The 53,138-nt window shown below is 36.3% G+C and carries 45 protein-coding genes and 4 tRNA genes (1 of these 49 running past the window's edge); 20 read left to right on the top strand and 29 right to left on the bottom strand.

The window, feature by feature from the left end; all coding sequences use genetic code 11:
* Positions 1-260 precede the first annotated feature (260 nt).
* The 4 genes from FLS47_RS08775 to FLS47_RS08760 all read right to left on the bottom strand — a co-directional run bounded on the left by FLS47_RS08775 (position 261) and on the right by FLS47_RS08760 (position 680).
* Positions 261-332, bottom strand: a tRNA-Met gene (locus FLS47_RS08775).
* A 44-nt stretch (positions 333-376) separates the two neighbouring features.
* Positions 377-448: transfer RNA gene (locus tag FLS47_RS08770), tRNA-Met, on the bottom strand.
* Between the two features lie 44 nt (positions 449-492).
* Positions 493-564, bottom strand: a tRNA-Met gene (locus tag FLS47_RS08765).
* Positions 565-608: 44 nt separating this feature from the next.
* Positions 609-680: transfer RNA gene (locus FLS47_RS08760), tRNA-Met, on the bottom strand.
* Between the two features lie 119 nt (positions 681-799).
* Here FLS47_RS08760 and era point away from each other — a divergent pair.
* Positions 800-1,678 (top strand): GTPase Era, encoded by an 879-nt coding sequence (era, locus tag FLS47_RS08755; protein WP_149913988.1) that lies wholly within the window; start codon positions 800-802, stop codon positions 1,676-1,678.
* Between the two features lie 36 nt (positions 1,679-1,714).
* On the opposite strand, the gene uvrC is transcribed toward era, so the two are convergent.
* The 3 genes from uvrC to FLS47_RS08740 form a co-directional block, all read right to left on the bottom strand.
* Positions 1,715-3,514, bottom strand: a complete 1,800-nt coding sequence (uvrC, locus tag FLS47_RS08750; protein ID WP_149913987.1) for an excinuclease ABC subunit UvrC — start codon at positions 3,512-3,514, stop codon at positions 1,715-1,717.
* A gap of 73 nt (positions 3,515-3,587) precedes the next feature.
* Positions 3,588-5,837 (bottom strand): penicillin-binding protein 1A, encoded by a 2,250-nt coding sequence (locus tag FLS47_RS08745; RefSeq protein WP_149913986.1) that lies wholly within the window; start codon positions 5,835-5,837, stop codon positions 3,588-3,590.
* A 16-nt stretch (positions 5,838-5,853) separates the two neighbouring features.
* Positions 5,854-7,995, bottom strand: coding sequence for a tetratricopeptide repeat protein (locus FLS47_RS08740; RefSeq protein ID WP_149913985.1), 2,142 nt, complete (start codon positions 7,993-7,995; stop codon positions 5,854-5,856).
* 99 nt (positions 7,996-8,094) lie between these two features.
* On the opposite strand from FLS47_RS08740, the gene FLS47_RS08735 reads away from it, so the two are divergent.
* Entirely contained in the window at positions 8,095-9,303 is a 1,209-nt protein-coding gene (locus FLS47_RS08735; RefSeq protein WP_149913984.1) for a TCR/Tet family MFS transporter, read from the top strand.
* Position 9,304: 1 nt separating this feature from the next.
* Here the strand turns inward: FLS47_RS08735 and ispF are convergent, their stop codons facing one another.
* Positions 9,305-9,781: a 2-C-methyl-D-erythritol 2,4-cyclodiphosphate synthase gene (gene ispF / locus FLS47_RS08730; protein WP_149913983.1), complete on the bottom strand. Its 477-nt coding sequence runs from the start codon at positions 9,779-9,781 to the stop codon at positions 9,305-9,307.
* 120 nt (positions 9,782-9,901) lie between these two features.
* Between ispF and FLS47_RS08725 the strand changes: the two genes are divergently transcribed.
* Positions 9,902-11,395: an SUMF1/EgtB/PvdO family nonheme iron enzyme gene (locus FLS47_RS08725; protein WP_149913982.1), complete on the top strand. Its 1,494-nt coding sequence runs from the start codon at positions 9,902-9,904 to the stop codon at positions 11,393-11,395.
* 98 nt (positions 11,396-11,493) lie between these two features.
* On the opposite strand, the gene FLS47_RS08720 is transcribed toward FLS47_RS08725, so the two are convergent.
* The 3 genes from FLS47_RS08720 to FLS47_RS08710 are packed head-to-tail and all read right to left on the bottom strand — an operon-like array spanning position 11,494 to position 14,438.
* Entirely contained in the window at positions 11,494-11,895 is a 402-nt protein-coding gene (locus FLS47_RS08720; protein ID WP_149913981.1) for an acyl-CoA thioesterase, read from the bottom strand.
* A gap of 30 nt (positions 11,896-11,925) precedes the next feature.
* Positions 11,926-13,731: a MutS-related protein gene (locus FLS47_RS08715; protein ID WP_149913980.1), complete on the bottom strand. Its 1,806-nt coding sequence runs from the start codon at positions 13,729-13,731 to the stop codon at positions 11,926-11,928.
* A gap of 50 nt (positions 13,732-13,781) precedes the next feature.
* Entirely contained in the window at positions 13,782-14,438 is a 657-nt protein-coding gene (locus FLS47_RS08710; RefSeq protein ID WP_149913979.1) for a protein-L-isoaspartate(D-aspartate) O-methyltransferase, read from the bottom strand.
* Positions 14,439-14,578: 140 nt separating this feature from the next.
* Between FLS47_RS08710 and blaOXA the strand changes: the two genes are divergently transcribed.
* Together blaOXA and FLS47_RS08700 are read left to right on the top strand one after the other, a co-directional pair.
* Entirely contained in the window at positions 14,579-15,397 is an 819-nt protein-coding gene (gene blaOXA, locus FLS47_RS08705; protein ID WP_149913978.1) for a class D beta-lactamase, read from the top strand.
* 16 nt (positions 15,398-15,413) lie between these two features.
* Positions 15,414-16,253, top strand: coding sequence for a DUF4886 domain-containing protein (locus tag FLS47_RS08700; RefSeq protein WP_149913977.1), 840 nt, complete (start codon positions 15,414-15,416; stop codon positions 16,251-16,253).
* Positions 16,254-16,290: 37 nt separating this feature from the next.
* On the opposite strand, the gene priA is transcribed toward FLS47_RS08700, so the two are convergent.
* Both priA and FLS47_RS08690 read right to left on the bottom strand, forming a co-directional pair.
* Positions 16,291-18,768 (bottom strand): replication restart helicase PriA, encoded by a 2,478-nt coding sequence (gene priA / locus FLS47_RS08695; RefSeq protein ID WP_149913976.1) that lies wholly within the window; start codon positions 18,766-18,768, stop codon positions 16,291-16,293.
* Between the two features lie 70 nt (positions 18,769-18,838).
* Entirely contained in the window at positions 18,839-19,228 is a 390-nt protein-coding gene (locus tag FLS47_RS08690; protein WP_149913975.1) for a DUF423 domain-containing protein, read from the bottom strand.
* Between the two features lie 135 nt (positions 19,229-19,363).
* Between FLS47_RS08690 and FLS47_RS08685 the strand changes: the two genes are divergently transcribed.
* The 5 genes from FLS47_RS08685 to FLS47_RS08665 all read left to right on the top strand — a co-directional run bounded on the left by FLS47_RS08685 (position 19,364) and on the right by FLS47_RS08665 (position 25,993).
* Positions 19,364-21,991, top strand: coding sequence for an outer membrane protein assembly factor BamB family protein (locus FLS47_RS08685; RefSeq protein ID WP_149913974.1), 2,628 nt, complete (start codon positions 19,364-19,366; stop codon positions 21,989-21,991).
* Positions 21,992-22,039: 48 nt separating this feature from the next.
* The gene (locus FLS47_RS08680; protein WP_149913973.1) at positions 22,040-23,050 is read left to right on the top strand and encodes a DHH family phosphoesterase; all 1,011 of its coding nucleotides are present in this window, start codon (positions 22,040-22,042) and stop codon (positions 23,048-23,050) included.
* A 19-nt stretch (positions 23,051-23,069) separates the two neighbouring features.
* Positions 23,070-24,053, top strand: a complete 984-nt coding sequence (locus tag FLS47_RS08675; RefSeq protein ID WP_149913972.1) for an FKBP-type peptidyl-prolyl cis-trans isomerase — start codon at positions 23,070-23,072, stop codon at positions 24,051-24,053.
* 138 nt (positions 24,054-24,191) lie between these two features.
* Positions 24,192-24,974: a TatD family hydrolase gene (locus FLS47_RS08670; protein WP_149913971.1), complete on the top strand. Its 783-nt coding sequence runs from the start codon at positions 24,192-24,194 to the stop codon at positions 24,972-24,974.
* 2 nt (positions 24,975-24,976) lie between these two features.
* Positions 24,977-25,993, top strand: coding sequence for an asparaginase (locus FLS47_RS08665; RefSeq protein ID WP_149913970.1), 1,017 nt, complete (start codon positions 24,977-24,979; stop codon positions 25,991-25,993).
* Between the two features lie 43 nt (positions 25,994-26,036).
* On the opposite strand, the gene pstB is transcribed toward FLS47_RS08665, so the two are convergent.
* The 7 genes from pstB to FLS47_RS08630 all read right to left on the bottom strand — a co-directional run bounded on the left by pstB (position 26,037) and on the right by FLS47_RS08630 (position 35,344).
* A complete protein-coding gene (gene pstB / locus FLS47_RS08660) occupies positions 26,037-26,783 on the bottom strand; it encodes a phosphate ABC transporter ATP-binding protein PstB (protein ID WP_149913969.1) in 747 nt (248 codons plus the stop codon).
* Positions 26,773-27,630 carry a phosphate ABC transporter permease PstA gene (gene pstA / locus FLS47_RS08655; RefSeq protein WP_149913968.1) on the bottom strand — a complete coding sequence of 286 codons (858 nt, stop codon included), beginning with the start codon at positions 27,628-27,630 and terminating at the stop codon, positions 26,773-26,775. Before pstA ends, pstB begins: the two co-directional genes overlap by 11 nt.
* Positions 27,620-28,510, bottom strand: coding sequence for a phosphate ABC transporter permease subunit PstC (pstC, locus tag FLS47_RS08650; protein ID WP_149913967.1), 891 nt, complete (start codon positions 28,508-28,510; stop codon positions 27,620-27,622). Before pstC ends, pstA begins: the two co-directional genes overlap by 11 nt.
* A gap of 2 nt (positions 28,511-28,512) precedes the next feature.
* Entirely contained in the window at positions 28,513-29,373 is an 861-nt protein-coding gene (locus tag FLS47_RS08645) for a substrate-binding domain-containing protein (protein ID WP_149913966.1), read from the bottom strand.
* A 244-nt stretch (positions 29,374-29,617) separates the two neighbouring features.
* Entirely contained in the window at positions 29,618-31,072 is a 1,455-nt protein-coding gene (locus FLS47_RS08640) for a hypothetical protein (RefSeq protein WP_149913965.1), read from the bottom strand.
* An 88-nt stretch (positions 31,073-31,160) separates the two neighbouring features.
* Entirely contained in the window at positions 31,161-33,467 is a 2,307-nt protein-coding gene (locus FLS47_RS08635; protein WP_149913964.1) for a glycoside hydrolase family 95 protein, read from the bottom strand.
* A gap of 17 nt (positions 33,468-33,484) precedes the next feature.
* On the bottom strand, positions 33,485-35,344 hold the full coding sequence (locus tag FLS47_RS08630; RefSeq protein WP_149913963.1) for an alpha-L-fucosidase: 1,860 nt from the start codon (positions 35,342-35,344) through the stop codon (positions 33,485-33,487).
* 298 nt (positions 35,345-35,642) lie between these two features.
* On the opposite strand from FLS47_RS08630, the gene FLS47_RS08625 reads away from it, so the two are divergent.
* Positions 35,643-36,815, top strand: a complete 1,173-nt coding sequence (locus FLS47_RS08625; RefSeq protein ID WP_149913962.1) for a trans-sulfuration enzyme family protein — start codon at positions 35,643-35,645, stop codon at positions 36,813-36,815.
* 43 nt (positions 36,816-36,858) lie between these two features.
* Here the strand turns inward: FLS47_RS08625 and FLS47_RS08620 are convergent, their stop codons facing one another.
* A complete protein-coding gene (locus FLS47_RS08620; RefSeq protein ID WP_149913961.1) occupies positions 36,859-37,425 on the bottom strand; it encodes a hypothetical protein in 567 nt (188 codons plus the stop codon).
* Between the two features lie 164 nt (positions 37,426-37,589).
* Between FLS47_RS08620 and FLS47_RS08615 the strand changes: the two genes are divergently transcribed.
* Together FLS47_RS08615 and FLS47_RS08610 are read left to right on the top strand one after the other, a co-directional pair.
* On the top strand, positions 37,590-38,519 hold the full coding sequence (locus FLS47_RS08615; RefSeq protein ID WP_149913960.1) for a lysylphosphatidylglycerol synthase transmembrane domain-containing protein: 930 nt from the start codon (positions 37,590-37,592) through the stop codon (positions 38,517-38,519).
* 2 nt (positions 38,520-38,521) lie between these two features.
* Positions 38,522-39,232 carry an SDR family NAD(P)-dependent oxidoreductase gene (locus FLS47_RS08610; protein WP_149913959.1) on the top strand — a complete coding sequence of 237 codons (711 nt, stop codon included), beginning with the start codon at positions 38,522-38,524 and terminating at the stop codon, positions 39,230-39,232.
* A 40-nt stretch (positions 39,233-39,272) separates the two neighbouring features.
* Here the strand turns inward: FLS47_RS08610 and FLS47_RS08605 are convergent, their stop codons facing one another.
* Genes FLS47_RS08605 through FLS47_RS08590 form a run of 4 tightly spaced genes read right to left on the bottom strand, consistent with a single transcriptional unit; the run spans position 39,273 to position 41,947 of the window.
* On the bottom strand, positions 39,273-40,634 hold the full coding sequence (locus FLS47_RS08605; RefSeq protein WP_149913958.1) for an alpha/beta hydrolase family protein: 1,362 nt from the start codon (positions 40,632-40,634) through the stop codon (positions 39,273-39,275).
* On the bottom strand, positions 40,631-41,218 hold the full coding sequence (locus FLS47_RS08600; protein ID WP_149913957.1) for a hypothetical protein: 588 nt from the start codon (positions 41,216-41,218) through the stop codon (positions 40,631-40,633). The genes FLS47_RS08605 and FLS47_RS08600 overlap by 4 nt, the downstream gene beginning before the upstream one ends.
* Positions 41,215-41,685 carry a hypothetical protein gene (locus tag FLS47_RS08595; RefSeq protein WP_149913956.1) on the bottom strand — a complete coding sequence of 157 codons (471 nt, stop codon included), beginning with the start codon at positions 41,683-41,685 and terminating at the stop codon, positions 41,215-41,217. Before FLS47_RS08595 ends, FLS47_RS08600 begins: the two co-directional genes overlap by 4 nt.
* Complete coding sequence (locus FLS47_RS08590; protein WP_149913955.1) at positions 41,675-41,947, bottom strand: DUF2089 family protein; 273 nt, start codon at positions 41,945-41,947, stop codon at positions 41,675-41,677. Before FLS47_RS08590 ends, FLS47_RS08595 begins: the two co-directional genes overlap by 11 nt.
* 160 nt (positions 41,948-42,107) lie before the next feature.
* Between FLS47_RS08590 and FLS47_RS08585 the strand changes: the two genes are divergently transcribed.
* Entirely contained in the window at positions 42,108-42,845 is a 738-nt protein-coding gene (locus FLS47_RS08585) for a 1-acyl-sn-glycerol-3-phosphate acyltransferase (RefSeq protein ID WP_149913954.1), read from the top strand.
* On the opposite strand, the gene FLS47_RS08580 is transcribed toward FLS47_RS08585, so the two are convergent.
* Positions 42,842-43,972, bottom strand: a complete 1,131-nt coding sequence (locus FLS47_RS08580; protein ID WP_223225193.1) for a glycosyltransferase family 2 protein — start codon at positions 43,970-43,972, stop codon at positions 42,842-42,844. The genes FLS47_RS08585 and FLS47_RS08580 overlap by 4 nt on opposite strands.
* Positions 43,956-44,933 carry a lysylphosphatidylglycerol synthase domain-containing protein gene (locus FLS47_RS08575; RefSeq protein ID WP_223225192.1) on the bottom strand — a complete coding sequence of 326 codons (978 nt, stop codon included), beginning with the start codon at positions 44,931-44,933 and terminating at the stop codon, positions 43,956-43,958. The genes FLS47_RS08580 and FLS47_RS08575 overlap by 17 nt, the downstream gene beginning before the upstream one ends.
* Positions 44,934-45,022: 89 nt before the next feature.
* Here FLS47_RS08575 and ruvC point away from each other — a divergent pair, with 89 nt between their 5' ends.
* A complete protein-coding gene (gene ruvC / locus FLS47_RS08570; protein WP_149913953.1) occupies positions 45,023-45,586 on the top strand; it encodes a crossover junction endodeoxyribonuclease RuvC in 564 nt (187 codons plus the stop codon).
* Here the strand turns inward: ruvC and FLS47_RS08565 are convergent.
* Positions 45,583-46,626, bottom strand: a complete 1,044-nt coding sequence (locus FLS47_RS08565) for a hypothetical protein (protein ID WP_149913952.1) — start codon at positions 46,624-46,626, stop codon at positions 45,583-45,585. The two genes, ruvC and FLS47_RS08565, sit on opposite strands and share 4 nt — an antisense overlap.
* Positions 46,627-46,934: 308 nt before the next feature.
* Between FLS47_RS08565 and FLS47_RS08560 the strand changes: the two genes are divergently transcribed.
* The 5 genes from FLS47_RS08560 to FLS47_RS08540 all read left to right on the top strand — a co-directional run bounded on the left by FLS47_RS08560 (position 46,935) and on the right by FLS47_RS08540 (position 52,112).
* Positions 46,935-47,405 carry an Lrp/AsnC ligand binding domain-containing protein gene (locus FLS47_RS08560; RefSeq protein ID WP_149913951.1) on the top strand — a complete coding sequence of 157 codons (471 nt, stop codon included), beginning with the start codon at positions 46,935-46,937 and terminating at the stop codon, positions 47,403-47,405.
* Between the two features lie 111 nt (positions 47,406-47,516).
* Positions 47,517-49,397 carry a DNA mismatch repair endonuclease MutL gene (gene mutL, locus FLS47_RS08555; RefSeq protein ID WP_149913950.1) on the top strand — a complete coding sequence of 627 codons (1,881 nt, stop codon included), beginning with the start codon at positions 47,517-47,519 and terminating at the stop codon, positions 49,395-49,397.
* Between the two features lie 14 nt (positions 49,398-49,411).
* A complete protein-coding gene (locus tag FLS47_RS08550) occupies positions 49,412-50,125 on the top strand; it encodes a rhomboid family intramembrane serine protease (protein WP_188347392.1) in 714 nt (237 codons plus the stop codon).
* Between the two features lie 11 nt (positions 50,126-50,136).
* Positions 50,137-50,997, top strand: coding sequence for a DUF6576 domain-containing protein (locus FLS47_RS08545; protein WP_149913949.1), 861 nt, complete (start codon positions 50,137-50,139; stop codon positions 50,995-50,997).
* Positions 50,997-52,112 (top strand): endonuclease/exonuclease/phosphatase family protein, encoded by a 1,116-nt coding sequence (locus FLS47_RS08540; RefSeq protein ID WP_149913948.1) that lies wholly within the window; start codon positions 50,997-50,999, stop codon positions 52,110-52,112. The genes FLS47_RS08545 and FLS47_RS08540 overlap by 1 nt, the downstream gene beginning before the upstream one ends.
* On the opposite strand, the gene FLS47_RS08535 is transcribed toward FLS47_RS08540, so the two are convergent.
* Positions 52,109-53,138: the 3' portion of a S41 family peptidase gene (locus tag FLS47_RS08535; RefSeq protein WP_149913947.1), read on the bottom strand. The gene runs 587 nt beyond the window's last position; the window shows 1,030 of its 1,617 coding nt (coding positions 588-1,617); the start codon falls outside the window, past its right edge — the gene reads right to left on this strand; it ends in the stop codon at positions 52,109-52,111. The genes FLS47_RS08540 and FLS47_RS08535 overlap by 4 nt on opposite strands.

Raw genomic sequence — 53,138 nt, 5'->3', positions numbered from 1 at the left:
GATGCTTCTGTACAGTATAGGACTTTAGTTTGTTTGGCAACCTCATCCAGCAGCTTAGGCCTTATATGTAGTTTCTGTCCGTCAGACCGAGAGTTTGCCTAATGCTTCCTTCAGATTCCACCTCACGGTGGACACCCTTGCCTTCGGCTAACACTTCCAACTGTAATGGCGTGTTCGGGACTTGCACCCTAGAGTTATCGCCCATGCCGGGCGCACCAATAAAAAAGCCTCACACCGAAGTGTAAGGCTTTAATTTTTAGTAGCGGGAACCAGACTCGAACTGATGACCTTCGGGTTATGAGCCCGACGAGCTACCACTGCTCCATCCCGCATTATGTTGTGAAAATCTAACCTCGCGTTAGACTTTTAATATTAGTAGCGGGGACCAGACTCGAACTGATGACCTTCGGGTTATGAGCCCGACGAGCTACCACTGCTCCACCCCGCATTATGTTTTGTAAACCTAACCTCGCGTTAGACTTTTAATATTAGTAGCGGGAACCAGACTCGAACTGATGACCTTCGGGTTATGAGCCCGACGAGCTACCACTGCTCCATCCCGCATTATGTTTTGTAAACCTAACCTCGCGTTAGATCTTAATTTTTAGTAGCGGGAACCAGACTCGAACTGATGACCTTCGGGTTATGAGCCCGACGAGCTACCACTGCTCCATCCCGCATTATATTTTTATATATCATAATCTTTGTTCTTAATGTCAAAATCAAAGATTATTTACTCCCTTAATTGGAGTACAAAGATATTATTTGTTTCTTTGTAAAACAAATAAATATTTAAATAATGTCGCACAAAGCTGGATTCGTAAGTATCATAGGTAAGCCAAATGCAGGTAAGTCTACGCTAATGAATGCTTTAGTAGGTGAAAAAATGTCTATCATTACTCCTAAAGCTCAAACAACTCGCCACCGTATTATGGGAATTGTCAACGATGAAGATCATCAAATCATCTTTTCCGACACGCCTGGTATCATCGTACCTAAGTATTCTTTGCAAGAATCTATGATGAGTTTTGTAGAAGGATCGCTGATAGATGCAGACATTATTTTATTTGTGACTGATATCAATGAGAAGCACGACGAGGAAGATGTTATCACAAAATTGAAAAACACTACTTCTTCGATTGCAGTATTAATTAATAAAATAGATAAATCAACAGAAGAAGAAGTTCGTGCAAAAATTGAATATTGGAAGGAGAAACTTAATCCCGAAGCTATTTTTGCGATGTCGGCTTTATTAGGCTATAATGTACCTCCTATCCTTACCTATATCAAAGATAGGCTTCCAGTACATCCGCCATATTACGAAAAAGATGAATTGACGGACAAATCTATGCGTTTCTTTGCTTCTGAAATGATTCGCGAAAAGATCTTTAAATTGTATTCAAAAGAAATCCCTTACAGTACGGAAGTGGCTGTCACTTCGTACAAAGAAGAAAATAATATTACAAGAATATCTGCCGAAATATATGTCGAGCGCGATTCACAAAAAAACATTATCGTAGGTACTGGGGGCTCAATGATCAAAAAAGTGGGCACATATGCTCGCCAAGATATTGAAGAATTCATCGGCGGAAAGGTATTTTTAGAGCTTTTTGTTAAAGTAGTTCCAGATTGGAGAGCCAAGAAAAATATCTTAAAAAGATTTGGTTACGAAGACTAATAATAATAAATAATTCAGCGTCTTATAGCTGAATTATTATTGAAAATACTCTCGAAGTGCTTTTATCTGTTTTAGATTAAGCACTTTTTTTAATTCTTCTTCCGATTGCTCTTTGATACGCTTTACGGATTTAAACTCCTTTAAAAGTTTCTCTACAGTAGTTTTTCCGATTCCTGGAATATTTTCTAATTCGGATACAAAAGTTTTGCGACTTCGTTGATTGCGGTGAAATGTAATACCAAAACGATGTGCTTCATCCCGCAGATGTTGAATGATTTTCAACGTTTCGGATTTTTTGTCTAAATACAACGGATATTGATCACCAGGATAGAACAGTTCTTCCAATCGTTTAGCGATACCTATGACTGTTACTTTTTTCTCTATACCCAGTAGACGCAAACTTTTCAATGCTGCGCCCAATTGACCTTTACCACCATCAATTACGATTAATTGTGGCAACTCATGTCCTTCATCCAACATCCTTCTGTAGCGACGATGCACTGCTTCTTCCATCGTTGCAAAGTCATTTGGTCCTTCTACTGTTTTCACATTGAAATGTCGGTAATCTTTCTTTGATGGCTTGCCATCCTTGAAAACAACGATTGCTGATACAGGATAATTACCTTGAATATTAGAGTTATCAAAACATTCAATATGGCGAGGCAATACATTCAAACGTAAATCCTTTTGCATCTGCAACAACAAACGATCTGTTCGTACTTCTGGATTCAGTTTTTCGTATTGCAACATTCTTTCTTTCTTGAAGTATGCTACATTTTTCAACGATAAATCTAGCAATTTGCGCTTGTCGCCAAGTTTAGGAACGGTGAATTTCACGAAATCTGGAATCCCTTCGATTTCCAAATCAAAAGGGACAATAATTTCCCGAGAAACCGATTTATATCGATTTCGAATTTCAGGAATAGCAATTTGCAACAATTCGGCATCTGTTTCATCCAATCGCTTTTTCATTTCCAATGTCTGTGTCTGAATGACAACGCCATTCACCACTTTTAAGAAATTCACGAAAGCCAAACTATCATCGGAAGCAATGCTAAACACATCCACATTCGTAATGGAAGAACTTACAACTGTAGATTTTGATTGGTAATTATCAAGCTTATCTAATTTGTTTTTGAGGTAATGTGCCAATTCGAAATTCAACGCAGAAGCAGCATCATTCAAATTCGCTTTAATCCGATTTTTTACAACAGCAATTTTACCATTCAAAATGTCTTTGACATCCGAAAGATTTTGATCGTAATCTTCCAAAGTTTGTAAACCTTCACATGGACCTTTGCAATTTCCAATTTGGTATTCCAGACAGACTTTGTATTTGCCTTTGGCAATTTGCTCTGGCGCAAGATTAAGGTTGCAGGTACGCAAAGGAAATAATTCTCGAATCGTGTCCAAGACGATATGCATCATCCCAACCGATGCATAAGGCCCGAAGTAAGTAGAGCCGTCTTTGATGTACTTACGCGTCCAAAATACGCGTGGAAAATTTTCGTTTTTAATAACAATCCAAGGATAAGTTTTGTCATCCTTGAGCATCACATTATAGCGAGGTTTATGCTTTTTGATGAGATTATTTTCCAACAACCAAGCATCGATTTCTGTGTCGACAATCGTGAAGGCAATACGTTGAATCTTACGAACCAACACACGGGTCTTCGAATTGAGTTGTCTATCATTTACAAAGTAAGAGCTTACACGATTTCTTAAATCTTTGGCCTTGCCCACATAAATCAATACATCCTCTTTATCAAAATATTGATAAACCCCAGGCTTATGCGGAATCTTTTTTAACTCTTCTTTGTAATCAAACGAACTCATCAATGCGAAACAAAAATGCCAGACAACAAATTACGAAAATTCATTATCTGGCGTATTATTAATTTTAAATATTTTAAAAACCTAAACGGTCATCCTGCAATTCAGGCTCTTGTGGCTCTCCGCCATGATATACACCACCGTATTTAGAACAATCAATTGTACGCGTCATTCCTCCTGGAGGCTCAGGAAAATCACCTTTTGAATAATTTAATTTTGAATTGGCGTAAACGCGTTTCATATATAATCCAAATACAGGAAGTGCTGCAGCAGCACCTTGTCCGTATTGCATATTGCTAAAACTAATACTGCGGTCTTCAGCGCCTGTCCATACGCCCGTCACCAATTCTGGTGTCACACCAATAAACCATGCATCCGAATTATCATTTGTTGTACCTGTTTTACCACCCATCGGGTAAGTCAAACCTCCAAATTCAGCACGACGAAGACGACTACCAGTACCTCCATCAACAACACCTTTTAGCATGTCCACCATAATGTAAGCAGATTCGCTGTTCAATACTTTTTTAATGTCAGGTCTATTCTCATATAAAACAGTTCCATCTTTAGTCTCCACACGTAAAATCATCATCGGCTTAATCCAAGTTCCATGATTCACAAAAGCAGAATATGCACCCACCATATCGTACACTGAGGCTTCGTAAGCTCCTAAGGCAATAGATGGATAGTTAGGGACATTAGACGTAATTCCCATTTTGCGTGTCAAATCAGCCACATTAGAAGCCCCTACAAGGTTTATTAAATAAGCAGAAGCATAATTCTGCGAATACTTCAACGCATTTTTTAACGTAATAGGATTACCTCCCTGCACTGTACCTCTTGGTGTCCAATCACCATACGTTTGTTGGTAATTCGGGATAGGTTGACAAGGCGAATAATCATTGTCAATTGCTACAGCATATGTAAAAGGTTTGGCTGTAGAACCTACTTGACGGATACCCATTTTTACCTGATCGTATTTGTAATGTTCAAAGTTAATACCTCCAACCCAAGCCTTGATGTGTCCTGTTTTTGGCTCCATCGACATCAAAGAATTACGTAGTATCAGCTTATTGTATTTGATGGAATCCATAGGCGTCATCAGCGTATCTACGTTTCCACGCCAAGTGAATATGGTCATCTGTGCTTTGGTATTGAATGCTTTTTTGATTTCTGCATCCGTAGCCCCATCATTCTTCATTTGGATATAACGATCCGAACGACGCATACCAGTTTCTAGAAGCTTTGCTCTTTCTCCTGTGAACGCACTTCGATTTCGCCATTGCTTATTAAATTCGTTTTGCAATTTTTGCATCCACTCTTTCTGTGCAGCTTCTGCATATTCTTGCATTTCATAATTTATTGGCGTATAAATTTTCAATCCATCTTTATCCAAATCATATGGCGTTCCATCTTCTTTAGTAATACCAAGACGTTGAAATTCTTTCTTAATTTCATCTTTTAAAACCGCTCTGAAGTAAGGAGCAAGACCTTCACCATAACTTGAAACATTCAAATCTAGTTTCAATGGTTTGACTTTAGCCGCTTCTAATTCTTCTGAAGTAATAAAACCCTCGTTGCGCATATTTGCCATCACCAAATTGCGACGCTCTTGGGAACGTTCGACGTTACGAACGGGAGAATACATCGAAGGTCCTTTTAACATACCCACCAATACCGCAGCCTCTTCAATGGACAGTTTATCCGGAGTCTTATTGAAAAAAGTACGTGATGCGGACTTTATACCATATGTATTTTTATAGCCAAAATCTACGGTATTGAAGTACATCATTATAATCTCTTCTTTGGTATAATTTCGCTCCAAACGCACCGCCGTAATCCATTCTTGCAATTTTTGCATAATACGCTTAATCGTATTACGTTCTCTTTTCTCTGCAAAAAGATTTAATGCTAACTGTTGTGTAATCGTACTTCCCCCTTGTTTGTTTCCCATTAAAGTGTGGAAAACCGTAGTTATTGTACGCGAATAGTCAATACCAGAATGTCCATAAAAACGCTTATCTTCTGTGGAAATCAAGGCTTGAACTAAATATGGAGAGAGATCACTAAACTCAACATTGGAACGATTTTGTCTATAATATGTCCCTAATACACGATTATCATCAGTCAAAATTTCGGAAGCCAGATTACTTTGAGGATTCTCTAATTCATCAAAGCTTGGTAATTTTCCAAACAAACCGATACGCACTAAAAATAAAAACAACGCACCAAATCCAATTAGCCCTAACAATATTACCCAGAACCTGCGGGTATAACGTTTTATATCTTCTGCTGTCAGTTTACTATTCTTCGATTCTCTCTTCATGTTATCACGTAGAACACTAATTTTCTATATATTTCTTCAAATAATCATTTATAAAGGACATCTCTTCAGACATATCCAATACTGATTTTGGAACTACAAATGTACTATATTTTTTTTCATCAATTTTGATTATTTGAGGCAGCAAATTCAGAATCTTGCTTTCAAATTCTTTAGCAGTCTCCAAATTTTCAAATACCCCAACCTTAATCATTTGATGTGAATTATCTAACTCAGATAAATTATGCCCATAGCCCTGACGGGGAAACCTTGTACGAATAAATTGACCTATTCCATAACGTGTAGCCGACAAATTAATTTTGAGATCATCTACAAGGACAACAAAATAATATGGTTCTAATTCCGGTAGTTTATAGTCAATAAATGTTCCAGTTTTATTAATTGAAGAATCGGTAACGAATTCCAATGTAGTTTTATCATTATCTATTGCACCTAAATCAGCAACCAACAATATTGCCTTTTCTAATGCAATTTGACGGTTCGCAAACATTGACTTATTCCTTTCGATAAAATCGATATGTGAATGAACACTTTTTACAATCGCTCTGTCCTGATTATATCTTGTTAAAATTTCTGTAAAAGATCTTAACAAAGAATCAACAGGAAAGATATGTCCAATCGCAAATGCTTTCAAATAAGCCAACCGTGATCGATCTTGCGGGAATAAGCTAGAATCATTAACTAAATTCTCTACCCCAACTATTACATTCTGGAAACTGTCTAGCTGATATTGAGCATATAAATTTGAATAAACCGTAAAAAACTGTTGTCTTTGAGTAATCAACTCAGAATATTTATTATTCAAGATGTCAACTTTTGACGTATCCAGAAGCGCAGAAAGGTGTAAGTAATCAAAGGCAGTATCTTTAATATCCAACTTTTCTATAATAGACAAAGCTTCATCTTGCAAACCAAGATTAATGTAGAACTTGGCTAAATCATACTTAGCATGAGACATCATTTTATCTGTGGCTTCCGATTTTAGCAGATTAAGCAATTCTGTAGAATTCGTTATTATTTTTTGATCTTTACGCTCAAAATAAATCAAATAGTTGGGTTGGATACTTTCAAACTGATTTTGTGCTAGATCATACATCTTATCTTTGACAAAAAGTTTAGCCAATTCAAAATGTGATTTACTTATTAATAGAGAAGGCGTATCGTCCTGCTCTAATACTTTCTCAAAATAGTGACTTGCTGAATCACTCATTAGATACTCGGTATACAAATTTGCCAGCGCAAAATCCAGCTGCCGCTCCTTTCCTATCGTATAGCCTTTTTTATTTAGAGCTTCCAATTTCACGATCTGCTGACTTCGTTCGAATTGCTGTAAGGAAATCAATTCAATCTCGGCTTGCAATTTCAATTCGGAAGGTGCAGTATTCGATCGAGCAAGTTGATGCAAATACCCAACAGCTTTATCGGGATTTTTTATAGACAATCGCTCCCCTAATTTTAATTGCCAATACTTTTTATATTTTTTAGGAACATTATTCGCTAATGCTTTTTCAAGATAAAATATTGCTGAATCCAAGTTATCTAGTTGAAAAAATATTTCAGCTTTATGTGCAGCATAAATACTTTTATCTTTTTTAGATAAACTATCAGCACTTAATTTCTCCAGTAATTGCAAAGCGATTTGCTCTTTTCCAATATGACTAAGCACTCTAGATTTCCAGAATATAATATCTGACGTCAATAAATTGTTCTCCGATAATGCAAAATATTCGAGTGAGGTGTAATAATCTGCTTTGAGGTAATAGGCTTTTCCTAATTTAAAATATAGGCTATTTTTGAAATCTGAATCTGTTGCTTGTGGTAATAATTCTAGTAACTTCAGAATCGCAGCTTCAACATCTTTCTCGTATTTAAAATCTGGCACACCAAACAAGGAATTCGGTAACCAAATAATTTCTTCCCTTACCATTCCTTCCTCAGCTTCCTTTAACACTTTATCGACATTATATAGTGCGTTATAACGTAATTTGAACGCTGCCGAGTTGGAAGTTTTCAAAGCTACTGAAGTATTATTCACCGAACGACAACCTACTTCCACCAATAGAATGATGAGGAATACGCCATACAGAAAGACTTTTGAAAGCTGATTCACAATTACCAAATTGGTCAAGTAAGTATTCAAATATAATATTTCAGGTACGCATAAGCGAATGTAGATCAAAGCATTTACCTAAAATAATTAGTTAATACTATTTGAATCCTTACCTTTAAGGTACAAAATATGAAAGCATCGTCGTCTAAAGGCTTATTGTTTATATTTATCACAGTTGTCATTGATTCGATTGGCTTAGGCATAATCATTCCGGTGATGCCCAAACTTATTCAAGAACTCATCCATGGCGATTTGAGTCAAGCCTCGACCTATGGTGGATGGCTGGTTTTTGTCTATGCATTTGCGCAATTCTTCTTTGCTTCGGTGCTCGGCAATTTGAGTGACAAATACGGGAGAAGACCCATTCTGCTCTTTTCACTGTTTGGATTTTGTATTAACTATATTTTGACGGGTCTCGCGCCATCAATTCTTTGGCTTTTTATAGGACGCTTAGTAGCTGGAGTCACTGGCGCAAGCCATACTGTCGCAGCAGCTTATATTGCAGATATCAGTACCCCTCAAAATAAAGCACAAAATTTTGGACTTCTGGGCGCAGCATTTGGGTTGGGATTCATTCTGGGACCTGTTTTAGGTGGTGTTTTAGGACAATACGGCTCACGTATTCCATTCTTTGCGGCAGCAGGGTTATGCCTATTAAATGTTGTATACGGCTATTTTGTAATTCCAGAATCCCTGAAACTCGAATTGCGAAGACCTTTTAGCTGGAAAAATGCCAATCCTATCGGCGCATTCAAACATATAAAATCATACCCAAATATCATTCCTCTGATAGTTTGTATTTTCCTGATCAATATTGCAGCTAACGCTGTGCAAAGTACGTGGTCTTATTACACGATGGAAAAATTCAGTTGGGACGAAAGAATGGTGGGACTTTCCTTAGGCTTTGTTGGTACGTTATTGATGATTGTGCAAGCAGGACTGATACGTATTGCTATTCCCAAACTTGGCTTACAAAAAGCAATTCTTACTGGATTAATTCTATATGTATTAGCGTATTCCCTTTTTGGATTTGCTTCTGCCAGCTGGATGATGTATGCGATCAGTATATTTTTTGTGTCGGCAGGAATTGCTGGTCCAGCATTGCAAAGCTATATTTCGGATCGCATTCCTCAAAATGAGCAAGGACAAATTCAAGGTGGAATTACATCGGTGATTAGTCTAACTTCTATTATCGGTCCTTTGTTAATGACAAGTTTATTCGCTTACTTTTCTAAAAAAGATGTGCACCCGTATTTTCCAGGTGCACCATTTATATTGTCCGCTGCTTTAGCCATTACAGCACTTATTATTGCGTGCGTATATTTCAGAAAGAAATGATTTATTTTTGTATTAAACACACCGCATAAGCAACCGCTCCTTCTTGGCGACCGATAAAGCCCATTGTCTCATTCGTCGTAGCTTTGATAGATATATCATCTACATCAAGTCCAGTTGCTTCTGCGATTTTTACCTTCATTTGTGGAATATATGGTTTAATTTTAGGCGCCTCTAAACAAAGCATAGCATCAATATTCCCGAGCGTCCAGCCTTTTTCGCCAATTAATCGCATACATTCTTTTAACAACAATAAACTACTTACACCTTTCCATTTCATGTCGGTATTGGGAAAATGATAACCAATATCTTCCAAATTCGCTGCGCCAAGAATAGCATCGCAAATAGCATGAACCAATACATCCGCATCAGAATGCCCAAAAGCACCAGCATGATGTTCTAATTGTACACCGCCCAAAATAAAAGGATGCCCTTCTTTCAACTGATGCACATCAAAACCAAAACCTACTTTAATTTTCATAATAGACGAAAATACGCTTTTAAAAGGACAAAATATTAGTAATAATGGCAAGACTATGCAGTATGTTCTAAAATAATTTCTATTTTTGAATGTTACTATTAATCCAATTCGATCCATACTATGCATAATTTGCGTATACGTTTAGCAGCTATATTTATTACATTAAGCTTATTTACTGTTTTTTCATGTAAAAACAACAGAAATAATGTATCTGATAAAACTGGCGTTAAGTATAACGATCCATATAATGGAGGCCTTCAAATAAATAGAAAAGTTAAACAAGCTCCAGGTCCAGGACTGATAGCAATAGAAGGTGGTACTTTTGTTATGGGCGGAAGTCTCAATGAGGATGTGGCTTACGCGCACGACAATCTCAAACGTCGTGTTACAGTCGCTTCATTCTATATCGATGAGACAGAAGTTTCTAATGCAGACTGGCTAGAATATTTGCATTGGATAGGACAAAATTTCCCTCAAGATCGTAAAATGTACTACGATGCGTTGCCCGATACTTTAGTATGGCGTAATCCTTTATCATACAATGAACCCTACGTGAATTTTTATTTGCGTCATCCGTCTTTCCAAGATTACCCTGTTGTAGGAGTTTCATGGGATCAAGCAAATGCATATGCACAATGGCGTACTGATCGTGTTAACGAACATATTTTGAGACAAAGAGGGGTTTTAGCAGATTACCAAACAGTTAATCAGCAACAACAAACAAATCCTCCATTCAATTCTGAAATATATTTAAACGGTCAATATCAAGGTCAAGGAATAGATGGTGATAAGATGCCTAAAGATAATCGCCCGGGTGCTCAACAAAATGCACGTCGTACTGTACGTATGGAAGATGGCATATTGAAGCAGGCATATCGCCTGCCAACAGAAGCCGAATGGGAATATGCTGCGCTTGGACTGATCGGAAATACTTTCGAAGGCAATATTGAATCAAACAAAACATACCCTTGGAATGGATTAGGTGTTCGCGATCATAAACGCCGTACACAAGGCCGTATGATGGCGAATTTCAAAATCACAAGCGGAAATAATATGGGGGTCGCTGGTAATCTAAATGATGGTGGAGATATTACAGTGCCTGTAAAAAGCTATCAACCAAACGATTTTGGATTATACAATATGGCTGGTAATGTCAATGAATGGGTAAGTGATGTATATCGCCAACTCTCTTTTGAAGATTTTGAGGATTTCAATCCTTACCGTGGTCATGTCTTCATGGACAACCAATATGAAGATGCGGAGACAGGAAAGTTAGCAAAAGATCAGTATGGAAGACCAATTAAAATAGTGGCAAAAGCTCCTCGCAAACAGACTTGGGAAGAATTGCAAGCTGGACAAAATACAAATGAGCAAGCTGCATACGATAGTGATGTAAGAGGATTCAAAGACGAAGAGCAAAAAGAACTATACGGTAAAACAACTTTGGTAAATGATAAATCAAGAGTTTACAAAGGTGGGTCTTGGAATGACCGAGCATATTGGTTGAATCCTGGCACACGTCGTCATATGCAACAAGATGAGTCTAATGCAATGATTGGCTTTAGATGTGCAATGACCATGGTAGGAAATGTATTTGGTCCCGCTAAAAAATAACTTTATCCGTATAAATCCGAAATTTTGAGATATATTATCTCTAACATGAAGCGGAATAAAAGACAAATGGTTCGATTAAAAATCGAACCATTTGTCTTTTATTCAATATCCAATCCTTCTAATACAGGAATCGGCTTTTTATCTTCTCCCAATGCGACAAACGTAAACATCCCTTGTATAGCGAGCTCACGTCCTTCTTCGTACATATGCTCAAGATAAATTTCCACTTTCACTTTCAAACTTGTACACCCTACACTATCTACGCGAGCAATAGCTTCAATGATACTTCCCGACGGAATAGCTTTTTCAAAATTAATCTTATCCGACGATACCGTAACCAATGTTTTACGACAAAATCGAGTCGCTGCCATAAATGAAACTTCATCCATGATTGCCATGGCCTTCCCTCCAAACAAAGTGTCATGGTGATTCGTCAAAAATGGAAATACCGTCGTACACACCCTTGTCTCTGCCTGATCTATTCTCTCTTCTAAAGTCATTTTTAAATTATTTGCACAAAAGTACAATTTCTAAACGTTTTGCACATCCACCCCTATACCTTTAAGCAAAAGTGAAGCATTGAAAATCGTACATTTTCCATTTTTCAATTTATAATCAAACAACATTTCGCCGTCTTTTACCTGAATATCAAAATGGTAATTTTTCAAACGACCTATATATTCTTCTTCCAAACTTGCCAATTGCAAATCATGCGTCGCGACCATCCCTTTTCCATTTATTGCTAATATTTTACGTATTATAGCTTTTGAACCTAGATATTTATCTACAGAATTGGTACCTCGAAGCATTTCATCTATCAATACAAATGTGTCGGAATTTGCTGAAAGTTGATCCAAAATGAACTTCATGCGATCCAATTCTGCCTTAAATGTAGAAGTACTTTCATTCAAACTATCTTTGATACGCATATAACTCACTAAGTTATAAATAGGTAATTCAAACTTCGATGCGCAAGTCACCGCTCCAGCATACGCTAACACAGCATTAATCCCAAAAGTACGCAAGAAAGTACTTTTACCTGCCATATTAGAACCTGTAATTAACGCCAACTGATGATCCGCAGCTTCATAATTATTTGCTACTGCAAAATCTTTGTTGATAAGCGGATGATTAATATCTAGTGCTGAAATACCATCACTATGTGCACTGTCTAAAATCTTCGGTGTAGACCAATTCGGATAATTACTTTTGAGTGTCGCTAGACTCAATAATGCTTCAAATTCTGCGATAATATCAAATGCTTTTAGCACATTACCTTCATAATTCTTCTTCCAATCAACGATGGCTAATACTTGCTTGAAATCCCAAAGCAAAAGCATATTCAATACAGCCCCAACGAGGATATTATTACGCGCATCTAATTTATCCACTAGACTCCCCAAATGTTTAAAAGCTGTTGATAAATTTTCCTGTTTGTCTGTTTTTAATTCCACTTGCAATTTTTGGTTCAATTCCGAAGAAAATTTTTCATCTTCTACCATTTTCACTGCGTCAGAATACGCAATCAAAGTAACTCCAATCTTATCGATTCTACTCGAAAAATAAGAAACCTTACCTCCTAACGCCATTGCCCACATCAAATGGATAAGCGCCAAAAGCAACATATAATTCCACACGGGAGTCACAAACAATGACAAAATTACGCCTACCACAAAAAGAAATGGCGCTATTTTGACGTATATACGCATAAAGGATGAACCAAAATTCAATGATCCGTCTTCCATATAACGCGTGAGAAAAGTTTTGATATTTACCTTTTGCCCAAGATTAAACAACAATTTAGTTTGCAATAACTGCGTCCATTCTCTTTTGGATGCTAACTCAGCACTTGCTTCCTGTCTTTCCAAAATTCGATGTTTGCTGGCTGCCTTCAAAAACCATGAAGCTAGCATTGATACACCATCATTTGTGGCTGCCCTATTGATTAAGGAAAATAAAGATTTTGGACCGAAAATATCTAAATCGGAGATGTAAGCATGTTTTGGTTCATCAAACTCTATTCCATCAAGATATATGTTTTCCGAATGCTCTTTCACATTCAATTCATTCTCATTTACACGTAAGAACGCTTTCTTTTCATCACGAATTTTTTCCAGCTTACTTTGACGCAGCACTAAGTATGCAAAGCCTAATACGATCGCAAAAACTGCAATAAGCAATATCCAAATATTGTTCATTTGGAATATTTGGAATAAAGCTATAGCACCAATTAGAATTAGTGCCAATCGCATTAAACTATTTCTGTTGATATTTTTATCAAGAACTGCAAGTTCTTGTTTTGTCTGTTGGATATTTTGTTCGTAGAATGCCTTCATTAGGGCTAAAGATAGTCAAAAGCTCCTGAAGAATTGGAATGCTAATAAAATTACCAAGCTTTATCGCCAACCAACGGAACAAATCGAAAAGTATCTAATTCTATACGTTCAAAATCATTTTCGCCTATGCGAAGAATCGTAACCATCTTTTGAGATTTCTCATCTCCTACCGGAATAACTAATAATCCGCCTAGTCGCAATTGCTTAAGCATAATCTCAGGAACGAATGGAGCTCCCGCAGTTACAATAATCTTATCATATGGCGCATGCTCAGCAATGCCTTTAGAACCATCTCCTAAAAAGAAGTTTGGCTTGTAGCCCATGTAAGGCAATACTTGGATTGTACGATTGTACAAATTTTCCTGACGCTCAATAGTGTACACTTCTGCGCCTAGCTCCAACAAAACACAAGTTTGGTAACCCGACCCAGTGCCAATTTCTAGCACCTTATCTCCCTTTTTCACATGCAATAATTCCGATTGATAAGCCACCGTATACGGCTGCGAAATCGTCTGTCCATCGCCTATTGGGAAAGCAATATCTTTATATGCTTGATTCCAAAATGTCTCGTCAAAAAAGTAATGACGTGGAACTTTACCGATGGCTTCGAGCACACGCTTATCCTGTATACCTCGACTTTCTAGATGCTTTACCAGCTTATTCCTTGCGCCCTTCTCTCTGTAATTATCTATGAATTTATATGCCATCGTTCGTCAAAAATACCATTGTTTGCCCATATTATTAAAGAATAAATACAATTAATTCGAAGCCAATAGGTTTAGATTTTCCTTTCATATTTTAGGGTTTACAGTTTTTAATAGGTAATTTCATAAATTTAATAAATGTTATGATAATACGATATTTTCTACCCCTTCTATTCGTGATTTTTAGTTCCTGTGATTTTCAAGGTGATAACCCTAAGCGCAGTGAAGAATTCAAAAGTGAGATCGAAAAAATTTTATCCGAACAAGATTTAAAGGGTACAATTTTAGTTTTTGATTCAAAAAATAAAACCTATTATTCTAACAATTTTGAACTAGCCGAAAAAGGATATTTGCCTGCTAGCACATTTAAAATCGTTAATTCCATTATTGCATTAGAAACAAATGTGCTAAAGGATGAGAATGATTCCATGAAATGGGATGGAGAAAAGCGTGCTTTTGACTCCTGGGAGAAAGACATGACAGTACGTGAGGCCTTCCAAGCCTCCTGTCTGCCTTGCTATCAAAATGTTGCACGACATATTGGTGAAAAGCGTATGAAAACTTATCTGAACAAATTGCATTACAATAATATGGATGTAAATGAGAGTACAATTGCCAATTTTTGGATTGAGGGGAAATCCCGCATTTCGCCATTTGAGCAAGTTGATTTCTTACAACGTATTTACACGAAGAAATTGCCCATACTAAACTCAACATATGATAAAATGTTGCGCATTTTTGAAAAGGAAAACACATCTAATTACATTTATTTTGGGAAAACCGGCTGGTCTCAAGACAACGATCATAATAATGGCTGGTTTGTCGGACTAATAGACAAAAAACCTGATGTATTTTATTTCGCACTAAATGTTGAACCTATCGATCAAAATAACACAAGTAAATTTGCAGAAGGTCGAGAATTAGCGACACGAGAAGTTTTAAAATTATTGCAAATCCTATAAGAAACACACATATACTATGAAAAAAATATCTACAGCATTATTGCTATTAATTTTCTTTTGCTTAAGTGCTTCCGCGCAAGATAAAATCTTAAAAGTCCTAGCGATAGGAAATAGTTTTTCGGAAGATGGAATCGAAAATTATCTTTATGATTTAGCAAAAGCTGATGGCAAAAAAATTATTATCGGAAATATGTACATTGGTGGAGCATCTGTCGAACTTCATGTCAAAAAATCACGTGAAGATAAAGCTGCATATGCTTATCGCAAAATAGGTTTGGACGGAAAAAAAGTCGCGACAAAGGATGTGAGTATTTCTAAAGCAATCGCAGATGAAGAATGGGATTACATAAGCCTACAACAAGCAAGTCCTTATTCGGGACAATACGATGTAATTATGAATGACTTACCAGAATTAATAAAGTATGTCAATTCTTTGAAAAAGCCTCACACTAAATTATTGTATCACCAAACTTGGGCTTATCAACATGATTCTGATCACAAAGGTTTCGCGAATTACGATAACAGCCAATCTAAGATGTTTACAGCAATAGCGAATACTACAAAGAGAATCAGCAAAATAAAAGATTTTGACATGGTAATTCCAGCAGGAACAGCTATTCAAAATGCCCGAACTTCTTCGCAAGGTGACACCTATACACGTGATGGCTATCATTTGGAATTGACCTATGGAAGATTCACCGCGGCCTGTACTTGGTATGAAAAGTTATTTGGTATTGATGTACGCAAGAATAGTTACAAACCAGAAAAAGTTACCGACAACCAAGCTAAAATTGCCAAGCAAGCAGCTCATAAAGCGGTAAAGAAACCGTTTAAAATATCAAAAATAAAACTATAATATAACAAAAGAGCGAGATAAGCCTCGCTCTTTCTATTTAATACGGATCTACATCAATTACCGTTCGCACACCTGCATTATGTTTATCCAGTTCGAAATGCAATATTGCTGTACGTATCAATTCTTTCACTTTATTGATGCTGATATTCGTACGTTCGATTTTCAATGTAATGATTTGTATATAATGATTTCGGACGCGAGAAACCAACGGTGGTTCTGGTCCTAAAATCCTATTTCCCAAAGAAGCTCTCAGTAGATTAGCCAATTTCTGGGCTGAATCTAAAGTCTGCTGCTGATCGGGATGTTTAACATCAATTTTGATAATACGATAAAAAGGCGGATAGGCAAAGTTCTTACGTTCGGTCACTTCCTGCATAAACATACCGCTATAATCGTGATTCACGACTTGTTCAATCACACGATGCTTCGGCGTATAAGTTTGGATGATTACTTTCCCTTGATTTTGACGACGACCAGCACGACCTGCTACTTGAGAAAATAATGAAAAAGCTCGTTCATAAGCCCTGAATTCAGGAAAATTAATTATCGTGTCTGCATTCAATATCCCGATCAGACTCACACGACCAAAGTCCAATCCTTTCGCTACCATCTGCGTACCAATTAGCACGTCATACTCATGATCATCAAAAGCCGAAATAATACGATCGAAACCATATTTACCTTTCGTAGAATCCAAATCCAAACGTCCAATCCGTAGATTAGGCATCAAAATCTCTAACTCCTCCTCTACCCTTTCCGTTCCAAAACCCTTACTCTCCATATGCGGTAGTCCACAAGCTGGACATACATTTACGGTATTCTCGGAATGTCCACAATAATGGCAATGCAACAAATCAGAAGTCTTATGATACGTCATGCTTACATCGCAATTCACACATTTCGCAACATAGCCACAGGTACTGCATTGCACAAATGGTGTATGACCACGACGATTTTGGAATAAAATAACTTGCTCATTTTTCGCGACAGCTTCTTCTATTCCTTTCAACAAACTTGCGCTGAAATATGAATGCATTTCTTCTTTTCGCGAAACTTCAGGAATATCGACAATTTCTATTTCGGGCAATTGCGCCTCACCAAATCGTTGCAACAATTCCACCAACCCATATTTATTGGCTTTAGCATTATAATAACTTTCGACAGAAGGTGTAGCCGAGCCTAATAACACTTTTGAATGATGCAAATGTGCCAAATAGATCGCAGTATCACGCGCATGATAACGCGGCGCTGGATCATATTGTTTATATGAGTTTTCGTGTTCTTCGTCCACTATTATTAACCCCAAATCACGAAACGGTAAAAACACCGACGAACGCGCACCAATAACTATTTTGAACTCATTCTTAATAACTTTATGCCACACTTCTGCTCGTTCATTGTCATTAAATTTGGAGTGATAAACCCCCAAATCATTGCCAAAATGGAGTTTTAGTCTTTCTGTAATCTGTGTAGTCAATGCAATTTCAGGCAGAAGATACAATGCATTTTTGCCTGAAGTCAATGCCTGTTCAATCATCCGAATATAAATCTGTGTCTTCCCTGATGCTGTGACACCATGCAAGAGGACTACATCCTTTTGCTCAAATTGTTGATTTATCGATTCGAAAGCCTTTTGTTGTGTCTCACTAAATGTAAAATCTTTTGTCAACAGCACATCAATACCTTGGAAACGGCTAACAACTTTTTCTTTTACATCAAAAACACCTTTATCGATCAACGCTGTAATTGCACCTGCACCACAAGCTGTGGCCTCCATCAAATCCTGACGCGTAATATCTTCTTGCGATTTTGCTAATTGCAAAAATCCGAGAACGGCATCTTGTTGTTTCGGCGCGCGATTTAAGCTATCTAACAATAATCTTTTTCCTTCTGAATCATTATACAATGCAGCTAATCGAAGGTAAGCCTTAGTTTTTGGTTTGTATCGTTCTTTTATTTCTTCCGAAATCTGTATAAAACCCTTTTCAAATAATGATTTCAACAAAGGAAAAACAGATTTTTGCCCGAGAATCTTAGAAACGTCCCCAACAGACAATTCGCCCGCCACATCTAATGCATCCAATACCAAAAAAGCTTTGTCCGATAATACCGATCGATCCAATTCCTGATTATCTACAGCTATAATTTTAGTCTCAGATGCCATCTTTAAGGCTGCAGGCAAAGCAGCTTGCATCACTTCACCCAAATAACACATGTAATAATCTGCTATCCATTCCCAAAGCTTCAATTGACCTTCATCCACGATAGCCTGATCATCCACGACATCCAAAATATACTTAGCCTCATATTTTTCAGGCGGATCTGTCGTCACATCTTTTACGATAGCAGAATAAACCTTATTTCGACCAAATTGTACAATCACGCGCACACCAATACCAATCTTTTCATTCAGCTCGTTCGGCACGCGATAGGTATACGTTTTGGCGATAGCCAATGGTAAGATGACCTCTACAAAAAAAGTTTTTCGTTCTGCAAATAAATCTGGGCTCGACATATACACAAATGTAAAGAAAAAGCCTCTGATAGCGATTATCAGAGGCTCAATATTTTGGACGTAAATGGTATTATGCTCTATTCTTCAATGCCGCAATAAACAAACCTATCCATCCTACAATAAAACATAAGCCTCCCAACGGAGTAATAGGACCTAAAATTGAAACCTTTTCAATTCCCAACAATTCACGTACACTCAATAAGTATAATGAACCAGAAAATAGCAAAATCCCTATGGTAAAAAAGATAAAGGAAACACGAATAGACTGACTTTTTGCACGTGAAAAAGTAGATAAAAATAATAAAGCTAAAGTATGGTAGAAATGATATTGATTCGCCGTTTTCCAGGTATCAATATGATATTCACTGATTTTGCCTTCTAATCCATGAGCACCAAAAGCCCCCAAAATCACAGCTATAACTCCAAAAAATGAGGCTGTTAGAATGATTTGCTTATTCATTAATTACGATTCAAAAAATAATTTCAGTTAATTCCAGTCATAAATGTACAAAAAATACGAACTAATATACGACAGATACCAATGTTTTTATCGCTTTCGTTTCATTTCGAAATCGGAAATAATTAGGTTTGTAAAATGAGGAATACGATCATTGTTACGGTGTTGTTATTTATTGGGGTGATTGCGGCTTCTATCTATTACTTTCGTGATATTAACAAAGAGCAACATAATTCTTTAAAACCGCTAAAGTATCTTCCTGAAAGCACATTTCTGATTGCATCAATCAAAAATGACGAGATAACGGATAATATTTTTAAAGATTTTGACCTATTCGATGCATTGCTTGGCGAAAAAGAAATGCAATTGATTAAGAAATATAAAAATCAAATATTGCGCCATGAGGCATTGTATGAGTTTATCGAAAATCAAGATGTTTATATTTCATTTCATCCCGAGGCGAATTCGTTAAATCTGTTATTTACCGTTCCAACATCACATACTATTGAGGAAAGTGATTTAACAGCTTTAATGCAGACATACAGTCAATCTTTTAAAATTACCACCTCAGATACTTTAGGACAAAAAATTACGGCATTAAGCTTTGGAAATCCTGACTCGACATTGTATACGACATATTATCAACAGGTAATATTTGCCTCATACGCTAAAAGCACGTTAATTTCGGTACTGGATAAGAGTAAACCTAAGCTTTCGGAAAATCAAATTGATTATTTCATTTCAAATAATTCAAAAAATACACCTTTAAGTGTTTATTTCCCGCATCAGCAATATTCAAATATTATAAAACATTTTCAACAACGTGAAAAAGGGATTTTCTCTGATCAATTTGTAGGATTAGAAGGACAATCGGCGTGGAATATCAATTTCAAGCAAGATGCGCTGATGTTGACCGGAGAAAGTGAAGTTGAAAAATCTGCTAAAAATTATATCGCTCTATTTCGAAATCAAGCGAAGAAAACACAACGATTATACAATTATTTCCCTGCTAATACTTCTGTCTTTATGGAATATAGCGTCAGTAATTATTCAAAATTTAAAGCTGACTTAAAGGAATATTTTGAAGCTCGTGATGAAACTGAAAAACTAAAATCAACTTTGCAATCCTTAGCCGATAGCAGTTCATCCCTGAGCAAGCTACCTTCCGCATTGAATAATAGCTTCGCACTCGTTGAACAAACTAATCAAACACATATTGCATATGCAGGAATAAACGATACTTCAGCTTGGAAAGAAATTGCCAATCGAATATTGGAAGATGCAGGTGATGATATTTATCGTTTTAGAAATGGGAATATTTTATATGCACTTTATGGTGAACCATTCAAAAATATGTCTCGTCCTTATGTCTCACGAGTGGATGATGTGTTGGTAATTTCTAATTCAAGCAATGAATTAAGGAATTACCTAAATGACTTTCGGAGGAAAGACTTATTGACCGGAACGCTGGGTTTCAAAAATTTTGAAAAACTGCAAGGAAACGATGCCAATGTGACTTTATTTGTGCACAACAAAAATGCTTTTTCGAAAATATTGAATTCATTACCTCGTCATTACCAAGCAAACTTTAGGGATAAAGAAAACTTTGGTTTTCAAGATTTCTATTCTTGGTCAGTTCAGTTATCCGGAAATAATGGCAATTTTTCTTCTCAAATCTATGCCTTATATAAAAGCAAGAATGCTCTTGGAAGTACGCCAGATTGGACTTACCAATTAGAAGACAGAGCGATCACTGCTCCCCATGTTTTCGAACAATCCGATACGAGCCAGATGATTTTGATCCAAGAATTAGATCATACACTTCATGCGATACATCCATCTGGAAATAAACTTTGGTCTACTGTAATATCTGGACGCATCGTCGGTGAAATGCAGCAAATGTCCGATCGCAGCATAGTATTTGTCACAGACCGTAACAGGTTGTATCGAATTGATACTTCTGGAAAAACATTAAAAGGATTTTCAGCAGGAATTCCAGAAGACCCAATTGCAGAACCGCTGATCTCCAAATGGAATGATAAAAACATTTTTTTGATTACATCCAAAAATTCTATTTATGCATTTGATTTGGAAGGAAACAGACTTTCAGATTGGAAAGATGAGAGTTTCGATGGGACAATATTAGGTGCTGTACAACAAGCAGGAACCAACTATGTCGTTGGTACTTCCTATGGTCGCGTATATTTTTTAAATAATAATGGGTCATTACAAAAAGAGATTGATATTCCGGGAGATGTAGTATTCAAGACACAAATCGGCGTAGTAGATATTGGAAACAATTCATACGAAATCTTAGCTTTTGATAATAATTCAACGTTGTATAGAATTAATTCAGACAAAATTTTATCTGAAATAAAAATCGAACAACATGTAGATAAATATTTCGGTGCATTTAAAAATATCAGTGGATCATCAGCTCATAAATTTACATTGATTGCGCGAAACAAACTCAGCGCCTATGAAACAAATTCGTATAAGCCAATGTTCGAATTCCATTTTACTAAAGATATAGAGGATAAACCCCAATTTTTCAAAACACCGACTTCTAACGAATATCAAATAGGTATAGCTTCGAAAGCTACCAATTTGCTGTATCTTTTTGGAAATACTGGAACACTGATGGATGGATTTCCTGTTGAAGGTCAACCGCTATTCTATTATGGCAAGATAAATTACAACAGTGATACATATCTTTTGTGTATGCGCAGAGACAAGAAATTGTATGCTTTTAAGCATCAAAAATAATTTTACGTAGAGACGAATTATTTGTACGTTTGTATTCTTAATAAAGATATGTTACAAGGAGAAGAGAATTTATATTTACTGACCAAACCTAGCCGAATTACAATTACGACGCACCATAAACCTGATGGTGATGCATTAGGTTCTTCATTAGGCCTATATCATTGGTTGAAAAAGAACAATCACGATGTTTCGGTGGTCGTTTCTTCGGATTTCCCATCATTTTTGGATTGGATGCCAGGTCGTCAGGATGTAATTATTTATCCAGAGAAACCGGAGCTTGCTAAAGAATTAATTGATAATGCAGAGATCATATTCTGTCTTGATTACAGTGCTTTGTCTCGCACCAATATTTTAGAGCCTATTATATCAAACGCGAAAGGACAGAAATGGATGATTGATCACCATTTGGACCCCGAAGATTTCGCGCAATTGACATATTGGGATTCTAATGCTGCCGCAACAGCACAATTAATTTATACATTCATAGCCGAGGTATGCCAATCAGCTTCGCAAGTAGATGCGGATATAGCCACCTGTCTTTATGCAGGTATCATGACCGATACAGGGTCATTCCGTTTCCGATCGACGACCGCAGCAGTTCATCATATTATTGCGAGTTTAATTGACGCTGGAGCAAGAAACTGGGAAATTCACGAACAAATTTACAACAGTGCTACAGAACGTAGATTAAAGTTTTTGGGCTACTGTTTGTTAAACTGTTTAGAAGTCATTCCAGAATACAATACAGCTCTTTTTGCTATTTCGAAAGAAGATCTAGCGCAATTTGATGTAACTACTGGAGACACAGAAGGTTTAGTGAATTATGCATTATCTATAAAAGGAATTCGACTAGCTGCATTAATAGTTGACAGAACCGAATTAATTAAACTATCTTTGCGTTCGATTGGTGAAATCCCTTGTAATGAGATATGTAAAAAATATTTCAATGGGGGTGGACATTTAAATGCTTCTGGGGGTAGCTCTTCTGAAGACTTATCGTCCGTTGTAAACAAATTTAAATCAATATTACCTGAATATTCAGAATTATTAATAAAGTAAATAAGTATTAATCAATAAAATGAAAAAATCAATTTTTGTATTAGCTGCTGCAGTAGGTTTGTTCGCTACTTCATGCCAAAATTTTAAAAAAGGAGACGGCGGTCTTGAGTATAAAATCGTAAAAGACGAAGCTGCTGTTAAAGCTGCAGATGGCGACCACTTATTTGTGGATATGATCGTTAAATCGGATAGAAATGACTCTTTAATTCAAAGTACATATGACTTAGGTTTACCTCAATATGTAAACATTGTATCGGACACAATCCCTGGTAACTACAAAGGCAGTTATTCATCAATGTTCAAATATTTAGGTGAAGGTGATAGTGCAGTATTCCGTCTTAACTTAGATACAATGGCGGCTAAATCAGGTCAACCAAAACTTCCTATTGGTGACAAATTCTTAACGTTTACTATTAAAGTTAGAAAGCATTTCAAAAAAGCTGAATTGCCTGATTCAATCGCACACGTAGAATTAGACAAATATTACAAAGAATTAATCGCTAATTTAGAAAAAGCGGAAGCTGGTAAACTTGAAAGTTACGTTAAAGACAACAAATTAGAACCTAAGAAAACAGCTACTGATTTACAATATGTAATCACTGAAGAAGGAAAAGGTGCAAAACCAGCTATCGGTGACACAGTAAAAGTAAATTATGTAGGTAAATTAACACATGGTAAAGTATTTGATACTTCTATTAAAGAAGAAGCAGATAAAGCAAAACTTCCTGTTAATCCAATGCGTACATTTGAGCCTATCAAATTTGCTTTAGGTGTGGATCCTGTTATCCCTGCTTGGACTGAAGGTCTTCAATTATTAAACAAAGGTGGTAAAGCGACATTGATTATTCCTTCAAAATTAGCTTATGGATCTAACGGTGCACCTCAAGGTGGTATCCCTCCATTTGCTCCTCTTGTTTTTGAAGTTGAATTAGTTGATGTAATCAAAGGTACTGCTCCTAAAGCGGATTCTGCTGCAACAACAGCTCCAGCTCCTGTTAACTAGAAAAATTATATATAATATATCATGTGATATATTATAATTATCAAAATAAAAACACGGTTTTGTTATCAAAATCGTGTTTTTTCTTTTTAAAACAAATTCTATTTTAACAATTTATTACTTTTACAGCTTTATTTAGCCATGACAATACCAAATCAAATTCTTACAGATACACATACTCACGCCTATTATCATATCGGAACAGATAAAATGCAAGAGCAAATCGAAAGATGTATCGGAAATAATATTCAGCGATTATTTCTTCCAAATGTAGATACAGAATCTATTGTGCAAGTTATGGAAACTGTACAAACATACCCGAATATGTGTTTTCCTATGCTTGGCTTACATCCTTGTAGTGTAAAAGAAAATTACAAAGAGGAACTTTCAACAATAGAAAAAGCTATCGAAAATCAAAAGATTTACGCTATTGGAGAAATTGGTATTGATTTGTATTGGGATAAAAGTACATTGACCTGGCAACAAGATGCTTTTCGAACGCAGATAAATTGGGCTAAATCATTAGGTTTACCAATTGACATCCATTGTCGTGAAGCATTTGATGAGATTTTTGAGGTATTGGAAGACATGAATGACGACAAATTATTTGGAATTTTTCACTGCTTTACAGGAACACTAGAACAAGCGCAGCGGGCTATAAATCTTGATTTTAAGTTGGGAATTGGCGGTGTCGTGACGTTTAAAAAAGCAGGTTTAGATCTTGTTGTGAAAGACATTGATTTGCAACATATCGTTTTAGAAACCGATTCACCTTATTTAGCTCCTTCTCCATTTAGAGGTAAAGAAAATGAGAGTTCTTATTTAATTCATGTTGCGCAAAAAGTTGCAGATATACACGAAATAAGCATAGACGAAGTAGCCAGAATAACAACACAAAATTCTAAAGACATTTTTGGTATTTAGCAATGAAAATATTCATCATATACACAGGCGGCACAATCGGTATGGTTCAAGATGAATCAGGTACTTTTGTGCCTTTTGATTTTGAATTAATCAAAAACAACCTTCCAGATTTGAGCCGGTTGGACTATCAATTAACAGTTCATTCGTTCAATCCTATTATTGATTCGTCGAATATGACACCAGAGATTTGGATTGAAATGGCACAAATCATCAAAGACAATTATGATGAATATGACGGATTTGTAATTTTACATGGTTCGGATACTATGGCATTTTCGGCATCGATTTTAAGCTTTTTGTTAGAAGGTCTTCAAAAACCAGTGATTTTCTCTGGCTCGCAATTACCTATTGGTGAAATACGTACCGATGCCCGCGAAAATATGATGACAGCACTTGAAATTGCCAGTGCCAAACATAATGGAAAATCTATTGTGCAGGAAGTGTGCATTCTTTTTGACAATAAATTATTCCGTGGCAACCGATCTTTCAAATACAACTCCGCAAAATTTGAAGCTTTCAGATCTCCAAACTACCCTGTTTTGGTAGAAGCTGGCATACATTTAAAATACAATTTTGAAGCGTTGATGAATAATTCGGACAAAGAGTTTATTTGTCATAATCAAGTCGATAACAAAGTTGCAGTACTCAAACTTTTCCCTGGAATCAGTGCCTCTACTATAAAATCTATTTTGGATGCTGATGTGCGCTCCATCGTGATGGAAACATTCGGTTCGGGAAATACAACAACCGAAAAATGGTTTCTGGATTTATTAAGTGATGCAATCAAATCAGGAAAAAACATTCTGAACATATCCCAATGTAGCGTAGGATCTGTTGAACTTGGTCGTTATGAAACTAGCCAAGGTCTTAAGGCAATTGGAGTACTCAATGGATACGACATGACTTTTGAAGCTGCTGTGACCAAACTTATGTACTTGCAAGGCGAATTAGCTGATCAAGATGCTGTAGCCTATTGGATAGAAAAAGATATTCGAGGTGAGTTAACTATTAATGACTAGCAGAAAAAAGCGCCACAATTTAAAGTTGTGGCGCTTTGGTTTACTATCCGAAATTACCTTTAATGTAATTTGAGGTCATTTCTTCTTTAGGATTGTTGAATATATCGTAGGTATTTCCTTCTTCTTTCACCTCACCCAAATATAAAAACACTGTTTTATCGGCTATACGTTGTGCTTGCTGCATATTATGCGTCACAATTACAATCGTATATTTTTCTTTCAAGTGTGTTATTAAATCTTCAATCTTAAGTGTGCTCACCGGATCCAATGCCGAACATGGCTCATCCATTAAAATCACTTCTGGACGCAATGCCACTGCTCTTGCGATACAAAGACGTTGCTGCTGACCACCTGAAAGACGTGTAGCTGGCATTTTCAAATCATTTTTCACTTCTTCCCAAAGAAAAGCTTCACGCAATGCTTTTTCGATTACATCTTTTCCGTGTGGTAGATTATTTATTTTCAACCCGTAAGCAATATTTTCATAAATACTTTTTGGGAATGGATTCGCCTTTTGAAATACCATACCAATTCGCTTTCTTATTTCCGTAACCGGAATAGAACGATCGTACAAGTCTTGGTTTTCCAGCTTTAATGTCCCTGTAATTTTTGCATCAGGAGACAAATCGTGCATTCTATTGAAACTACGTAATAGCGTACTTTTACCACAGCCAGAAGGGCCAATCAATGCCGTAATTTCATGCTCATTAAATGATACATTGATGTTTTTAAGTACTTCTTTTGCGCCGAAGCTAATATGTAAATTCTCAGCTGATAACTTAGTTTTCATTTTTTCTGTATTTATAACGAATATAAAATGCTGTCAAATTCAATAAGAAGACAACGATTATTAATACTAAAGCAGTACCATATGCAATTGGTCTTACTTCTTCGATAGATTGATGCTGTGTAGAAAGCATGTACAAATGGTATGGCAACGCCATAAACTCATTATCCACTGTCCCACCTATACCATTAATATAAAATGCCGCTCCTGTAAATAATATCGGCGCTGTCTCCCCTGCCGCACGAGATAATGTCAAAACAACCCCTGTTAAAATCCCTGGCATTGCCGATGGCAATACAACATCTTTTATTGTTTCTAATTTTGTAGCACCAACCGCTAATGCAGCCTCACGGGTACTTGCAGGAATACGCATCAATGCTTCTTCCGTCGTTGTGATGATGTACGGTAATGACAATAATCCCAATGTAAGACCAGCGGACAACATAGAAGTACCTAACTGTAATGCCTGTACAAACAAAGCTAATCCGAATAAACCATAGATAATTGAAGGTACTCCAGATAGATTACGGATAGCGGCACGAATTGTTTTGGTCAACCAATTATCCTCAGCATATTCATTCAAGTATATAGCACAACAAACACCAAAAGGAATAGAGAATAAAGCCGTCAATAAGGTCAATAAAACCGTACCTAATATTGGGGTTAAAATTCCTCCCTTTGTCATTCCTTCTCTAGGAACTTCACTGATGAAAGACCATGAAAGAGATCCTGCTCCTTGAGAAATAATCTCCCAAAGGATAAGCACTAAAAAGAAACAGACTAATCCTGTGGTTATTAATAATGTTCCCCATTCAATGATGGAAGTGAACTGAAATCTTTTACGCTGCATGATACTTTCTAAATCTATTAATGAAAAACTCGCCCACCAAATTCGCAACTAGCGTCATAAAGAACAATACAGTAGCAATAGCATACAATGAAAAATAATGCGTAGTCTTGTAAGGAACCTCTCCCATCTCAATAGCAATCGTTGCTGTCATTGTTTTTACCGAATCAAACATACCTTCTGGCAATAATGAAGCGTTACCTGTTGCCATCAAAACCGTCATTGTTTCACCAATAGCACGACCGACTCCCAACATGATTGCCGCAATAATGCCTGGTGCAGCAGCTGGTATGGTTACACGACATAGCGTCTGCCATTTGGTGGCACCTACGCCGTAGCTGGCTTCTTTATATGTTTTTGGAACAGCATGGATAGCGTCTTCTGCAACCGTAATAATAGTTGGTAACGCCATTACAGCTAATAAAATAGCACCATTTAAGGCATTCAAACCATTTGGTAAATTCGCTAAATCCGCAATACCTGGACTTACTAAAACAATTCCTAAGAAACCGATAACTACAGAAGGAATTGCAGCAAGCATCTCAATTGCTGGCTTTAAGAAGGTTTTCAATTTAGGACTGGCGTATTCCGATATAAATGCCGCAGTACCTATTCCTAACGGAATAGCGATAAGCATGGCACCAAAAGTTACCAATGTCGTACTCAAAATTAGAGGCAACATACCATATTGAGGCAACTTTCCTGTAGGATTCCATTCTAATCCAGTGATAAAATCAAGAGGCTTGACATCTAAGAAGAAGGAAAATGAATTATAAATCAATATGGCCAAAATCCCCCCCAATGCTGCCAATACGAGCAAACCTGTGATTTTGAAGATATACTTAAAGACGATATCTAAAGATAAACGAGCTTGATATTTCATATTTAATTTTCTTTGATGTAATATCCGTGATCGCGGATTATTTCTTTACCTATTTTACCTAATTCGAAATCGATAAAAGGCTTTACCTTGTGCCACGATGATGCAAGAATGAATTGGTAAAGTGGACGCTGGAAGTAATACAAATTATTATTGATAGCGTATGGATCTACAGGAGAATACGCTGTATCTTGTGCTGTCATTTTAATCTTTAAAACTTTAACACCCTGTTTGTTTTCCGAATCAGGAGACAAATAACCCGCTCCCACGTAACCAATACCTGACTTATCAGCCTTCACACCTTCAATAATCTGTGCATTACCTGTCATCTCCTTTGCATTAGGGGCAAATTCAATTTTCAGTTTCTTTTTCATGAAAGAATACGTTCCAGAACTACTTTGTCTACCGTATATATTTATTGGCATGTTTACTTTAGACAATTCATTCCAATCTTCAATTGTTCCATCCAACACCTTCCCCAAAGTCTCCAAATCAATTTCCTCTAATGGCAAATCTTTATGAATAATCACCGCAGTTGCATCTTCTGCAAATACTACCGTTTTAAGCTCAATATTTTTACTTTTGAATTGTTCAACTTCTTCCTCGGATAATGGTCTAGAAGAATTAGCAATATCAGCCTGACCGTTTAACAGGGATGTTATACCTAAGCCAGACCCACCACCAGAGATAGCAATACTAAATTCAGGATCGATTTCAGTAAATTTCTCAGCCAAATTTACAGCTAAGTTGACTTCCGTATCGGAGCCTTTCATCTTGATAGAGTGACTCTTATCCGTACAGCCAGCTAAAATCAGGATTGCTAATAAAGTCCCGAATGTGATATAATATGTCGTGATTTTATTCATCGGTACAAAATTGCAGCGTACGTATAAATAAACCATTAATCTAATATTAACATAATGTTAATGACACACGCAAACTGTAATATTTTTGCCAGCAGACAACAACATTAAAAGGTAAAACACTGACAGAAAGAACCTTACTCAGACAACACTAAGTTAATAAATCTTTAATATAATATTACCAAGAACAAGAAAGGGAATAAACAATGTACGTTTATTCCCTAACTAGTTAATTTAATTATACAGACTAAAAACTAACTTCATTTTCGCCATCCCAAGTTTCGTTTTTCGTGATTTGAAAGGCAACATTCTTAGATGCACCTTCTAATAATTCACCTCTGAATACCAATTGTATATTATTTTTCATGGCACTACTGATTTCAAAACTTCGTAAAACGTCTGATTCTCCGAATACAGTGATATAATATTTAATAGGATTGCCTTCGGCAATAATTCCCATAAATTGATTAAAAACAATCTGTTTATTTGATTGAAAATCTTCTTCTATCATGAAACCAGATTGATCAAGAATCGGATTCAGTATATCCGTAGTAAATGGACTATAGAAAAATGGCTCGTGGACCTGGGTCACAACAATTGATTTCACTGTAGATAAATCAATATCTGTAAATTCCACTTTAACTTGACTATACATACGCTGTAGTACAATATTTATGGACATGTTTCCTGTAACCTCCAACACACCAGAATACCCATATATCTCAGCATCCTTGTTAGAAAAATTATTTGAAATGTACACATCAGAAGCCTTAACAATATCAGGCGCTACAATCAATTCTTCATCGGAACTATTCAATACAAAGAAAATGTCGTATTCACCCATTGGCAATTGAAGTTGAACATTCAAATTGCTAATATCATCAGTATAGCCCTTGAAAATCATCCTGTTAGTCTTATGAAATAAGTAGTAATAAAATTGATTAACTGCAAAACCTTCATTAGAAGTTGGTGCTATACCTACCAAATGTAAATTGTCGATTCTCAACATTCCCGTAGATTCATTATACGCACTACCACCTGTCCGATCTCCTGCTTTCGGACTAATACGTATCCAAAGCTCCTCACCAGATAGCTCTAATTCTTCCAAATTATAAGTAAAAGAATTTTTTCCATTAGCAGCGAGATTGCCAAACTGATTAACCATAGAAAGTTCGTGGTAGTTATCACCTTCATCAAAGCTATAGTACATTTCAAAATCCTTAGGTCCCATGGCAGATCCAGTCATATCAAATCCTAATCTACTAATAGAAAGAACATCCTTGATAGGAAGTTTAATAAGTATTTGTTTAGGACCTGCAAAATTTGAAGCTCTTCCAGCTGGATAATTTTCAAAAGCAATTCCTGCACCCCAAGTAATGGATTTATCATCGTTATAAGTGATAGAAGGATTAGCTGATTTTGAATACTTGATATCGGGTGTCAACGTTTCATTGTTAAAACTCCAAAAATAAATATAGCCTTCGCTATAATTTGCGGGAATTTGTGATGAAGCATACAAATTCTGCTTCGATGACGCACTTTTCAAATAGCTGGAGGAGCTTTTGAAATTTGTGAATGTAAAATTAACTGGAAAGACTAATTCATTTTCTTCATCAACGTAAGAATCCTTTTTACATGAAATAGCTAAAATAAAGATGATTAAAAATGAAAGTCTATACCTCAAGTGAAATAGACTTTTCATAAAAATGTTATTTTAAATTAATATGTGATAAATAGTTAGTTACTACCATTAAATCTACATAATTAATTTAAAATAACAAAATTTAATTTTATAGAATTTTATTTTCAATAATCTGGTTTACGCGAACATTTACTGATTCACCTTTCTTACCGTAAACTTTATAATCGACGACTTTATTATTCTTCCAAACGACGTCTATAGTCTTATTTCCACGTACACGAAGTCCTTTTACATTACCTTCAGACCATGCTTGAGGCAAGGCTGGTAAAAGATGTATAAATCCATCATGACTTTGTACCAGCATCTCCGCTATACCAGCTGATCCGCCAAAATTACCATCAATCTGAAATGGTGGATGAGCACAAAATAAATTCGGGTATGTTCCAGCCGAAACTTTGCCTTGCTCGTTAATAGCAGGCTTTAGCAATTGACGCAGAATTTCCAACGCATGATCGCCATCGTGCAATCTCGCCCAAAACAATATTTTCCACGCTCTGGACCAACCAGTTCCGCCATCTCCACGAACTTCTAATGTTTTCTTAGCCGCATCAGCCCATTCGGGAGTCGTAATTGGGGAAATGAATGGCGCTGGATATAGTCCGTACAAATGAGATACGTGACGATGCGTAGGTTCCACTTCCTCATAATCTTCCATCCATTCCATCACTCTACCTGATTTACTCACTACTACTGCTGGGGGAATATGTTGCAAGTCTGTCCTCAGAACTCGCGTGAAAGAATCATTAATTTGTAAGATCGAATCCGCTGCAATCACATTCTGATACAACTCACGAACAATTTGATTGTCAATTGTTGGCCCCATCACTACAGATGCAACCTTGCCATTTGGCATTCGAAATCGATTCTCAGGTGATACAGATGGAGAAGTAACGAACTGTCTTGTTTTTGGATCAAATACATTTGTATGTTTATAAAATTGAGCAGCTCCTTTCAAAATAGGAAATACTTCTTTTAAATATTCTTTATCTTCAGTAAACATATAATGTTCCCATAGATGGTTACATAGCCATCCTGATGCTGTGCTTGCGCCCCAAGAAGCTTGTTCACCTGGTGCAGTATATCCCCAAATATTAGTCATCATATAGACAACCCATCCTGGCGAATTATAATATGCCTTTGCAGTTTTATGCCCCTCTCCTGCTATTCGTTTGATCAACTGAATAAATGGCTTATGGTATTCTGAGAGGTTATTCACTTCTACTCCCCAATGATTCATTTGTGCATTCACATTCAAATGATAATCTCCATTCCAGGGTGTTTGAATCTCATGCGCCCACAAGCCCTGCAAATTTGGAGGTAGTGCTTTGTCTGAATTACGTGCTGTACTTGAAATCGTCAAATAACGTCCAAATTGATAATACAATACAGCTAAACCATTATCTTGTGCAGGATCTGTATAGAAATTACTTAACCTTTTATCAGTAGGAATGGTATGCTTCGGATTTTCATCAGGAATTGATAATTTCACACGATCAAATACTTCTTTGTATGCGCGAATATGTGCATTTTTCAGCTTATTGTAATCCAATTTATTTGCCAACATTGTATTGACTGCATTTGTAGGATCATGTTCGTAATAATCTGTTGAGGCGGTATAATAAACGACAATTTCATCTGCATCTTTCACAATGATTTGATTATCGTGGTTAGTCACTTTTCCACCTTTATTGACTACTAAAAATTTCGTGGCATAGCGCAATCCATCTCCACCATATCCATTTGGTAGATTACCCTCAACTAAGATCGTATTTCCATTTACAACATGTGACTTTACATTTTCATCACGGTAAAAATGAAGCGCAATACTGAGTGCTTTTTTCTTATTGGACGAAAATTTCATTGCACCAATATTTTTATCTTGTGAAACAAAATACTCACGCGAAAAACTTGTATCGCTCATGCTGTACTGTGCACTAGCGATACCTGTACTCAAATCCAATTCTCTTTTGTAACCTGCACCTTTGTTCGCATTTAAAAAATTAACGTTAAGGTACCCTAGATTTTGAAAACAGCCATAAGGAACTTTTGCCCCATTACCGTATCCTGACCCTGCGCCTATACATACATAATTGGCATTGACCAATTTTTCTGCTTCGTCATTTTTACCTTGAATTAATAACTCTTGAATGGTGCTTACTTGTTTGTAAGCGTTATAATTATTGGCGTCTTGGTAACTTCCAGACCACATAGAGATTTCATTCAAGACAATATTTTCTTCTTGAATCCCTCCGTTTGGCATCATACCAATCCAGCCGTTTCCTAATGGCAAGGTTTCCTCCCACCTCTTAGCAGGCTTATCGTACCACATTTTCAATTCTTGTGCGTGGACTTTAACTTGCATTAATAAAAGTAAAATAACAAATAGCGTTTTCATCGGTAGATAGGTAGTTATTATTTATAAAATGAAAAATTACGATACGTAAATCCAGAAGTCATATTCGTTGCGACAAATTTAAGATACTTCGAACTGATTGGTTTATCAAATACAACAACTTGCTCTATAGGATTAGATAAAACATTGGAGAATTCCCCTGTTCTGATTTTTACCCAATTCTTCGCATCTTGACTTTCATAAATTTCATAACGTTGGACTATTCCTTCTTTTTTACCATCTTGTCGTGGCATATACCCCAATGAAGAAATTTGACCTTGCAATTCAAAAATTAATTCTTCTGAATAAACACTAATAAGCACTTCATCCGATTTTATATTATCAGAAATAACTTTGAATTCTGATTTTTCTTTTTGATCTGCCGCATCGATTATATCATAACTAAAATCCTCATCGTACTCTTTGAATAATGCAAAATCACTTAATGTTGGCGCAACAGGTGCATAAAGTTTAACTTTCAATTTGGATGCCTTGGCTGGCTCAGACAACTTAATCAGTCTATTTGCACCAATACTCGTTGCTGAAGCTAATTTTTCCCATTTACCATTCTTCCAAGTATCAACAACTACTGAATCTAGACGTTGACCTAATTTTATATTTTCTCGGATACGGATAAGATCAAATTCCTTTTCCCCATCCAACGTAATTTCAAGTTCAGGGTTTAGCACATTATCCTTTGGCGCATAATAACTGTATCTATCGCCATCAAAGATATTTGCTAAAGCAAACTCAGCACTCTTACCACGCAATTGTTTCGAAGTAGCTTTTGCGCCAGTCGCTAAATTAGTCGCAAACGTCTTATCAAGTTTTTCTCCAAAATATTTTAATGATTTCACATCATTGGGATGCAAAATTCCTTCTGGCATAGGTGCCAATCCCAAATTCATATTTGCACCGCGTCCTACAGATTTCAAATAAATTTCAAATAACTGGTTTGGTGTTTTTACTTTGCTATCTTGGTTTTTGTGATAGAACCAACCTGGTCTTTGAGGAACATCACATTCTGCTGGAATCCAATATTTACCATTGCGGTCACCCGATGGTAAATTAGAAGGGTCTGTACTTGAACCAGGCATAGGCTTTTGACCGTCTTTTCCTTTAGGCGTAATGGTAGCCCAAGAAGTTTCTGCTGCAAATCCATGCTCATTACCTACCCAACGCATATCTGGGCCAACATCTGAAAAAATGGAAGCCATCGGTTGCAAGCGTCTGATGATAGGCCAGGTTTTTTCTTCCCATTCGTAATATGTTGCCGAATTTATCGTACGTTTTTCATTTCGACCGCCGTAATATCCATCACCACCATTTGCGCCATCGTGCCAAGAAGTGAATAATTCCCCATAGTTGGTCATTAATTCTGTCAATTGCGCTCTGTATGCATCGGTATATGCTGCTGTGCCATACCGGGTATCATTTCGATCCCAGGCAGAAAGATAAGTTCCGAATGCCATCCCATTGCTATGCGAAGCCTCCATAAAATCTTTCACCATATCGCCTTTACCATCTTTCCACGGCGAGCTAGCGATACTGTATGTGGTAGTTTTTGTAGGCCATAAGCAAAATCCATCATGGTGTTTGGCTACACTTATTAATCCTTTAAACCCAGCTGATGCTGCGGCTTTAGCGATCTGATTGGCATCAAAATTTGAAGGATTAAAAATTTTGGGATCAGCATCACCAAACCCCCATTCCTTATCTTGAAATGTTGTCGGCGTAAAATGTATGAGGCAATACGTTTCCATCTCATGCCATTTGAGTTGACGTTCTGATGGTAATGCACCATATGGCTTTGGTGCTTGCTGTGCACTTAATTGCAAAACAAACAAACTATTTGCTAAAATAAAAGGAAGAGTCTTCATGGCTTATAAATTGTTTGTGCTTAATTCAACGAATTAAACATATTAATACTTTACTAAAATACAATGCTATGGCAAATAATTGATACACTAATTTATCACTGAAATAAACTATATTACCCTAAAAAATTAAGTTTATAAGCCTCGAAAGATAATATTATTTAAATAGTCATTAAAAAACCAGTAAGACAGCGATTTAACAGTATCAAAAAAATAGTTTATTAATTTATAAAAAAAACTTAAAAAAACACGACTATTTTGATAGATTTTCAAACAACAAATAGTTAACTTTACGGCTGTTATGAAAAAAGATCAATCCAGAATAATACGTGAGCAAGTGCCACGTTCGGCTACTCGCGAGCATTCTGTACCCTTATATTTAACTTCAAGTTTCATTTTTGAAAGTGCAGAGCAAGGTAGAGCCATCTTTGCCGAAGAAGAAGAAGGCATGGTATATTCGCGCTACGCTAACCCCAATACCACTGAATTTATTAATCGTGTATGCACACTGGAAAATGCGGAAGCTGGATTGGCATTCTCATCAGGTATGGCAGCAGTATTTGCGTCATTCGCTGCATTTATTGAATCAGGCGATCACATAGTGTCCAGTCGTGCAATTTTCGGTTCTACGCATCAATTGCTGACACAGCAATTTCCAAAATGGGGTGTATCATTCACTTATGTTAATTCTGCAAATCTGGAAGAATGGGAAAAAGCTATTCAGCCAAACACAAAAATCGTTTTCTTGGAATCACCTTCGAATCCAGGATTGGAACTATACGACCTGGAAAAATTAGGTAATTTGAAAAAGAAACATCCAAATGTGATTTTCTCCATCGATAATTGCTTTGCAACACCATATTTGCAAAAGCCTTTGCACTATGGATTTGACTTATCCATTCATTCGGCTACGAAATATATGGACGGGCAAGGTCGTGTATTGGGCGGAATAATTGTAGGTTCACAAGAATTGATTAATAAGTTGATGTTTTTCATTCGTCATACAGGTCCATCGATGTCTCCATTTAATGCATGGATATTATCCAAAAGCTTGGAAACTTTAGGCTTACGTATGGATAGACATTGTTCGAATGCTTTGGCTTTAGCTCAAGCTTTGGAACAGCATTCGGAAATAGAAGATGTGAAATATCCGTTCTTGCCATCCCATCCGCAATATGAATTAGCTAAGAAACAGATGAAAGCTGGTGGCGGTATTGTGACTTTCGAGGTAAAAGGAGGAAAAGATCGCGCATTCCGTTTCATTGATGAATTAGCTATGATACGCTATACCTCCAACTTAGGTGATTCAAGAACTATCGCTACACATCCTGCTACGACGACACACGCTAAACTTTCGGAAGAAGAACGAATTAACTTGGGTATCCGACCTGGAAGTATACGTTTATCTGTTGGTTTGGAAGATCAAGAAGACATCATCGGTGATATCTTGCAAGCGCTCGAGAAGACGAAATAAGCATAAAAAAACTCCGATGAAAATCGGAGTTTTTTTATGCTTATTAATTTGCTTGTTTCGTAAAATTTAAAACCAAATGTCCAGTAGTTCCGTTATCCAAAGGAACTGGCATTTTCATGGTTAATGTCTGACCATCTGCAAACATTAAACCCAAACGATAACCTGTTGTTACATTCGCTGCTTTATCACCAGCATACAATTTTTTAAATTGAAATTCTGGTTCTCCACCATCTTTAGGATTAAAAATTGACCAAATAATAGTTCTGACAGCTCCATTTGCACATAATGTGCCCGCTGAATTGAAAGTAATACTTCCTTTATAATTTCCTGTAGGAAGATTCCATACACTACCAATAAAACAATCTACTGGAGCTTCGTCAAAAATATTTTTGATCGTATACGACTGTGGAATATCTTGACGTGTCACTGAACTTAACACCCAAGTGCCTTTTACGCCATTGCGCCACTGCGATGCAGATGGTCCTGAAGATGATACAGCGCTTGATGTAGAGTTAGTATTTGTTCCAGCATCTTTGCGTTGTGCACCGCAACTTGACAATAAAGCTATCGCTGTAAAAATGGATAGCATCGAAAGAATATGTTTACGCATAATTATTTTGTTTATTTTCATTTTGAACGTTAGTACACAAATATAAAATAATCGTATACCAAATAGGCCATGTCATCCAAAAATCATACCATAAGTAATTTTATATTTCGAAAGAATCAATGTTGTAGAGATTGTTTACTTTTGCAAGCAATGTACCTTATCATATGACTCAACAGAAAATACTCAAGATAGCAAAAAATATCTTCAAAGTACTGGTTACGGTTATTGCATTATATTGGCTATCCAGAAATTTAAAGTTCCATGAATTTAAGGATTCCATTATAAATGCCAACTTCTTCTACTTGTTCCTAGCGTTCTTAAGCTATATTACCTCGCAGTTAGTTGCATCTTCTCGATTAAACAGTTTTTTTAAAACTATACATCTCAAACTTTCGGAGAAGTATAACATCAAATTATATTGGCTGGGACTTTTGTACAATTTCTTTCTACCTGGCGGAGTTGGGGGTGATGCTTACAAGGTTTATTTCTTAAAGAAAAAATATAATATACCTACGAAAAAACTCCTGAGTGCTGTGTTTTTTGATCGATTGAGTGGATTATGGGCTGTGGCTATATTTTGTTGTGCTTTTGTGGTATTTATGCCTCGTTTCGCTATTCCAAACTATATCACTGTAGCAGTGGCAATCATGGGAAGTGCAGCTTATTTGTATATATTATTTCTATTTTTTAGACCATTTGCAAAAAGATTTTTGCAGACACATATCAAAGCTATGGGCGTACAAGGATTTCAAATCCTTTCTGTTATCTTGATTTTATTAGCATTAAATCACGAAGACAAATTTTCGCCGCATCTATTGATCTTTTTAATTTCATCCATCACCGCCATCATTCCATCTATTGGAGGTGCCTTAGGTGTTCGTGACACCTCTTCGATAGCACTAGCCACATACTTAGGCGTGAGCGGCCAATTGGCAGGAACTATAAGTTTGATTTTTTACTTTATATCTTTAATTACCTCACTACCCGGCTTATATATTATTTTCAGACCATCAGGATTAGGTGAAAATAAATTACCATCCGCAAAAGAAGTAGAAAAAGAAATTATTGACAACGAAAAAACTGAAGAAATTTAATCATGGCAAATATTATTATTACAGGAGCGAGCAGTGGAATTGGTTTCGAAACAGTCCTAGATTTGACGTCAAACAAAGAAAATAATGTAATAGCTTTGGCACGATCTGCTGACAAATTGCGTCGATTGCACGAAATATCTTCGGACTTAAATTTTGATGGCGGAAAGTTGTACCCAGCACAATTTGACATTGTTTATGATAATTATGCTGACTCTCTAGTTCCATTCATTAAATCTAAATTTGACAAAGTTGATATTTTGATTAATAATGCTGGTGCACTGATAAATAAGCCGTTCTTGGAAACTTCAACAGAAGACTTCGCACAAATGCTCCAATCCAATTTATTAGGACACATCAATATGATTAAACATATTACACCTTTGATGACAGAAGGAGGGCATATCGTGAATATCAGCAGTATGGGAGGTTTTCAGGGGTCATCGAAATTTGCTGGCTTAAGTGCTTACTCGGCAAGTAAAGGTGCTTTGGCAATCTTAACAGAATCCCTAGCTGAAGAATTTAAAGACAAGAATATAAAGGTAAATTGTTTGGCATTAGGATCATCCCAGACAGAAATGTTTGAAGCTGCTTTTCCAGGTTTGGAAGCAGGAACTTTGGCTTTCGAAATGGGTCGTTATGTAGCTGAATTTGCCCAAAATGGGAGCAAATTCTACAACGGTAAAATACTACCTGTATCGAATACGACACCTTAAAAAAGATTCGCCAATCATTACTTTGATTGGCGAATCTCGTTTACAATCCCTTTATCCACCCTGCTATATCCTCAAGTACTTGTTCATTTATGGTTTCATCAATTTGTGCATATTCCGAAACTTTGCCAGTATTAGCCCTTTGAAATAAGTGATTCATTCCATCGTATTCTTTTAGAACTGTCATTGAATTTTTTGGAAGATTATCGTAATATCCTCTAAGATTCAACGTAGATGGCACTTGTACATCCAACGTTCCAAATGCCCCAAAAACAGGAATATAAATCTTTTTGATAAAATTTGTTGGATCGATGCGCACAAAATAGCGATAAGCTGGAGCTAATAAGGTTAACATTTCTTTTCGAATAGCCGCATTTTTATCAGTCTCCTCCACTATGTTCATATTTTTTTTCAATTGCACATAGGCTTCATCCGTATTCAGATTACTTTTGACTACATCAAAGTTCTTTTTATTGATTTCCTTGGCCATTGCCAACTGGAATTCTGACATTCCTTCTGATTTACCTACACTATACAATTGTTCCACCATCAAATCCCGAATAGGAATTGTAGGAGCAGCCAATGTCACAATAAAAGAAAGATTTGGAACTCCCTGTCCCGCTAACAAATTTGCAATCAAACCGCCCTCACTATGACCAATAATCCCAATCTTATTGATATCAACATTTGGTTGTTTTTTCAAAAAATCCAATGCAGATAACGCATCTTTACTGAAATCATCAATCGTCGACTTTTCAAAAGAGCCACCACTTTTATTTACCCCGCGATCATCGTAACGTAGTACAATAATTCCATTTTGGGTTAAATAATCTGCCAACACTTTAAAAGGTTTGTGTCCAAATAATGTTTCATCGCGATCTTGTGGACCAGACCCTGTAACAAGAATGACGGCTGGATATTTACCTTTTGCTTTGGGTTTAGTTATTGTTCCCGCCAAATTAATGTCAGAATAGATATTGGGAATAACCACATCCACAGTATCATAAGCATAAGGTGGTTTTGGAGTCTGAAATTTCACTGAACTTTTAGGCTGAATGATCACAGCACCTTTTACAAGTACCACAGGAATAGTCATGCCATTTTGAGAAAAATGACCTTTTAATTTATCATCCTCACTATGTTTAAGTTTTAAGCTAATGCCTTTCGGATTATTTAGAAAGATAGAATCACCTTTTACGTCAATCTGGAATGGAATTCCAAATGCCGATTGATCTGGGCTGTCCGCTTTGGCTATCCACTTGCCATCTGTCTGATTGATATGCACTACAAATGATAACTTTTGCACGCCAAAATCCAACTTTCCCGACCAAATTCCAATCAAATCTTGACTAAACCCCACACAAGATTGCAGTACTAAAAAAAGAACTATACTTAAATATTTCATGTCGTTAAAAACGGATTTAAAAATTGTAAAATAGTATTCCAAACAAAAACTAACAGAATAAGTAAGAATACATCCAGTTTACGTTTGCTATTCATTGCAATTTTCATTCCGACTACGAGCAAATAGAAGAAATAGAATAAAAGACTTATCACAACTAGACCAAAACCTACCAAGGTAATCATATGTACCTTCGAAAGTTCTGGAGCTGCAAAACCCTTATCCAATATTTCCAATTCTACAGCAGTAACTGCATTTTGCACAAGAGGCAACACCGTCAAACACAGCATTAGATATAATACGAGATGAGAAACCAATACGACATTTATCACATCGACAAAACGAGTTTTTACATAACGCAGTCTTGCAAATACATACAACATTATTGTATTGCTCAATAATGTAATGGCAATATTGAGAATCGCTTCATACCACAATTGTTTTTGGTTGCTGATTACCTTTAGAGAGCCGAATAGCAAGTGACTGGTATAACTGGAAACTAACCCAGTCAATATCGCAAATACCACACCTATAATCAGTAAATTTCTTTCTCTATAAATTTCAAACGGATTGGTTAAGGTTTTCATGATTTCGTTTTTCTGAATGTTTCGATTATATGCTGTAATTCTTCATGATTCTGCGTACCTATCATTACGCGCGCACCATTTTTAAGCAACAATTGTAAGCCATATTTGCCTTTTGTATTGTAGGCTGTCCCATTTTTACCTACCCGATAACCCCAACCTCCATAATCTGTGATCGAATATTCTTTGATATAAAGATCATCAATATCTTCCCAAAGCCAGACTTTCTTTCGTACAAAAGGGAAAAACTTAATGCTAATTCCTCTTTCGTCAATTTCTGTATGCAAACGAACGAATAAGAAAAATAGAAGAACACACAAAAGAATTCCCAACTCAACATAGTTGGAATTATCAATCTTCCAATCGCTAACGTATATGGATTGTAGCTGCATCATCCATATTAGGACAAATAACAAGATAAGCCACCATGTCCAAAAACTTTGTTTTTCTGTATACACACTATTTCTCATCTCTCAAACTTGTTATTTTCACAATCAAATCATCCAACTTATTGCGAACCGTTGGATAACTTTTTCCCATCTTATTAGCCATTTCTTTTAGACTTCCTGAGCTCACTAAGAACTCTAAAATAAACTCCTGCTCCTCCGTCGACAACTGCATAAATAAAGGCATTCCATATTTACCGAGAACTTCAGTTTCGCAAGTTTGACATACCAATTTGGATACACTGAGTTTTTTTTCACAACTAGGACATTGTACAGGCAACTTCATGTTTATAATATTTTTATAAACAAATATAAAAATAAATTAAATTATATTAAACAATACATTAATATTATTGAATATTTTATTCCAAATATTAAGCCGTAAAGTTGTTTTCTATACTCGAAACCTTATGTTTATATTTGCTAAATTTTAAGTGAATCGAAACATGAGAAAAATTTTAGGATTTATTCTTACCCCAATATTTTATTTGGCTTTTGCCCTTCTGTTGATTATTTTCCATCCTATTCAGTGGGTATGCTTGAAAGTTGGAGGTTATTCAGCGCACAAAAGAAGTGTAGATATCCTTAATTTCTTCTTGACACACTGTAATTATATTCTTTTCAATACAGTTACATTTATTGACAACAAGAATTTACCGCTAAATACACCCATTATTTTCGTTGCAAATCACCAAAGCACGTACGACATACCAGCGATGATTTATTTTCTACGCCGATTTCACGGCAAGTTTATCTCCAAAATTGAGTTAGCAACAGCTGGAATACCGAGCATATCGTTTAATTTGAAACATGGTGGTGCTGCTAATATTGACCGTAAAGATCCAAAACAATCAATTGCAGAAATATTGAAACTGGCGAATAATATGAAACAGAAAAATTGGTCTGCCTTCATATTTCCAGAGGGTACGCGAACGCGAAATGGTAAAATGAAACATTTTAATATTGGCGGGATTGCGACGTTAGTGAAGAAAAATCCAAGTGCATTGATTGTTCCTGTGGCGATCACAGGGTCTTACGAAATGACGAGTTATAGCATGTTTCCCTTAAGACCTTTCACGCCATTGAAGTGGGAAATATTAGATCCATTGAAAACTGAAGGCCTATCTTTGGAAGAAATTGTGCAATTAGCAGAAGATACAGTTCGCGCCAAGGTAGAAGGTTAATTAACCTGTCTGCCCTTCCAATCGTATTTTCCAATATTTCCCGCTACACCTATATAGATGAGGTAAAAAGTATGGATGACCGTCAGAAACGGTAAATATTTAAGTAATTCAGATCTTTTAGCAAAAGATAAAACTGGAATCATAAACAGCAATTCTACAAACATCTTTAAGCCAAATGCCGTCAATAGCCACCCATTTTGAGCAGGCAATAAAACTAGAAATCCCAGCAACGAGCATATTAAAGCCAAATTGAACAACCAAATACAGACACCCAACACAATTACCTTCTTGTCTTTGTACTTTGTACTTTTTGAAGCCCAACGTTTACGTTGACTAATAAACGAAGCCAAATCAGGTTTCGCATCGGTATACACAATTGCTTCACGGGATTTGCAAAAACCAATTCTATCTGCATACTTTTCCGCTACTTTATGCAAGAAAAGCTCATCATCCCCAGACGCCAAATTATCAATCCCTTTGAAACCACCCATTTCAAAAAAAACATCACGACGGTAGGCTAAATTTGCACCGTTGCAAGTCGTTGGATTGCCGTTTCCGATTCCTGCAGCGCCAAGACCAATTAAATACAAAAATTCTAGCGTTTGCAATTCCTCGAATTTCGACTTTTCTTCGGAATAGGCTACTGGCGAAGAAACCAAAAAACTATTGTTTTGATCAAAATAAGCCATAATTGTCCGAATCCAATTGCGTCCCATTCGACAATCCGCATCTGTTGTAACAATTATTTCGCCCGATGCCATTTCTATCGCCTTCGCGATTGCATACTTTTTGTACGAATTGAGCTTATCACCTATTTGCAATTGCAACAATTTGACGCCTCTATCTCCATAAGAACGAACGATTTCGGCTGTTCTATCTGTAGAATGATCATCAACAATGATTAATTCCAATTGTGAAGTGGGATAATTTTGATTTAATATAGCATCAATAGTTCTTGCAATATTTTGCTCCTCATTACGCGCAGCAATAAGAATAGAAACCCTTTTATCAGATGTTTTATCTGCCAAAAAAAATGGAATAGTTGACCATCCTTTGCGCAAATAAATCACGATCAGCACATAAACAAGTGCACAGAGAGTCAGGATGAGATTAAGAATTGTTATCACCAAAATAATTTACATTCAACACAAAAATCGATCCTATGATAGCAGGGAGAATCAGATTCACAAACCAAATAAAAGAAACAATTGCCATCACCGCAATATCTTGCGTCGTAATATAAGCGTACAAATTACTCGCAACAAAGCTGCGCACACTGAAATCAAAAATATCTAACGTGGGTAATGCCGACTGCACAAAGAATAAGATAAAAATCATCAGAATCATTGGAAGTAAAGCTAGATCCGGCAAAATTACTTGCATTAACAATATATATTGTGATGTGAAAATTATAAAACGAATTAAGGAGAGTAATAATACATAACCTAATTGAGAAACATTTACTTCTCTTAGCACATCAAAAAAAGGCTGAATTTTCTGAAGCATTTTAAATCTATTTACTAAGATATCGACCCAATAAACATTGAAATATAACAATATAAAAGCAAGTCCATAAATCGCTGCCAATATCCAAATCCCGAATTGTACGGCAGATGGAGTTTCTAAAAAAGTAGAGACAAACCAGGCAATACCTAACGCACCAAAAACACTAGTTAAAACTAATTGAGCAAACAAACCAACCCCCATTAACACAGCGCCTCTAGCTCTATTTTCTACTTTTAATAGCATAATACGACCGCCGTATTCGCCAATTCTGTTTGGTGTAAAAATAGCCCATGTCAAACCACAAAAAACAGATTTGGCAGCTTTCCAAGTATTCAATTCTTCCAAATCTCTAATCAGATATTGCCATTTAGCAACTTCAAAAAACCAATTTAAAAACATTAGAAAAACAACAACTCCAATTGTCCAATATATAGCAGTGGTATTTATGCTGTTGATTAGATACTTAAATTCTAATAAATTTTTTTGATTATTGATTTTAGTATAAATAAACCAAAATGCCAAACCAACGATAGTCAATTTGAGGGTATAATTGAAATATTTCTTTTGCGTCTTTGTCAGCATTTTCCTTTTGGTCGCACAATTTTAACAATAATTTTATGTAAAACAATCGTAATAGATAAAAAGCCTAAGCAAAACCGTATTTTTGCTGTATGCTAAAACAAAAGGCCAAAGAGCGTGTCATTCTTGGTATCGATCCCGGTACAGTTGTGCTAGGCTATGGTGTAGTGAAAGAAACCGGAAAAAAGGTTTCGCTCGAAACATTAGGTGTGGTGAAAATGGGACATTTGGATGACCATGGCTTGAAGTTGCAACGTATTTTTAAAAAAGTATTGGCTTTGATTGATGAATACAATCCTGATTGTGTGGCCTTGGAAGCGCCATTCTATGGAAAAAACATTCAAGTCATGTTGAAGCTAGGCCGTGCGCAAGGTGTCGCAATGGCAGCAGCACTGAGTAGAGATATTCCGATTTTTGAATATTCGCCTCGTAAGATTAAGCAATCTGTAACAGGTAACGGTAATGCCAGCAAAGAACAAGTGGCTGCGATGTTGCAAACTTTACTAGGATTTAAAGAAACACCCGAATTCTTAGATGCTACCGATGGCTTGGCGGTGGCAGTTTGTCATTCCTTTCAGCAAAACACCACCTCGGGTTCTAAAAGCTATTCGGGCTGGTCTGCTTTTGTCAAAGACAACGAAAACAGAGTACGCTAGATTTGTACCGAACGAACTACGTTTTTTACATTTAATTCTACAATATCCGTCATCGTTTTACAACGGTAATATTGGTCATTAGCATAAATCTTGGCATAACCTTCGCGTAAGCTCCTGATATTTTCTTGCGTAGACAACTCCTGTCCTCTTGAAGCATCCCGCAAATCTTTAATCCGATGGCGCTCGCTGCGCACACGATGAACTATAGATGAACGCTCCTCTTGCTGATACTGCAAAACTGTTTTATCCGTCAAATGCTCCATACACAACTTCACATAGGGGTAACATTCTTTGAAAAATTGTGGCATATAGACCTTCGGATTGCCTTCATAAAATTGCTGATCAAAATCTATTGCACGTATGCGAAATTGAAAATCATCAAAATCTGGTGTTATCTGCATCACAAAATTATAAGCCCGCATATCACCCAACAAAGCTATGGTGCAGCGCTCATTAAATTTCACAAACTCTTTAGCAATACGTGTTTGGTTGTAATCTGGATGCGTAATTCTGGTTTTACTAAATACATCTCCTGGAATACCTACGATATGCTCTTCAACCAAGGTTTCGAAATCATAGAGATAATTCACTTGATTAGGAGACAAAATTTCTTCCAATTCCAAGCCATAGATCCGTGAAGCATCTGCTTGCTTAATATAAAAATAGTCGTAAACATCATTCAGCCTATTAATAATACGAATCCGAAAAGGTCTTGTATTTCCGAAAGCACAATATTCGATGCGATCAATGATTTTGTGTTGCACTATGCGCGTATTTCCCGAAGCTTTCAGCTTGGCATAAATGATTTTCAAGCCATCATACAATTGATCTTGCATGTATGGTGGGTATAAAGGTGTTTCCCAGAAAGTATCGTTGCCAAATTTATCCATAACTGGCACTGTTTCCTGAAAATTCAATAAATCAAAATAAGATATAGGCAATTTTGCATCACGTTGATACATCTTTAAATATTTTGCCAATCCTTGCCCAACCGGATAAATAGGCTTCTTACGTGAAATAATTACATCCTCTATTTCCATCTTCCCTTCACAGTTTATTTTTTTTAATTAAAGCTAATAAATTTTAAACAATGTCATGTTATATAAATATGTTAATTTTAATTTGCATTTATTCAAAAAAACCAAATAAAATATCAAATTTTGTTATTATTTTTGCAAAAGATTCAACCGTTATGGCTAAAAATTGGTTCATTCGCAGAAAGAATATTTTCTGATTGTCTGTAGAATACATCAATCTATTAAAATAACAATTGAGTTTCTGCTCTAACAAAAGCTAAATATCACAATTATCGCGATGGAGTTCGCGGTTGTTGGAAAAAATCACATTCATGGAAAAAAATTATTCTAATTACGATTTAGACAATCTTGATGTTCAAATCTTGTCCATTTTAATGGAAGATGCATCGATTCCATACACTGAAATTGCGAAAAAATTAATTGTATCAGGTGGTACAATTCATGTTCGCATGAAGAAGATGGAAGAACTAGGGATTATTCATGGTTCAAATTTAATTATTAATCCACAGAAAGTAGGATTTGATATTACTGCCTTTTTGGGAATTTACTTAGAAAAAGGATCTCAATATTCGGATGCAGTAGCACAATTGAAAAACATCAAAGAGGTTGTTGAGTTGCATTATTGCACGGGACAATACAGTATGTTTGCAAAAATTGTATGTCGCGATACAGCACATCTTCGTAAAGTATTGAATGAAGATATACAAGGACTAAAAGGTATTCAACGTACAGAAACAATTATCTCGTTAGAAGAAAGTATAAAACGTCAAATTACACTCTAGTGATTGACTTTTAAACAGTTATAAAAGGCGGCTTTGGCTGCCTTTTTTTATGCTGTAGATTATACATTAGACAAATAATTAGCCATATTATTTTTTGTAACTTTGTGCCGTATGTCGGATATTATTCAATTGCTTCCTGATGCAGTAGCCAATCAAATTGCTGCTGGAGAAGTGGTACAAAGACCCGCTTCAGCTGTCAAAGAACTGATTGAGAACGCTATTGACGCTGGTGCGGATCGTATAAAACTTATTGTCAAAGATGCTGGAAAAACGTTAATTCAAGTCATTGATAATGGCTGTGGAATGAGTGTTACGGACGCACGATTATGCTTCGAGCGTCATGCAACCAGCAAAATACGTAAAGCTGAAGATTTGTTTGCCATCCGTTCGATGGGATTTCGCGGAGAAGCTATGGCATCTATCGCCGCTATTGCGCAAGTTGAATTGAAGACAAGACGCATTGAGGATGAATTGGGGACAGTTGTTCAGATTGAAGGTACCAAAGTAGTCAATCAATTTCCAGAAGCATTGCCTGCTGGCACAAGTATTTCAGTAAAAAATCTTTTTTACAATATTCCAGCGCGTAGAAATTTTCTAAAAAGCAATTCTGTGGAAATGCGACACATTATAGACGAATTTCAACGCATCGCTTTAGCTAATCCAGAAATTTTCTTGAGTCTTCATAGTGAAAATAATGAATTGTTTCATTTGACTCCCGGCACTCTAAAGCAACGAATTGTGCATCTTTTTGGGAATAATTATAACCAAAAATTAGTTCCTGTAGAAGAAGAAACTTCGATTATAAATTTAACTGGTTTTATTGGCAAACCAGAATATGCCAAGAAAACTAGAGGTGAGCAATTTTTCTTCGTAAACAAACGCTTTATCCGTGATCCGTACTTGAATCATGCCGTGATGAATGCGTATGAAGAGATTTTACCTTCGGAGACTTTTCCTATGTATGTATTGTTTATCGATATTGATCCATCCAAAATTGATATCAACGTACATCCTACAAAAACAGAGATCAAATACGAGGACGATAAAGCAATCTATGCGATAATTCGTTCTGCCGTAAAACGTTCATTAGGGCGTTATAATATTACGCCATCACTTGATTTTGATCAAGAAACAAGCTTTAGTGGAATGATTTCCTCTAAGCCTATTGATGAAATACAAGCGCCTACAATTACGTTTAATCCAAATTTTAATCCTTTCGAAAGTGAAATCGGTTCTTTAAGGCCTTCAAATAATTCACGATCAAATGATTATAGTTCACGATTCGAACGCGAGGCCGTTCCTAAAAATTGGGATTCACTGTATCAAATCACAGAAACAGAAACAGCTACGCAATTGCCTTTATTGGATAAAGAAGAGCAAGAAACAGATGAGCGACCTGTAATCATTCCGAAAGCAGAATCGAAAAAAAGTTTTTTCCAGATACACAATAGATATATCGTTTCGCAAATTCATTCTGGCATTATGCTGATTGATCAACAAGCCGCGCATGAGCGTATTTTGTTCGAGCAATACAAAGAGCAATTGGAAAATAATCAAGGTAGTAGTCAACAATCTTTGTTTCCGACGACGATAGATTTATCCCCTTCGGATTTTGAGTTGATGGATGATATTCTTCCCGAATTACAAACTTTAGGCTTTCAATTAAGACCTTTCGGAAAAACTACTTATATTGTAGATGGAATTCCAGCAGATTTGGGAAATAATATCAACGAAAAGCAGATTATTGAACAACTTTTGGAAGATTATAAACATAATCGCACAGAACTAAAAGTAGACAAAAGAGACCATCTTGCTAAATCTTTGGCTAAAAGTGCAGCCATAAAAGCGGGAATCGCGTTGAATAACGATGCTATTGAAGAATTAATTGACAAATTATTTGCGTGCGAAAGCCCAAATATATCTGTACATGGAAAACCAACCATCATCACGCTCACACTAGCAGAATTGATGGAAAAATTTGACAAAATTTAATCGTATTAAATTAGATGAATAATATTTTAGGAAACCTTTCGCCTGTAGTCAAAAACTTATTGATAATAAATATCATTTGTTTTGTGGGCACTATGATATTTCCAAATGCAAACCGTTTATTAGGTGTGTATTATCCTGATTCACCATTTTTTGAAGTATGGCAGCCAATCAGCTATATGTTTATGCATGGTGGATTTACACATATGTTTTTTAATATGTTTGCTTTAGTCATGTTTGGACCTGTAATCGAACAAATGTTTGGTTCAAAACGGTTTTTAAACTATTATCTAATTACGGCATTAGGTGCTTTGGTATTACAATACGGCGTTCAAGCTGTTGAAGTTTCTCAAATCATTGGTTCTCCATTTGCAGCAGAATCAATAAATCTAGATTTAGCAGCGAATCGTATTTCATCTCAATTACCGCTTACTGGTGATGAATTAGGGAAATTGGGATCAATATACGCAACTCCAATGGTTGGAGCATCGGGTGCAATATTTGGTTTATTATTGTCATTTGCTTATTTCTACCCAAATATGCCGCTTTACTTTATGTTTATTCCTGTTCCTATCAAAGCTAAATACTTTGTAGGCGGATATATTTTAATCGAAATTTACTTAGGTTTTAATAATTCTGGTTCATCCATAGCGCATCTAGCACATGTTGGTGGTGCTTTATTCGGTTATCTTATGATTAAGATGTGGGGCTATAAAAAAGGATATTATTAACAATGAATAACATGAAAGAGAATGTCTTGAAAACATTTTTAAGAGACACTTACAAAACGACATCCATTATCCCGTATGTTATTACAGGACAAGTTGTCCTATTCATTCTCTTGCATATTTTTGACCTTCTTACCTTTTCGGAGACTACTTCAGTGGATTTGTATAATTTACTGTTAAATAAAACTGTGCTACCTATCGGCATACAAGATTTCATAGCACAGCCTTGGTCATTCTTCGTACATCCTTTTATTTATTCGAGTCTCTGGAATTTACTTTTTGACTGCCTCTGGTTGTATTGGATTGGCAATCTATATTTAAATTTTCTAAGTAAACATCAATTAAACACCGTTTTAATTGGTGGATTAACACTCGGAGCACTATTATTTTTGGCGCTTGGGTTTATTCCCTATTTCAATACGCCAGGATTAACATGGAGTACAATTGCTTTTGGAATTGGTGCTATGATAAGTAGTTTATCGTTATTAGTACCGAATTCCGAACTGCGTCTATTGCTGTTAGGCACAATCAAATTCAAATGGATTGCAGCTGTCTATTTAGGACTTCAATTCGCTTTCTTAGTGACAACAAATAAAGCTGCTGCATTGAGTTATTTAATCGTTGTGTTTGCAGGAATGTTGTTTACGAGACAATTGCAACGTGGAAAAGATTGGAGCTTAATCTTCCAAAGGAAAAACAGCAAACTGAAAGTAGTAAAAGGAAATTTCGCACAAACAAGCAAAACCAAGGATCAGGAATATCCAGATCAACAACAGATTGACCAAATATTAGATAAAATTTCGCTCAAAGGCTATGAAAGTCTTACTCCTCGAGAGAAAGAAATGCTATTTCGCGCGAGCAAAAAAGGAGATTGATGAAAAACCAACCGTTTTTACGTAAGAAAAAACTCGGTTTCTTTAGCAAGACAGTTTTTACGGCTAATGTTTTGGCTGTAGTAGCTTTGCTATTGAGTTATTGTGCTTCTTTTATTGACCCACGCGAATTTTGGATTATTGCATTCTTTGGACTAGCTTATCCACCCATTTTATTTATCAATTGTGGCTTTATTGTTTATTGGCTTTTACGTAAAAAACGAAATGCATTATTAAGTCTACTTGCGATTGTAGCTGGCTGGTCTTTCCTAACTCAACATATAAATTTTAAAAATAAAAACGATAAAATTCTTATCAAAGCGGATACAATCGTTCGTGTCATGAGTTTTAATGTGCACCTCTTTCAACATTACGACAACAAAAAAAATAAGTTTAGGGAAGAAACAATTGAATTCGTACGAACTATAAATCCCGATGTAGCCTGCTTCCAAGAATTTTACAGTAGACTAAAAGGTTCTAAACAATTTACAAAAACACTTAGAGACGAAGGGGACTTTGAGGATTATTACTTCGAACCCTTCCAAAAAAATGATTACGAAGGATATGGACAAGCCATATATTCGAAATATCCGATAATCAATTCAGGAGCGATAGAAGAAAATGGATATGGTGTTAACCGTATTATCTTCGCAGATATCAAACGTGAAGCAGATACGCTACGCGTGTACAATGTGCATTTACGCTCCTTTGCATTGCAAGAAGAAGATAAAGACTTCATTCAAAAATCTCCAACCGAACAGGTGAAAAACGAAGAGCAAACTAAGAAATTAGGGCGTAAATTAAAAAGAGCGTTTACGAGTCGCAGTAATCAGGCGAGCACACTGGTCAAACACATTTCAAGCTGTCCATATCCTTATATTGTAATGGGCGATTTTAACGATACGCCAATGTCCTACAGTGTCAATCTTTTAAGTAAGAATATGAATAATGCTTTTCAAGAAAAGGGGTTTGGTTGGGGAGTGACCTATTTCGGCATTTTACCCATCTTCCAAATTGATTATATCATGACTGACAAGAGGATTAATATAGATGATTACGGTATTCTTAAGGAAAAATTATCCGATCACTACCCTATTTGGGCCGATTTGATTTATTAAGAAGCAGCATCAGTAGGCGCGGGACGCAAAAGCAACAATCCAACTTCCACAAAATTATCATATCTATTTTTAACCTTGAAATAAGCTTCTCTGCCAAAATAATAACGTCCAACTATTGCTTCTATATCCGATTGAATAAGTTTTAATAGATCACGTTTCTTACGTTCGCTGATCACGAGACCACGTTGTTTCAGGTATTCTATAAACGTATCATATTCTTGCTGTGGAAGTCTATAACCTTGCAGGAAATTCTCAATTGAATATGCGGGCAACAGCTTTGTAAATCTTTCGTAGACGAACTGCTCGATATAACTGGATTTCAGAATTTCTTGGTACAACAGGCTAGTCGCATTGGAATCGATATTTATAGTCACATCTGGACTAATACCACCTCCACTGAATAATTCACGCCCTGCCAAAGTTTTGAAAATTTGATTGCTGGTATATGTTGTATCCAAAGCCCACAATCCTCTATACATAGTCACATAATCAACCATATTAGACCAGTTTGCCGTATACTTGCGTTGAATAGATCGTCCTAAAGGCGTATAATAACGGGAAATACTCAAATTAATGCGTGAACCATCCAAGAAATCAAATTGCTCCTGCACAATGCCTTTCCCGTAGGAACGACGTCCTACGACAGTAGCGCGATCCCAATCTTGCAATGCACCCGCAACGATTTCTGAAGCGGAAGCCGAAGATTCGTTAACTAAAACAACCAATTTACCGGATGCAAAATTTCCATTTCCATCTGAAAAATATTCCCTCTTTGTCTCATGAGCACCCTGCGTGTACACCAATAGCTTCTTATCCGCGAAAAATTCACTTGCTATTTTTATGGCAATGTGAAAATAACCACCACCATTATCTCTCAAATCTAAGATTAAATTACTAGCACCCTGTTTCTTAAGTTCGGTAATGGATGTTTTAAATTCATCGGCAGTCTTCAGACCAAACCGTCTAATTTTCACATAACCAATTTGCGGTTCCAATAGATACGAAGCATCGATAGAACTCACATTG

Origin of the sequence: Sphingobacterium cavernae, assembly GCF_008520265.1 — a bacterium.
Taxonomy (GTDB): Bacteria; Bacteroidota; Bacteroidia; order Sphingobacteriales; family Sphingobacteriaceae; genus Sphingobacterium; species Sphingobacterium cavernae.
The sequence above is the reverse complement of the archived record's forward strand: the minus strand, read 5'-3'. Positions and strand labels throughout refer to the sequence as shown.

What these genes read in the sequence shown, in the direction of transcription:
- ruvC (WP_149913953.1), top strand. Translation starts at nt 45,023, where the DNA reads ATGCTAAAACAAAAGGCCAAAGAGCGTGTCATTCTTGGTATCGATCCC.
- FLS47_RS08610 (WP_149913959.1), top strand. Translation starts at nt 38,522, where the DNA reads ATGGCAAATATTATTATTACAGGAGCGAGCAGTGGAATTGGTTTCGAA.
- FLS47_RS08565 (WP_149913952.1), bottom strand. Translation starts at nt 46,626, where the DNA reads ATGGAAATAGAGGATGTAATTATTTCACGTAAGAAGCCTATTTATCCG.
- FLS47_RS08635 (WP_149913964.1), bottom strand. Translation starts at nt 33,467, where the DNA reads ATGAAAACGCTATTTGTTATTTTACTTTTATTAATGCAAGTTAAAGTC.
- FLS47_RS08745 (WP_149913986.1), bottom strand. Translation starts at nt 5,837, where the DNA reads ATGAAGAGAGAATCGAAGAATAGTAAACTGACAGCAGAAGATATAAAA.
- FLS47_RS08725 (WP_149913982.1), top strand. Translation starts at nt 9,902, where the DNA reads ATGCATAATTTGCGTATACGTTTAGCAGCTATATTTATTACATTAAGC.
- FLS47_RS08620 (WP_149913961.1), bottom strand. Translation starts at nt 37,425, where the DNA reads ATGCGTAAACATATTCTTTCGATGCTATCCATTTTTACAGCGATAGCT.
- FLS47_RS08675 (WP_149913972.1), top strand. Translation starts at nt 23,070, where the DNA reads ATGAAAAAATCAATTTTTGTATTAGCTGCTGCAGTAGGTTTGTTCGCT.
- FLS47_RS08665 (WP_149913970.1), top strand. Translation starts at nt 24,977, where the DNA reads ATGAAAATATTCATCATATACACAGGCGGCACAATCGGTATGGTTCAA.
- FLS47_RS08575 (WP_223225192.1), bottom strand. Translation starts at nt 44,933, where the DNA reads ATGCTGACAAAGACGCAAAAGAAATATTTCAATTATACCCTCAAATTG.
- FLS47_RS08700 (WP_149913977.1), top strand. Translation starts at nt 15,414, where the DNA reads ATGAAAAAAATATCTACAGCATTATTGCTATTAATTTTCTTTTGCTTA.
- FLS47_RS08585 (WP_149913954.1), top strand. Translation starts at nt 42,108, where the DNA reads ATGAGAAAAATTTTAGGATTTATTCTTACCCCAATATTTTATTTGGCT.
- priA (WP_149913976.1), bottom strand. Translation starts at nt 18,768, where the DNA reads ATGTCGAGCCCAGATTTATTTGCAGAACGAAAAACTTTTTTTGTAGAG.
- FLS47_RS08680 (WP_149913973.1), top strand. Translation starts at nt 22,040, where the DNA reads ATGTTACAAGGAGAAGAGAATTTATATTTACTGACCAAACCTAGCCGA.
- FLS47_RS08540 (WP_149913948.1), top strand. Translation starts at nt 50,997, where the DNA reads ATGAAAAACCAACCGTTTTTACGTAAGAAAAAACTCGGTTTCTTTAGC.
- FLS47_RS08670 (WP_149913971.1), top strand. Translation starts at nt 24,192, where the DNA reads ATGACAATACCAAATCAAATTCTTACAGATACACATACTCACGCCTAT.
- FLS47_RS08605 (WP_149913958.1), bottom strand. Translation starts at nt 40,634, where the DNA reads ATGAAATATTTAAGTATAGTTCTTTTTTTAGTACTGCAATCTTGTGTG.
- FLS47_RS08735 (WP_149913984.1), top strand. Translation starts at nt 8,095, where the DNA reads ATGAAAGCATCGTCGTCTAAAGGCTTATTGTTTATATTTATCACAGTT.
- FLS47_RS08545 (WP_149913949.1), top strand. Translation starts at nt 50,137, where the DNA reads ATGAAAGAGAATGTCTTGAAAACATTTTTAAGAGACACTTACAAAACG.
- ispF (WP_149913983.1), bottom strand. Translation starts at nt 9,781, where the DNA reads ATGAAAATTAAAGTAGGTTTTGGTTTTGATGTGCATCAGTTGAAAGAA.
- FLS47_RS08640 (WP_149913965.1), bottom strand. Translation starts at nt 31,072, where the DNA reads ATGAAAAGTCTATTTCACTTGAGGTATAGACTTTCATTTTTAATCATC.
- FLS47_RS08630 (WP_149913963.1), bottom strand. Translation starts at nt 35,344, where the DNA reads ATGAAGACTCTTCCTTTTATTTTAGCAAATAGTTTGTTTGTTTTGCAA.
- blaOXA (WP_149913978.1), top strand. Translation starts at nt 14,579, where the DNA reads ATGATAATACGATATTTTCTACCCCTTCTATTCGTGATTTTTAGTTCC.
- uvrC (WP_149913987.1), bottom strand. Translation starts at nt 3,514, where the DNA reads ATGAGTTCGTTTGATTACAAAGAAGAGTTAAAAAAGATTCCGCATAAG.
- FLS47_RS08690 (WP_149913975.1), bottom strand. Translation starts at nt 19,228, where the DNA reads ATGAATAAGCAAATCATTCTAACAGCCTCATTTTTTGGAGTTATAGCT.
- FLS47_RS08720 (WP_149913981.1), bottom strand. Translation starts at nt 11,895, where the DNA reads ATGACTTTAGAAGAGAGAATAGATCAGGCAGAGACAAGGGTGTGTACG.
- FLS47_RS08595 (WP_149913956.1), bottom strand. Translation starts at nt 41,685, where the DNA reads ATGAGAAATAGTGTGTATACAGAAAAACAAAGTTTTTGGACATGGTGG.
- pstB (WP_149913969.1), bottom strand. Translation starts at nt 26,783, where the DNA reads ATGAAAACTAAGTTATCAGCTGAGAATTTACATATTAGCTTCGGCGCA.
- FLS47_RS08645 (WP_149913966.1), bottom strand. Translation starts at nt 29,373, where the DNA reads ATGAATAAAATCACGACATATTATATCACATTCGGGACTTTATTAGCA.
- FLS47_RS08560 (WP_149913951.1), top strand. Translation starts at nt 46,935, where the DNA reads ATGGAAAAAAATTATTCTAATTACGATTTAGACAATCTTGATGTTCAA.
- era (WP_149913988.1), top strand. Translation starts at nt 800, where the DNA reads ATGTCGCACAAAGCTGGATTCGTAAGTATCATAGGTAAGCCAAATGCA.
- FLS47_RS08590 (WP_149913955.1), bottom strand. Translation starts at nt 41,947, where the DNA reads ATGAAGTTGCCTGTACAATGTCCTAGTTGTGAAAAAAAACTCAGTGTA.
- FLS47_RS08685 (WP_149913974.1), top strand. Translation starts at nt 19,364, where the DNA reads ATGAGGAATACGATCATTGTTACGGTGTTGTTATTTATTGGGGTGATT.
- FLS47_RS08710 (WP_149913979.1), bottom strand. Translation starts at nt 14,438, where the DNA reads ATGGCATATAAATTCATAGATAATTACAGAGAGAAGGGCGCAAGGAAT.
- mutL (WP_149913950.1), top strand. Translation starts at nt 47,517, where the DNA reads ATGTCGGATATTATTCAATTGCTTCCTGATGCAGTAGCCAATCAAATT.
- pstC (WP_149913967.1), bottom strand. Translation starts at nt 28,510, where the DNA reads ATGAAATATCAAGCTCGTTTATCTTTAGATATCGTCTTTAAGTATATC.
- FLS47_RS08550 (WP_188347392.1), top strand. Translation starts at nt 49,412, where the DNA reads ATGAATAATATTTTAGGAAACCTTTCGCCTGTAGTCAAAAACTTATTG.
- FLS47_RS08600 (WP_149913957.1), bottom strand. Translation starts at nt 41,218, where the DNA reads ATGAAAACCTTAACCAATCCGTTTGAAATTTATAGAGAAAGAAATTTA.
- FLS47_RS08615 (WP_149913960.1), top strand. Translation starts at nt 37,590, where the DNA reads ATGACTCAACAGAAAATACTCAAGATAGCAAAAAATATCTTCAAAGTA.
- FLS47_RS08625 (WP_149913962.1), top strand. Translation starts at nt 35,643, where the DNA reads ATGAAAAAAGATCAATCCAGAATAATACGTGAGCAAGTGCCACGTTCG.
- FLS47_RS08715 (WP_149913980.1), bottom strand. Translation starts at nt 13,731, where the DNA reads ATGAAGGCATTCTACGAACAAAATATCCAACAGACAAAACAAGAACTT.
- pstA (WP_149913968.1), bottom strand. Translation starts at nt 27,630, where the DNA reads ATGCAGCGTAAAAGATTTCAGTTCACTTCCATCATTGAATGGGGAACA.